47 protein-coding genes (2 of these 47 cut by a window edge) are annotated in these 57,671 nt (G+C 68.6%); 25 read left to right on the top strand and 22 right to left on the bottom strand.

The window, feature by feature from the left end; all coding sequences use genetic code 11:
• Positions 1-92, bottom strand: the 5' end (the start) of a protein-coding gene (locus OV287_RS40920; protein WP_267539456.1) for a DUF2381 family protein. It extends 802 nt beyond the left edge of the window; only the first 92 of its 894 coding nucleotides appear in the window; the start codon lies at positions 90-92; its stop codon lies beyond the left edge, outside the window.
• A 27-nt stretch (positions 93-119) separates the two neighbouring features.
• The gene (locus OV287_RS40915; protein ID WP_267539455.1) at positions 120-1,799 is read right to left on the bottom strand and encodes a serine/threonine protein kinase; all 1,680 of its coding nucleotides are present in this window, start codon (positions 1,797-1,799) and stop codon (positions 120-122) included.
• A 305-nt stretch (positions 1,800-2,104) separates the two neighbouring features.
• Here OV287_RS40915 and OV287_RS40910 point away from each other — a divergent pair, with 305 nt between their 5' ends.
• Positions 2,105-4,357 carry a sensor histidine kinase gene (locus OV287_RS40910; protein ID WP_267539454.1) on the top strand — a complete coding sequence of 751 codons (2,253 nt, stop codon included), beginning with the start codon at positions 2,105-2,107 and terminating at the stop codon, positions 4,355-4,357.
• A gap of 19 nt (positions 4,358-4,376) precedes the next feature.
• On the opposite strand, the gene OV287_RS40905 is transcribed toward OV287_RS40910, so the two are convergent.
• The 3 genes from OV287_RS40905 to OV287_RS40895 all read right to left on the bottom strand — a co-directional run bounded on the left by OV287_RS40905 (position 4,377) and on the right by OV287_RS40895 (position 8,299).
• Positions 4,377-5,168 carry a hypothetical protein gene (locus OV287_RS40905; RefSeq protein ID WP_267539453.1) on the bottom strand — a complete coding sequence of 264 codons (792 nt, stop codon included), beginning with the start codon at positions 5,166-5,168 and terminating at the stop codon, positions 4,377-4,379.
• 55 nt (positions 5,169-5,223) lie between these two features.
• The gene (locus tag OV287_RS40900; RefSeq protein WP_308809779.1) at positions 5,224-7,494 is read right to left on the bottom strand and encodes an ATP-binding protein; all 2,271 of its coding nucleotides are present in this window, start codon (positions 7,492-7,494) and stop codon (positions 5,224-5,226) included.
• A gap of 268 nt (positions 7,495-7,762) precedes the next feature.
• Positions 7,763-8,299 (bottom strand): hypothetical protein, encoded by a 537-nt coding sequence (locus OV287_RS40895; RefSeq protein WP_267539452.1) that lies wholly within the window; start codon positions 8,297-8,299, stop codon positions 7,763-7,765.
• Between the two features lie 298 nt (positions 8,300-8,597).
• Between OV287_RS40895 and OV287_RS40890 the strand changes: the two genes are divergently transcribed.
• Complete coding sequence (locus OV287_RS40890) at positions 8,598-8,801, top strand: hypothetical protein (protein ID WP_267539451.1); 204 nt, start codon at positions 8,598-8,600, stop codon at positions 8,799-8,801.
• Positions 8,802-8,811: 10 nt separating this feature from the next.
• Here OV287_RS40890 and OV287_RS40885 read toward each other — a convergent pair whose 3' ends face one another.
• Positions 8,812-10,419 carry a DUF4403 family protein gene (locus OV287_RS40885; RefSeq protein WP_267539450.1) on the bottom strand — a complete coding sequence of 536 codons (1,608 nt, stop codon included), beginning with the start codon at positions 10,417-10,419 and terminating at the stop codon, positions 8,812-8,814.
• A 250-nt stretch (positions 10,420-10,669) separates the two neighbouring features.
• Between OV287_RS40885 and OV287_RS40880 the strand changes: the two genes are divergently transcribed.
• The 6 genes from OV287_RS40880 (at position 10,670) to OV287_RS40855 (ending at position 19,417) form a co-directional block, all read left to right on the top strand.
• Positions 10,670-11,578, top strand: coding sequence for a Circumsporozoite protein (locus tag OV287_RS40880; RefSeq protein WP_267539449.1), 909 nt, complete (start codon positions 10,670-10,672; stop codon positions 11,576-11,578).
• A 14-nt stretch (positions 11,579-11,592) separates the two neighbouring features.
• A complete protein-coding gene (locus tag OV287_RS40875) occupies positions 11,593-12,762 on the top strand; it encodes a tetratricopeptide repeat protein (RefSeq protein ID WP_267539448.1) in 1,170 nt (389 codons plus the stop codon).
• A 116-nt stretch (positions 12,763-12,878) separates the two neighbouring features.
• Complete coding sequence (locus OV287_RS40870) at positions 12,879-15,095, top strand: M3 family metallopeptidase (RefSeq protein ID WP_267539447.1); 2,217 nt, start codon at positions 12,879-12,881, stop codon at positions 15,093-15,095.
• Positions 15,096-15,226: 131 nt separating this feature from the next.
• A complete protein-coding gene (locus tag OV287_RS40865; RefSeq protein WP_267539446.1) occupies positions 15,227-16,972 on the top strand; it encodes a hypothetical protein in 1,746 nt (581 codons plus the stop codon).
• A gap of 22 nt (positions 16,973-16,994) precedes the next feature.
• Positions 16,995-17,699: a response regulator transcription factor gene (locus OV287_RS40860; protein WP_267539445.1), complete on the top strand. Its 705-nt coding sequence runs from the start codon at positions 16,995-16,997 to the stop codon at positions 17,697-17,699.
• The gene (locus tag OV287_RS40855; protein WP_267539444.1) at positions 17,696-19,417 is read left to right on the top strand and encodes a sensor histidine kinase; all 1,722 of its coding nucleotides are present in this window, start codon (positions 17,696-17,698) and stop codon (positions 19,415-19,417) included. The genes OV287_RS40860 and OV287_RS40855 overlap by 4 nt, the downstream gene beginning before the upstream one ends.
• 140 nt (positions 19,418-19,557) lie before the next feature.
• On the opposite strand, the gene OV287_RS40850 is transcribed toward OV287_RS40855, so the two are convergent.
• From OV287_RS40850 to OV287_RS40830, 5 genes are all read right to left on the bottom strand, one after another.
• Positions 19,558-20,154: a manganese efflux pump MntP gene (locus OV287_RS40850; protein ID WP_267539443.1), complete on the bottom strand. Its 597-nt coding sequence runs from the start codon at positions 20,152-20,154 to the stop codon at positions 19,558-19,560.
• Positions 20,155-20,292: 138 nt separating this feature from the next.
• Positions 20,293-22,308 carry a TonB-dependent receptor plug domain-containing protein gene (locus OV287_RS40845; protein WP_308809778.1) on the bottom strand — a complete coding sequence of 672 codons (2,016 nt, stop codon included), beginning with the start codon at positions 22,306-22,308 and terminating at the stop codon, positions 20,293-20,295.
• Between the two features lie 146 nt (positions 22,309-22,454).
• Positions 22,455-23,564, bottom strand: coding sequence for a PEGA domain-containing protein (locus tag OV287_RS40840; RefSeq protein ID WP_267539442.1), 1,110 nt, complete (start codon positions 23,562-23,564; stop codon positions 22,455-22,457).
• A 75-nt stretch (positions 23,565-23,639) separates the two neighbouring features.
• Positions 23,640-24,866: a serine/threonine-protein kinase gene (locus OV287_RS40835; protein WP_267539441.1), complete on the bottom strand. Its 1,227-nt coding sequence runs from the start codon at positions 24,864-24,866 to the stop codon at positions 23,640-23,642.
• Positions 24,867-25,181: 315 nt separating this feature from the next.
• A complete protein-coding gene (locus OV287_RS40830; protein WP_267539440.1) occupies positions 25,182-26,546 on the bottom strand; it encodes a pyridoxal-phosphate dependent enzyme in 1,365 nt (454 codons plus the stop codon).
• 301 nt (positions 26,547-26,847) lie between these two features.
• Here OV287_RS40830 and OV287_RS40825 point away from each other — a divergent pair, with 301 nt between their 5' ends.
• Both OV287_RS40825 and OV287_RS40820 read left to right on the top strand, forming a co-directional pair.
• Positions 26,848-27,885, top strand: coding sequence for an aminoglycoside phosphotransferase family protein (locus OV287_RS40825; protein WP_267539439.1), 1,038 nt, complete (start codon positions 26,848-26,850; stop codon positions 27,883-27,885).
• Positions 27,886-27,906: 21 nt separating this feature from the next.
• The gene (locus OV287_RS40820; protein WP_267539438.1) at positions 27,907-28,935 is read left to right on the top strand and encodes a sugar phosphate nucleotidyltransferase; all 1,029 of its coding nucleotides are present in this window, start codon (positions 27,907-27,909) and stop codon (positions 28,933-28,935) included.
• Between the two features lie 7 nt (positions 28,936-28,942).
• Here the strand turns inward: OV287_RS40820 and OV287_RS40815 are convergent, their stop codons facing one another.
• The 4 genes from OV287_RS40815 to OV287_RS40800 all read right to left on the bottom strand — a co-directional run bounded on the left by OV287_RS40815 (position 28,943) and on the right by OV287_RS40800 (position 32,080).
• On the bottom strand, positions 28,943-29,860 hold the full coding sequence (locus OV287_RS40815; RefSeq protein WP_267539437.1) for a DUF3396 domain-containing protein: 918 nt from the start codon (positions 29,858-29,860) through the stop codon (positions 28,943-28,945).
• Positions 29,857-30,723, bottom strand: coding sequence for a hypothetical protein (locus OV287_RS40810; protein ID WP_267539436.1), 867 nt, complete (start codon positions 30,721-30,723; stop codon positions 29,857-29,859). The genes OV287_RS40815 and OV287_RS40810 overlap by 4 nt, the downstream gene beginning before the upstream one ends.
• Positions 30,724-30,834: 111 nt before the next feature.
• Entirely contained in the window at positions 30,835-31,599 is a 765-nt protein-coding gene (locus OV287_RS40805; protein WP_267539435.1) for a Stp1/IreP family PP2C-type Ser/Thr phosphatase, read from the bottom strand.
• 124 nt (positions 31,600-31,723) lie between these two features.
• Positions 31,724-32,080 carry a DUF192 domain-containing protein gene (locus tag OV287_RS40800; protein ID WP_267539434.1) on the bottom strand — a complete coding sequence of 119 codons (357 nt, stop codon included), beginning with the start codon at positions 32,078-32,080 and terminating at the stop codon, positions 31,724-31,726.
• An 18-nt stretch (positions 32,081-32,098) separates the two neighbouring features.
• Between OV287_RS40800 and OV287_RS40795 the strand changes: the two genes are divergently transcribed.
• From OV287_RS40795 to OV287_RS40760, 6 genes are all read left to right on the top strand, one after another.
• Positions 32,099-32,602 carry a tRNA (cytidine(34)-2'-O)-methyltransferase gene (locus OV287_RS40795; RefSeq protein WP_267539433.1) on the top strand — a complete coding sequence of 168 codons (504 nt, stop codon included), beginning with the start codon at positions 32,099-32,101 and terminating at the stop codon, positions 32,600-32,602.
• Between the two features lie 33 nt (positions 32,603-32,635).
• Positions 32,636-37,459, top strand: coding sequence for a J domain-containing protein (locus OV287_RS56725; protein WP_444546334.1), 4,824 nt, complete (start codon positions 32,636-32,638; stop codon positions 37,457-37,459).
• 265 nt (positions 37,460-37,724) lie between these two features.
• Positions 37,725-40,439, top strand: a complete 2,715-nt coding sequence (locus OV287_RS40775; RefSeq protein ID WP_267542518.1) for a response regulator — start codon at positions 37,725-37,727, stop codon at positions 40,437-40,439.
• 35 nt (positions 40,440-40,474) lie between these two features.
• Positions 40,475-41,473 (top strand): tRNA (adenosine(37)-N6)-threonylcarbamoyltransferase complex transferase subunit TsaD, encoded by a 999-nt coding sequence (gene tsaD, locus OV287_RS40770; RefSeq protein ID WP_267539429.1) that lies wholly within the window; start codon positions 40,475-40,477, stop codon positions 41,471-41,473.
• Positions 41,474-41,491: 18 nt separating this feature from the next.
• Positions 41,492-42,322 carry a 16S rRNA (adenine(1518)-N(6)/adenine(1519)-N(6))-dimethyltransferase RsmA gene (rsmA, locus tag OV287_RS40765; RefSeq protein WP_267539428.1) on the top strand — a complete coding sequence of 277 codons (831 nt, stop codon included), beginning with the start codon at positions 41,492-41,494 and terminating at the stop codon, positions 42,320-42,322.
• Positions 42,323-42,382: 60 nt separating this feature from the next.
• A complete protein-coding gene (locus tag OV287_RS40760) occupies positions 42,383-42,781 on the top strand; it encodes a hypothetical protein (protein WP_267539427.1) in 399 nt (132 codons plus the stop codon).
• Positions 42,782-42,785: 4 nt separating this feature from the next.
• On the opposite strand, the gene OV287_RS40755 is transcribed toward OV287_RS40760, so the two are convergent.
• Entirely contained in the window at positions 42,786-43,070 is a 285-nt protein-coding gene (locus OV287_RS40755) for a hypothetical protein (RefSeq protein ID WP_267539426.1), read from the bottom strand.
• A gap of 207 nt (positions 43,071-43,277) precedes the next feature.
• Between OV287_RS40755 and OV287_RS40750 the strand changes: the two genes are divergently transcribed.
• The 5 genes from OV287_RS40750 to OV287_RS40730 all read left to right on the top strand — a co-directional run bounded on the left by OV287_RS40750 (position 43,278) and on the right by OV287_RS40730 (position 46,949).
• Positions 43,278-43,922, top strand: a complete 645-nt coding sequence (locus OV287_RS40750; RefSeq protein ID WP_267542517.1) for a deoxynucleoside kinase — start codon at positions 43,278-43,280, stop codon at positions 43,920-43,922.
• Positions 43,923-44,088: 166 nt separating this feature from the next.
• A complete protein-coding gene (panB, locus tag OV287_RS40745) occupies positions 44,089-44,988 on the top strand; it encodes a 3-methyl-2-oxobutanoate hydroxymethyltransferase (RefSeq protein ID WP_267539425.1) in 900 nt (299 codons plus the stop codon).
• Between the two features lie 3 nt (positions 44,989-44,991).
• Complete coding sequence (gene panC, locus OV287_RS40740) at positions 44,992-45,846, top strand: pantoate--beta-alanine ligase (protein WP_267539424.1); 855 nt, start codon at positions 44,992-44,994, stop codon at positions 45,844-45,846.
• Positions 45,847-45,857: 11 nt separating this feature from the next.
• Complete coding sequence (smpB, locus tag OV287_RS40735) at positions 45,858-46,343, top strand: SsrA-binding protein SmpB (RefSeq protein ID WP_267539423.1); 486 nt, start codon at positions 45,858-45,860, stop codon at positions 46,341-46,343.
• 30 nt (positions 46,344-46,373) lie between these two features.
• Positions 46,374-46,949 (top strand): ClpXP protease specificity-enhancing factor SspB, encoded by a 576-nt coding sequence (locus OV287_RS40730; protein ID WP_267539422.1) that lies wholly within the window; start codon positions 46,374-46,376, stop codon positions 46,947-46,949.
• Positions 46,950-46,968: 19 nt separating this feature from the next.
• Here the strand turns inward: OV287_RS40730 and OV287_RS40725 are convergent, their stop codons facing one another.
• From OV287_RS40725 to OV287_RS40700, 6 genes are all read right to left on the bottom strand, one after another.
• Positions 46,969-48,738 carry a serine/threonine-protein kinase gene (locus tag OV287_RS40725; RefSeq protein ID WP_267539421.1) on the bottom strand — a complete coding sequence of 590 codons (1,770 nt, stop codon included), beginning with the start codon at positions 48,736-48,738 and terminating at the stop codon, positions 46,969-46,971.
• A 16-nt stretch (positions 48,739-48,754) separates the two neighbouring features.
• Positions 48,755-49,093 carry a DUF971 domain-containing protein gene (locus tag OV287_RS40720; protein WP_267539420.1) on the bottom strand — a complete coding sequence of 113 codons (339 nt, stop codon included), beginning with the start codon at positions 49,091-49,093 and terminating at the stop codon, positions 48,755-48,757.
• Between the two features lie 87 nt (positions 49,094-49,180).
• On the bottom strand, positions 49,181-50,881 hold the full coding sequence (locus OV287_RS40715) for an HD domain-containing phosphohydrolase (RefSeq protein WP_267539419.1): 1,701 nt from the start codon (positions 50,879-50,881) through the stop codon (positions 49,181-49,183).
• A gap of 18 nt (positions 50,882-50,899) precedes the next feature.
• The gene (locus OV287_RS40710) at positions 50,900-51,787 is read right to left on the bottom strand and encodes a LysM peptidoglycan-binding domain-containing protein (RefSeq protein ID WP_267539418.1); all 888 of its coding nucleotides are present in this window, start codon (positions 51,785-51,787) and stop codon (positions 50,900-50,902) included.
• The gene (locus tag OV287_RS40705; RefSeq protein WP_267542516.1) at positions 51,784-52,230 is read right to left on the bottom strand and encodes a FecR domain-containing protein; all 447 of its coding nucleotides are present in this window, start codon (positions 52,228-52,230) and stop codon (positions 51,784-51,786) included. Before OV287_RS40705 ends, OV287_RS40710 begins: the two co-directional genes overlap by 4 nt.
• A 97-nt stretch (positions 52,231-52,327) precedes the next feature.
• On the bottom strand, positions 52,328-53,131 hold the full coding sequence (locus OV287_RS40700) for a carbon-nitrogen hydrolase family protein (protein WP_267539417.1): 804 nt from the start codon (positions 53,129-53,131) through the stop codon (positions 52,328-52,330).
• A gap of 215 nt (positions 53,132-53,346) precedes the next feature.
• Between OV287_RS40700 and rimP the strand changes: the two genes are divergently transcribed.
• The 4 genes from rimP to infB all read left to right on the top strand — a co-directional run.
• Positions 53,347-53,829: a ribosome maturation factor RimP gene (rimP, locus tag OV287_RS40695; protein WP_267539416.1), complete on the top strand. Its 483-nt coding sequence runs from the start codon at positions 53,347-53,349 to the stop codon at positions 53,827-53,829.
• 61 nt (positions 53,830-53,890) lie between these two features.
• Entirely contained in the window at positions 53,891-55,576 is a 1,686-nt protein-coding gene (gene nusA / locus OV287_RS40690; RefSeq protein ID WP_267542515.1) for a transcription termination factor NusA, read from the top strand.
• Positions 55,577-55,624: 48 nt separating this feature from the next.
• Entirely contained in the window at positions 55,625-55,966 is a 342-nt protein-coding gene (locus OV287_RS40685) for a YlxR family protein (RefSeq protein WP_267539415.1), read from the top strand.
• A gap of 71 nt (positions 55,967-56,037) precedes the next feature.
• On the top strand, positions 56,038-57,671 hold the 5' portion of the coding sequence (infB, locus tag OV287_RS40680) for a translation initiation factor IF-2 (RefSeq protein ID WP_267539414.1). It continues 1,594 nt past the right edge of the window; only the first 1,634 of its 3,228 coding nucleotides appear in the window; it begins with the start codon at positions 56,038-56,040; its stop codon lies beyond the right edge, outside the window.

Below are 57,671 nucleotides of genomic sequence, written 5' to 3'. Positions count from 1 at the left end.
TGCATGTCGGTGCAGTCGGTAGTGGGGGGCAATGGTTCAGCGGGGGCTTGCAGAAGAACCAGTATCAGGACAAAGGAGAATGCTGGGAGCATTGGTGGCTATCTCTGGAGCAGCTCTCTCTACTTGAAGCGCTCTACGACCTGGACGCTCACGGAGGAAATGACGAGCGCCTGGGTGGACGTGCTGCCGGGCGCTACGCCGTTGCCCCTCATCGATTCGCCGATCGTCATCACTTCCAGGCACACGGGCACGGTCTCACCACTGGGGAGGTGGGCGGCGGTGAAGCGACCGTATACGCGCTCATCCCCCAGGTGCAGCCGCCCGTCGAAGGTGGTCTCCTCGGGGAGTCGATCCCATGGCCCGATGATCTCGGCGCGAACCTTTTGCCCCTCGCGCACAGGCACAATCCGGGGGCGCTTATCAAAGGGCAGGAAGAGCACTCCGTGAACGTCTCCGGGAAAGAGGCCGAAGCGCTTGTGGGCCGCAGCAGCTCCAGGTGGGCACTCCGCCGGAGGGGGAAGGGGACGCGGCTGCGGCCCACTCACGCAGCCGGGCGAACCGGCCACGCAGCCGGCGACAATCAGGGTGCGGACCGTCTTGGACTTCTTCATCTTGGGCTCCTCGCTATTCGTCGCGGCGGCGACGGGCGCGGGCGGGAGTGCCGCGCCGGGCGCACTCTCTGCCGGCGTGACTGGGGCTACGACTTCTCGGCCAGATGTGCCCGGTGGCGTCTCGAGAGAGGAAGACGACGCCGTGCGTGGGGTATCCCCGGGAGGCGCGCACAACAGGAGGAGTGCGCCGAGGGCGAGTCCGGCAATCCGCCACCGCCCGGGGCGCTGGCCTCCGGGCACGGCCGGAGCAGGGGCTGGGTGCTTCTCGTGGCCCTCTCTGGGGAACAGCGGTGTGCGCCACGTGCTGTCCGCCTGGGTGCACAGCTCCAGCAGGTCCTCCGCGAGCGCCTTGGCCTCCGGGTACCGGGCCTCGGGCTCCTTTTCCAGCATCCCCATGCACAAGTCGCTCAGGGCCAGCGGCACGCGCGGGTTGAGCACACTCGGGGCGGGCGGCGTCCTCTCGAGGATGGCCCGATTCAGGTCCGGGCCGTTCCGGTCTCCGAAGGGGAGTGTGCGCGTCAGCAGGATGTAGGTGACGACGCCCAATGCCCACAGGTCATCTCCCGGCGCGAAGGGGTAGGGCTCGCCCTCCCACTCCCGGGCGAAGCGCAACGCCTCGGGGCTGCGGTACTCCGCGGTGCCCGGTGGCAGGCGCATGGTGAGGCGTAGGGCCCCCTCCTTGAGGCCCGCCGCACCGAAGTCCACCAGCACCGGTTGCCCGTCCGCCTCGCGCATGACGATGTTGGCTTCCTTGATGTCCCGGTGGACCACGCCCGAGGCATGCACGTCCGCGAGGGTGAGCGCGAAGGGCAACAGCATCCGCATCACCAGCTCGAGCGCGGAGGGATTCTCCTCTGCCGCCCAGACGTCGAGCGTGCGACCCTCGACGAGCTCCAGGGCCAGGACGAGGAAGCGCGGCTCGTCCTCGGGCCAGAAGCCATACCCGTGGTAGGTCACCACGTTGGGGTGCCGCACCAGACGCAATGCAGCCGCCTCCCGGTCTGCTCGCGGGTCGATGCGGACCAGCTTGATGGCGTAGAGGCGGCCACTCCGTCTCGCCCGGTACACAGTGCCGAAGCTGCCGGAGGCAATTGTTCCCTCGATGGTGAAGCCTGCCACCTCCGTACCTGGCTCGAAGCGTGGTCCGGGCTGCGCACTCCAGGCTTGTCCGCCGATTTCGTCGAGCATCCCGCGTCCCTCCGGAATCTACGGACGCTACCAGAGAGAGCAGCGGGAAGACCCGAACCTCGGGGGTTGGCAGGAGCGCGGCCTTCTCATTGGAATTGGGATGACGGAACCTGGCATGTGTCCATGGTCACGGACACGACTGCCCAGCCCGGCGCATGGCTCCTGGGACTCCGTCCGCCCCCCTCTTCTGCCGCTTCGTCGCACGCACGGCGAGGTGATGGCCTGACGACGTCTTTCTGTACAAACCATATACGCATCATGCGGAGGAAAAATCCCGCTCCAGTAGCGGTTGAGCCATTCCCCGCATGGCACTTACAGCCTCCCGACCCGCCGCCTCCCTGGCTCGCTCGACGCTCATCCAGATGGGCGTTCGCATTGGCATCCTCATCGCCCTGACCACGCTCGCCAGCTACCTGCACATGTTCCACACGCTGCGCGAGGAAGCCATCCAGCAACTGGAGCGGCATGTGGCGGAGCGCAGCCAGCGGGAGCAGGCCATCTTCATGCTGGCGGAGGACAACCACGCCATCCTCAAGAAGGCCCTGGTGGAGCGCATCCAGGCCTGGAGCCAACAGGACCCGAATCCACGCTTCGACAGCCTGTTCACCCAGCTGCCGGATGGCACCCTCCGCTCCCGCGCCGAGGGCTTCGATGGGACGAGGATGACGGGCGTCTTCATTCCCCCAGGTGTGAGGCTCGATACGGAGCTCCGCCGCCGCATCCTGGCCGCCCATGACGTCGTCTCTCAGTACGGGCCCGCCTTCGCCGCCCGCTTCACGGATACCTACATCACCCTGCCGGAGGGACCGTGCATCACGTTCTGGCCCACGAAGCCCAACTGGGCCATGGAGCTCCCGGCGGACGATCCGACGCTCGAGTACGAGTACTACACCCTCACCACTCCCGAGAAGAATCCGGGGCGGCGCACGGCCTGGACCAGCAGCTACCTGTACTCCCCCACCCAGAGCTGGCTGGTCACGGCGAACACCCCGGTGGATATGGATGGCCGCCATGTCGGGTCGTTCTCCCATGACATCTCGCTGGATGAGCTGATGGCCCGCTCCATCAACGACCACCTGCCCGGCGCCTACAACCTGCTCGTGCGAGATGACGGCCAGCTCATCGCGCATCCCGCGTTGGACATGCGGGACGCCAACATGGGCTACGACATCCTGGGCACCACTCCGCAGCCCGGTGGGAGCCCTCCGCGACTCGCTTCCGAAGAGGAGCGGGCCCACCTGCGGAGCCTCTTCGAGAGGGTGAGGAACCGCCAGCCCGGCGAGAGCATCCTGGAGCTCCCCGAGTATGGCGAGCACATCGCCGTGGCCCGGCTGAAGGGGCCGGGCTGGAACTTCGTCACGGTGCTGCCCAAGAGCGTGGTGACCGCATCCGCCTTGAGGGCGGCACGCTATGTGTTGCTGTTCGGCCTGGCGTCACTGCTGCTGGAGCTGGTCATCATGTACTGGGTGCTCCAGAAGCAGATTTCCCAACCGCTGCTGGTGCTCACGCAGGCCACCCATCGAGTGGCGGCCGGTGACTTCCAGGTGGTGCTGGACACCTCGCGTGAGGACGAGCTGGGGACTCTTGCGGGCGCCTTCCGAATCATGGCGGACAAGGTCCAGCAGCGAGAGGAGCAGCTGCGACAGGCCAACGAGGGACTGGAGCAACGTGTCGAGGAGCGAACCCGAGAGCTGAAGACGGTCCACGGGCAACTGGTGCAGACGGCGCGGCAGGCGGGCATGGCGGAGATCGCCACCAACGTGCTGCACAACGTGGGCAATGTGCTCAACAGCGTCTATACCGCCTCCCAACTGGCACGGGACAGGGTGAGCGGTTTGCGGTTGGAGCACGTGAGCAAGGTGGCCACCCTGCTCGACGAGCACCAGGCGGACCTCACGACCTTCCTCACGCAGGACGAGCGCGGTCGCAATGCCATGCCCTTCCTGAACAAGCTGGGACAGAACCTGGTGAAGGATCGCCAGGAGATCCTCGTCCTGTTGGAGGATGTGGGCCGGTACACGGAGCACATCGGCGATATCGTCAAGGTGCAGCAGAACCATGCCCGGACGCCCCGGCTGCACGAGCCCGTCCACCTGTCGGCGCTGGTGGACGACGCGCTGCGCATCAACGCGGCCGCGCTCACCCGTCACCGCGTGAAGGAGGTACGGCAACTGTGCTTCCTGTCTCCCGTGATGACAGACAAGCACAAGGTGTTGATGATCCTGGTCAACCTCATCAGCAACGCCAAGTACGCCATGGACGCGACGCCGGAGGACCAGCGCATCCTGACCGTGAAGCTGGAGCTCCCCGTCTCCGACCGCGCTCGCATCGAGGTCCACGACAAGGGCATGGGCATCTCCCAGGAGCTGCTCACACGCATCTTCCAGTACGGCTTCACCACCCGGAGGGATGGGCACGGCTTCGGCCTGCACTCCAGCGCCGTGGCGGCCCAGGAGCTGGGGGGCTCCCTGACGGTCCACAGTGACGGGCCCGGGCGTGGCGCTACGTTCTCGCTGGAGCTGCCCTATCAGCCCATCGAGGAGACGCCTCGCGCATGAGCCGCGAGCTTGGCCAGGCTCACTTCTCCCACAGCGTGAAGGAGGTGGCGTACCACAAGGCGTAGGTGACGGACGTGGCGTACTGGAAGGGAGCGGAGGTGGGCAGGGAGACGAGCGCGGCCAGCTCGAAGATGTGCGTCTGCTCCGGATTCAGGGCGAAGCCCACGCCCGGAGCGAGCAGCACGCTGGCGCTCCAAGAGGAGCCCGCGGTGTCCGTGCCGCGAGCGAACGTGACGGAGGGATCGGCCTCCAGCACGAGCCACAACTGCTTGGAGAGGAAGTATGAGCCGGAGAGGTAGGCGAAGCCCGTGGCCGACGTGAGCCCTCCCCCGTTCAGGTCCAGCATCGGGCGCACACCGGCGTTGAGCGTCAGCATCAGGTTGCCGAAGCTCCGGGTGGCGTGCAGCTCCGGCGAGACCACGAGGGACTGCCCCGGCGTGTAGAGGATGCGAGGGGTGAGGGCCAGCTCCGGGGTCGCGAGATAGCGGGCACTGACGTCCACCAGTCCGAAGCTGGCGGACGCGGGGCTCAGCCCGAAGACACCCGAGGCACCCGCGATGATGTCAAAGCGCTCGGACAGGCCAACAGCGCCATAGAGGTAGGGATTGAGTGTCTTGACGTCGCCCGAGACGAAGACGAACGGGACGACCAGGCCGGTGCCTGGCGAGGTGAGCGAGCTCGGCCACAGCAGCAGGGGGTAGGCCCGCGCCGGCCGGGGAACGGCCAGCAGCAGGCCCACCACAACCAGGGTGAGAAAGAACCCGAGGCGTTTCGGGAGGTGAGGTGTTGGCTTCTCGGGATGTGACGGCACGAGGTTCGAATCCGGGCAGTGGGCCTCACGCTCCAGTGTCTGGGAGGTGGTAGCCCTACTGAGTCCCCAGGGCGGGCTGGTAGGGCAGCTCCAGAATGAACGTGGCCCCACGGCCCGGCCCCTCACTGTGGGCCGTGAGCGAGCCGCCCATCTCCTGGGCCGCCAGGGCACTGGAGTGCAGACCGAAGCCGTGCCCCTCCTCGCGGGTGGTGAAGCCATACTGGAAGATGCGCGTGAGCAGCTCCGGTGAGATGCCCACACCATTGTCGCGAACCTCGAGGCGAATGTGGTCCGCCTCGGAGTGGTCCAGCCGCATCGTCAGGCACCGCTCCCCCTTGGGATTCGCATCCATGGCGTACTTGGCATTGCTGATGAGGTTGACCAGGATGGTCAGCAGCCGGTGCTTGTCGGTCATGACGGGCGGCAGGCCCGTCAGGTGCTGCTCCACGCTCACCGCATGGCGGCCCAGCGCGGCCTCGTTGATGCGCAGGGCATCCTTCACCAGCTCCGCCAGGTCGACCGCCTCCTGCATCGGGGTGGCCTTGGCGTAGCGCTGCTGCAGCTTGATGATGGTGTTGATGTGGTCGGTGTACCGGCTGGCATCCGCGAGCAGCGAGCGGAGCTCCTGACGCTGGTCCTGGAGGTGCAGCCCCAATTCCTTCAGGAAGGGCAGCACGTGCTGCCCGCGCACGTCCTGGGTGAGGAAGGTGGCGAGGTCACCCTGGTGCTCCTCGAGCATGGCGACCAGGCGGCCCATGTGATCGAGCTTCAGCGCGCCCACCCGCTCCTGCGCCAGCAGCGTCGAGGTGTGGACGGTGTTGAGCACGTTGCCCACGTTGTGCAGGACGCTGGTGGCGATCTCCGCCCTGCCCGCCTCTCGTGCGGTTTCGACCAGCTTGCGGTGGGTCTCCTTCAGCTCGCGCGTGCGCTCCTCGACTCGGAGCTCCAGCCCCTCGTTGGCCTGCCGCAGGGCCTCCTCGCGGTGCTGGACCTCTCCGGCCATCAACCGGAAGGCGCTGGCCAGCCGTCCCAGCTCGTCGTTGCGCGAGGTATCCAGTCCGACCTGGAAGTCACCGGTGGCCACCCGATCGGTGGCCTGGGTGAAGGCCAGCAGCGGGCGGGAGATCTGCTGCTTGAGCACCCAGTACATGATGGCGAGCTCCAGCAGCAGCGAAGCCATGCCGAACAACAGCACATAGCGCGCCGCGCCGAGGGCGGTCGAGCTCACCAGGCTCCGGGGCATGACCGTGATGTAGTTCCAGCCCGGCCCTTTCAGCCGCGCCACGGCGATGTACTCGTCATACTCCGGCAGCTCGAGCACGACCTGGCCGGGCTCGAGCTCCTTCATCCGCTCGAAGATGCGCCGCAGGTGCTCTGGCCGGACCCCGGAGCCGAGTGGGAAGGAGGGGTCCCCAGGCTGCTCGCTGGCGCTCAGGATGTTGTAGCTGCTGGAGGCGCCGCCCACCTTCAGCTCGGGGTGGGCGATGAGCTGGCCGTCATCGCGGATGAGCATGTTGTAGGTGCCGGGCAGGTAGTGGGTGTTGTGGGTGCGCTCGATCAACTCCGTGAGCGTGACATCGTGGCCGATCGTCGCGATGTGGCGGCCGTCCATGTCCAGCGGGGAGATCACCGAGGCCATCCAGGTCTTGCTGATCGCCCCCTGGTAGACGCCGGTCCAGCTCGCCTGCCTCCGCGGGTTGTTCGCGGGCAGGGCGATGGTGAAATACTCGGCGGTGGTGAACCGGTAGTCGGGCGCGATCTTCTGGCTCACGGTGGGCATCTCTGGCGCGTACCCCACCATGACGCCCTCCGTGAGCATGATGTAGGTGTCCGTGAAGCGGCTGTGGAAGGCAGGCCCGTATTGGGAGGCCACGTCGTACGCGGCCAGGACCCGGCGGCGGAGGTCGGTATCGGCGGTCACACCCCTGGGGATGAAGACGCCCGGCACCAACGTGCCATCGAAGCCCTCGGGATGATTGCGGATGGTGCCGTCGGGCAGGCGCGCGAACAGGCTGTCGAAGCGGGCGTCCGGGTCCTCCTTGCGCCAGGCCTGGATCCGCGCCTCCAGGGTCTTCTTGAGGAAGGCGTGGTTGTCCTCTCCGAGGAGGAACAGGGCCTGCTCGCGCTCGCTGCGCTCCAGGACATGCTGCTCCAGATGCGAGAGGGTCTCGGCGCGTATGGAGCGGAGGATGTGGAAGTAGCTGAAGATGGTGGTCAGGGCGATGACCACGGCGATGCGTCCCCCCATCTTGAGGAGCGTCGAGCTCGCCAGGGAGGCCCGAGGTCTGGGGGATGACACGGGCTGCATGTCCCGGTCACCGGCCATGGGGTGAACATCCGGTGGAGAGCGAGGCGGCTCCTGGGCGGGGATCACCCGGCAACGATACGGTATGGCCTCGGCGGAGCGCCAATACCCGGGGAGGTGCTGCTCCGGCTCTACTGTCCGAGCCCTCGTGGACCGGGCGCTCCGTCCAGCCGAGGCACGGCGGCAGGGCTCCCTCCACCATCATCCGCCTGCTCGGCCGGCCGCCTCCGTTACCCGCTCAGAGAGCGGTCTCACGCTCCCGTGTCAGGGAGCGGAGGCCCTTCGCGCGTCAGTAGCAGACGGTGCAATAGAAGAAATCGTGGTGCATGAAGTAGGGGCTCTCGGTGCCCCAGCAGCTCGTGGTGCAGTCGTCGTAGGTCTCGCAGCCGCCCACCTGCCCGTCGACCTGGATCGGGAACGAGTCCCAGTAGGTGCTGTAGCGGGGACGCAGGAGGGTCGTGCACGCCATGGGCGACACGCGGGAGTCAGACACTTCGGTGGCGGGCTCGTTGGCGCTCAGGGCGTTCTTGTAGCAGTAGGGCAAGTTCCGGGGGCAGTCCGACGGGCAGGACAGCGTGGTCTCTCCGTGGCAGCAGACGCCGTCGCCGCAGGTGCCGTCGGGACAGTCGGCGGGGCAGTTGAGCCGCTCGATGGGGGCGCAGATGCCATCGCCGCAGACGGGGGCGGCGGCGGTCACGGAGCCCTGCTCGTCCGCGGTGGGCGGGGAAGAAGTGACAGGCTCGTCCACGGACGCGTCGGGGCCAGCACCACAGGCCAGAAGCAGTCCGGTGGCCAGCGACACGATGATGCTCACGGCGCTCTTCATGGGGGATTCCTTCCGCGTCAGCACGCGATGGGGGTGGAACCGGCGAGTATGCGTCGGGCAGAATCCCAGTGAAAGCAGTTCGCACAGGCCGTGAAAATGCGGCGGCGACGTGAGGAACCCCGTGGGACTCCGAGCGCTGGCTTCACCGCCGGGATTCGTCACCGCCGCGGACGAAAAACGTCACCTCGCGCGCTGACGCCCGGTGCAGTCCTCCGGATTCCAGGGGCCTGGCCGCCCGGGTGCGCTGGCACGGCTGCTGCTCTGGACCGTCGGCACGGCGTGACGTGTAGAGGTGCCCATGCGCAACGAGTTGTCGCTCTTGAGGAACATGTGGCCGGCGGTGTTCCTCGGCACCGCGCTGGTGTCCGGCTGCGAGCGTGTCGATGCGGCACCCGCAGGGCCGCCGAGCACGGGCACGCCGGGGACGGTGGAGCGCTCGGTGGAGGAGGGCAGCCCGGCCCGCTCGACGCCAGTGCATGCGCCGAGCGGGACCTCCCCGTGAGCCGAGGCGGCTACTTCTTGCAGGGCAGGTAGAGCCCGAGCTGCGCATCCACCTGCACGTAGATGCGCAGGAAGCTCGGGTGGGGGTAGATGCCCGTCACCTCGGAGCGCAGCACCTGGCCGCGCACGCAGCCCAGGTCCTCGGAGAAGCTCATCTCGGTGGACATCTTGTCCTTCACCGCCGCGAGCCGCTCGGAGATGTCCACCCGGAGCGCCTGCCGGGCCTGGTCCCGCACGGACTTGTAGTCCAGGGCGAACTTGAGCTTCAGCAGCTCGCTGGCCGTGCCCGGGGTGATCTCCAGGTCCGGCACAGTGATCTGGTTGTCGATGACATGGGGATGGCCGGCGAAGAACAGCTCCCCGCTCATCGGCACGGAGTAGTCGCCCACCTTCGCCTTGCCTCCCAGGTTCATCTTGATGACCACCGTGTCATCCGATGGGTAGACCTGGGGGTTCTCCATGTAGAGCTCCGGATGCGACTCGGAGAAGTGGAGGCGGCCGTTCATGGAGGCCTCGAGCGCCTTGGACAGCTCCTCGTAGCGGGCGGCCACGGGGATGACGACCTTGAAGGGGCCGGAGGGCAGGGTGGAGACGTTCTGCAGCAGGGGCATGGTCACCTGCGTGGCCACCTGCGTGGACGGAGGCATGCCCGCGTCCACCCCGGTGCCGCCGTCATTGCTCGTGGGGCCGGTGGTGTACAGGGCCGTCTGCGTGCCCGCATCCGGGCCCGGGCTTCCGCCATCCGCGCCCGTGGGGCCCGCGGTGTAGCTGGCGAACTGCGTGCTGCCTCCGTTGGGGCTCGTGGCGGGGCTGGCCGCCTGGACGCCAGCATCGGAGCTCGGCATGCCGCCGTCGTTGCTGGTGGGGCCAGTGAGGCTGGCCACCGGCGTGCAGGGCAGCGTCACCGAGGGCATCACCACGATGCCCAGGTCCTTCTCGAAGCCGTCGGCCAGCATGGTGGGGGCGGCCTCCAGGCTCGTCACCTTCAGCTCGGCACAGGCCACCTGACCGCCACCCACGGGAATCTCGATGGGACGCGCGAGGCGGGCGAAGGCACTGGACAGCAGCGGGCGCACGTCGAAGCGGAACTCATCGAGCGTCTTGCCGATGAGCTCCTTGAGCTTGGCCTCGAGGGCGCGGTTGACGGCGTCCACCGGACCGGCGGCCACCACCTGCACCTCGGTGGACTGCAGCAGCGCCTTGAAGTCCGCCGTCATGACGGGCTCTCCGGCGATGGTGACGGTGATGGGCATCTCCCGGTCGCCGAGCATGTTGAAGCGGCCGAGGACGGGGACGCCCACCACGACGCGGCCGCGGTCGAACTTGAGCGTCAGCGGCTCGCGCTGCCAAGTGTAGTGCAGCTTCTGGCCGGCGAAGAGCTGGGCATCGCCCTCGCCCGTGCGCGGCAGGCTCTCGGCCATCTTCTTGAGGAGGGCCTCCCGGAAGATGGTGGTGTGGATGACGATGCGCGAGGGCGGCGGATCCGACACCGGGCGCCCACCCGTGGCGGCGGGCGGAGGCGGCTGCAGGGTCTGCGACTCGATGCGCGGACCGGCGCAGGACAGCAGGGTCAGGGACGCGAGGAGCGCGGGGAGCGGACGAAGGCGCGAGGAAGGCATGTGGACGAGAAGGCTCCGCAGGAGAAGGCGCCGCGGGTGCGCGCGGGATGATACCCCGTCCGCTCACCGGGCGTCCGGTGCCGTGAACCGGGGAGCCCGCCTCCGCGTACGGGTCTCTTGACTCCCAGTCCGGGAGGGGGCGCTGGGAGGAAAAGCACCCGGCCGCGCAACCCAGAATCAATTTCCCGGATAATGGGAACATTGATGTCCAGGCGCCCGCCCGCCTGACTCCCAGAATCCGAGGTCTCCCATGTCCACGCCCGCCATCGGTCCCCGCTCGACCCCCACGACGACCCGTACCCAGCAGAGCAGCACGACTCCCTCCAACCCCCGGGTCCAGGTTGACACCAACGTGAGCGGGCAGGCCAACCTGCCGACGGCGTCGCGGAGCGCCAGCGCGAGCTACAACGCCAGCACCTTCGAGGCCAGCACCACGGGCACCGGCCCTGGCGGCATCGAGACGCGCGCCCACGCCAGCGGTCCGAGCCTCAGCGTGAACGCCGAGGCCAGTGCCGAGGTGGGCCTGGACGGCATCGACGTGAACCTCCAGGTGGACATCGACGCCACCCTGGCCGAGGCGGGCGCGGGCGCCACGAAGACGGTCAACTTCGAGATCGCGGGCGAGCAGTACTCCGTCGAGCTGGACCTGGAGGCGCTGGGCCGGATTGGCGCGGATGGCCAGCTCAACCTGGACCTGCACATCGGCACCAACGGCCAGCTCTCCATCAACGCCTCGGCCAGCGGCTTCGCCGGCGCGCAGGCCTCGCTGACGGGCAGCGTCACGCTCAAGCACGAGGGCGACACGGTGGCCTCGGGCAGCATCAGCGCCAGCGCCAGCGCGGGCGTGAGCGCGGATGCGCACGCCAACCTGGGCCTGGAGGGCACCACCCTCAACTGGGACGTGGGCGTGGAGGCCACGGCCGGCGTGGGGCTCGGCTTCGACATCTCCGGGTCGGTGGACGTGGCGGAGCTGCTCGAGGCGGTGGGCGAGACGGCCGCTGCCGCGGGTGGCGAGCTGCTCGAGGGCGTGGCCGAGGGCGCCATCAACGCGGGCGGGCGCGTCGTGGACGCCGTGGGTGACGCGGCGGGTAACATCATCGAGGGCGCCGGCAACCTGGCCGAGAGCGCTTGGGACAACACCCTCGGCCGGATTTTCTAGCTAAGGTAGGGCGGATGAACGTCTCCAAGCAGGCTGCGGAAGCCGCACGCTTGATGAAGCAGGGGCTGCTCAAAGAGGCAGTCCGTGAGTTCGAGCGCGCCCTGGCGCAGGATCCGGCGGATGCCGCGGCGCTGCTCGGCCTGGCGAGGTTGCACCTGTCTCGGGGCAACAATGACGCAGCGCGGCCCCTGCTGAAGAAGCTGGTGGAACTGCACCCCGGACATGCGGAGGCGCACAGTCACCTGGCCCGGCTCGATGCCGAGGCGGGGGATGCGCAGGCGCTCGCGCGGCTGAAGGCCCTGGCTGGCCGGCCCGAGGCGGGTTTCTTCGAGCTGCTCAACTATGGCCGGGCGCTGCTGGCGCGGCAGTCTTTCCCCGAGGCCGCGGCGGCGTTCGAGCACGTGTTGCGGCTGCAGCCCGGCAATCACCAGGTGCTCACCTACCTGGGCATGGCGCAGCAGGGGCAGGGGCAGTTGGACCAGGCGCTGCGCAGCTTCCTGGACTCCGCCGCACACACCCAGCGCGAGCACCTGCCGCTCGTCTTCGCTTCGCGGGTGCTCGTGAAGCAGGGCCGCATTGGCCGCGCGCTCGTCCTGCTGCGGCAGGCGCTCACGCGGGCGCCCGGGGACGTGTCGCTCTATCCCGAGTTCATCAAGCTGAGCCTCTTCGCTGGAGCACCCAAGCCCGCGGTGAAGGCCGCCATCGAGTTCCGGATGCGCAGCCCCAAGGACCCGGATGCCGCCTACCTGCACGGGCTGGCCACGCTTCTGTCGGGCAATCTGGGGGACGCCGAGCGCATCCTGCGCGAGACGCTCGCGCTGGCACCCAACTCCATCGAGGTCCGGGTGGCGATGGCGAAGGCGCGCCGCATGGCCAAGGACGACGCGGGAGCACAGAAGCTGCTCGAGGAGGCGCTGAAGCTTGAGCCCCATGCGCCTGATCCGGTCAATGAGCTGGCGGTGCTTCACATGTCGAAGCCCGGCGGTGCGGCCAAGGCCCGCGAGGTGCTCGCCCCGGCGCTCGCCGCGCACCCGGAGGACGCGGGCCTGAACCTCAACATGGCGCTGGCCTTGGCTGACAGTGAAAAGAGCCGGGCTCGCGAGTACGCGCGCAAGGCCCAGGGCAGCCCGGACAAGCGCATCCGCGAGCAGGCTGAGAAGCTCCTGGCCAGCCTCTCCGCTTGAAGCGGGGAGGGGTTCAACCCTCCGAGCCGGGCCTCTTCGAAGATGGGAAGAAGCGAGCAGGCATGCTCGTTGGTGCGGGGATTTTCCGTACCAACCCCGTCTGGAGACATCCCTTCATGCGTAAGCTTCTCTTCGCCGGTGCGGGCGTGGCCGCGCTCGTGTCCGCCGGCTGCGCGACCACCACCCAGGAGGTCCGCGAGGCGGCTCCCTCGTCACCCCCCGCTCAGACCGCGCCCGCGGAGCCCGCGGCGGCTGCTCCGGTAGAAAACCCGCTGCTGGCCGGGTGGTCCGGTCCGTACGGAGGCGTCCCGCCGTTCGAGAAGGTCCGGGTCGAGCACTTCAAGCCCGCGCTCGAGGCCTCCATCGAGGAGTACCGCCGGGAACTCGCCGCGATCGCCAACAACCCGGCCGCGCCCACCTTCGAGAACACCATCGCCGCCCTGGAGGACGCCGGGCGGACCTATGACGATGTGACCACGCTCTATGGCATCTGGGGCTCGTCCATGAACGGGCCGGAGTTCCAGGCCATCCAGCGAGAGATGGCGCCCCGGCTCGCCGCCTTCTCCGATGAGATCACCCAGAACGAGAAGCTCTTCCAGCGCATCGAGGCGGTCTACAACTCGCCCGACAAGGCGAAGCTGACCCCCGAGCAGCAGCGCCTGACGTGGCTGCGCTACACCAACTTCGTCCGCGCGGGTGCGAAGCTCGACGCTGGGGCGAAGAAGCGCCTGGTCGATATCAACCAGCGCCTTGCCTCGCTCTACACCAGCTTCAGCCAGAACGTGCTGGCGGACGAGGAGAACCATGCCGTCGTCCTCGAGTCGGAGGCGGACCTCGCGGGCCTGCCCGACTCCGTCCGCGCCGGTGCAGCGGCCGGGGCCGAGTCGCGGGGCCTGAAGGGCAAGTGGGCCGTCACCAACACGCGCTCCTCCATGGAGCCGTTCCTGACGTACTCGGCCCGCCGCGAGCTGCGCGAGAAGGTCTGGCGCAACTACGTCAACCGCGGGGACAACGGCGATGCCCGCGACAACAACCAGAGCATCTCCGAGGTGCTCGCGCTGCGCGCCGAGCGGGCGAAGCTGCTGGGCTATCAGACCCATGCCCACTGGCGGCTCGAGAACACCATGGCGAAGACGCCCGAGCGCGCCATGCAGCTCATGGAGGCGGTGTGGACGCCCGCCGTTGCCCGCGCTCGTGAGGAGGTCGCCGACATGCAGGCGATCGCCAACAAGGAAGGCGCGAAGTTGAAGATCGAGCCCTGGGACTACCGCTACTACGCGGAGAAGGTCCGCAAGGCGAAGTACGACCTCGACCAGAACGAGGTGAAGCCGTACCTGCAGCTGGAGAAGCTGCGCGAGGGCATGTTCTGGGTCGCGGGCGAGCTGTTCGGCTTCTCGTTCACGCCGGTGAGCAACGTGCCGGTCTACCACCCTGACGTCCGCGTCTGGGAGGTGAAGGACAAGGCGAGCGGCAAGCACGTGGGCCTGTGGTACTTCGATCCGTATGCGCGGCCGGGGAAGCGCTCCGGCGCGTGGATGAACGCCTACCGGAACCAGGAGCGGTTCAAGAGCGAGGTCAGCACCATCGTCTCCAACAACTCCAACTTCGTGAAGGGCCAGCCGGGCGAGCCGGTCCTCATCAGCTGGAGCGACGCGGAGACCCTGTTCCACGAGTTCGGCCACGCCCTGCACGGCCTGAACTCCAACGTGACGTACCCCACGCTCTCGGGGACGGCTGTTGCTCGGGACTATGTGGAGTTCCCCTCGCAGCTGCTGGAGCACTGGCTCTCCACGCCCGAGGTGCTGAACACGTACGCGCTGCACTACCAGACGGGCAAGCCCATCCCCTCGGAGCTGGTGGCGAAGATCGAGAAGGCCTCCAACTTCAACCAGGGCTTCGGCACCGTCGAGTACCTGTCGAGCGCGCTGGTGGACATGAAGCTGCACCTCGCGGGCAGCCAGAAGATCGATCCGGACGCGTTCGAGCGCGACACGCTGGGGGCGCTCGGCATGCCGAAGGAGATCGTCATGCGGCACCGCACGCCGCAGTTCGGCCACGTGTTCGCGGGTGACGGCTACTCGGCGGGCTACTACAGCTACCTCTGGTCGGACACCCTCACCGCGGATGCCTTCGAGGCCTTCACCGAAGGGAAGGGCGCCTATGACCGGACGGTGGCCGAGCGCCTGCGCAAGAACGTCTTCTCGGTGGGCAACACGGTGGACCCGGCCGAGGCCTACCGCACCTTCCGCGGCAAGGACGCCGGCATCGACGCGCTGATGCGCAAGCGCGGCTTCCCGGTCCCGGGCACGGCGCAGAAGAAGCCGGCGAAGTAGGCCACTCCAGGTTGCAGGCCGGGGCCGGAGACCGCTGAGCACCTGGCGGCTTCCGGCCTCGTTACTTGCGGGTTACCCACGGCTGCCCCGCGTCTCCGTATCGTTCTCCTCATCGAGCGGGAAGGAGACACATGGGTCGCTACCTGGTGTGCGTACTGGTTGCCGTGCTGTTGACTGGGTGTGAGGCGCATGGCGCGGAGCGGAAGGAGGAGGGGCGCCCGGGGGTGCTCCGCCTGGAGACCGAGCGCGTCGTGGTCTTCAAGGATGGCCACGCGCTGCTGGTCAAACACGCGGAGGCCGTCGCGGATGCGCGGGGAACCGTCTTCACGGAAGAAGTGCCCGAGAACGCCGTGCTCGGCACGTTCTGGGCCTGGAGCGAGCGCGGACCCGCCATGCGCGCGATGCGCGCCGGCTGGGTGGAACAAGAGGTGGACAAGGAGGAGCGCGGGGCCTGTGCGGACCCGGCGGCGATCCTCTCCGCGAACGCAGGCAAGCGCGTCACCGTCGAGCTCGAGGCCTCCACGCTGACGGGCACTGTCCTCGCGGTTCCTGCGGCGGCGTCGCCCGCGGTGGATCCCCGTAACGCGCTCGCTGGATACGAGTTTTCCGCCGTGCCCGTCCTTCCGCCACAGACCCCCGTTGTCGCGCTGACGGTGCCAGAGCGGGGAACGGTGGTGCTCTCGGGGCGGGACATCCGCCGTGTGGAGGGCCCGGAGCTCTCGCTCGAATGCAAGCGGAAGGTGCGCGTCACCGAGCGGCGCAAGCGCCTCTCCCTCGACTTCGGCGCGGAGGCCGCTGGCAAGAACCTCGCGGTGCGGCTCGTCTACTTCACGCCGGGGCTCCGGTGGATCCCCACGTACCGGCTCGACGTGAAGGAGGGAGGCAAGGGGCAGCTCGCGCTCCAGGCGGAGCTGGTGAACGAGCTCGAGGACATCCGCGGGGCCACCTTCGATCTCGTCGTCGGGGTGCCGAACTTCCGGTTCCGCGAGGTCTCGTCTCCCTTGAGCCTCGAAGGGGTGATGCGCAACACGCTGGCCCAGGCGGCCCCCTCGCTCATGCGCTCCGCCAACCTCGCGAACAACGCCATGTTCTCCCAGCGCGCGAGCGAGTGGGGGGGTGATGCGGTCCAGGACACGGCGCCGAAGATTCCCGATTTCGGCGGGAGCGATGAGTCCCCCGACTTCTTCATCCATTCCGTCAAGGAACTGGCGCTGCCGAAGGGGACGCGTGCGGTCGTGCCCCTGTGGCGGGAGGAGGTGCCCGTGCGCGACCTCTATACGCTCGATGTTCGGGTCCGGCGCGACCCGCACGAATCGGACACCGTCCGGTATGGGGGCTCGGAGTCGTCGACGGGGAGTTCGTCACCCCTGCGGCTCGCGCGGGGAGAGGTGTGGCACCAGCTGGAGCTGAAGAACGAGACGAAATACCCGCTGACCACGGGGCCGGTGCTCGTGATGCGGGGCCAGGTGCCGCAGGCCCAGGAGCTGCTGACGTACACGCCTCGGGGCGGGAGCACCCTGGTCCCGCTCACGATCGCCACGGAGGTGCGGTCCGTGCACGAGGAGACCGAGCTGGAGCGGAAGCAGGACGCGCTCAAGAGCAACGGCAACAGCCATGCCCTCATCCGCAAGAAGGGGACGCTCACGCTGTCGAACCCGCGGGGCGAGCGCACGCCGCTGCGCATCCGCCTGTCCACGGGCGGCAAGGTGGAGCAGGTGTCGGATGGGGGCCGCGTGAAGGTGGATGACTTCCGCACCGAGGACTGGGGTGGCAACTCGCTGGCCGCCGTGAATACCCACAGTGACGTCGAGTGGACACTGACATTGGAACCGGGCGAGCGCCGCACGCTCACCTACGAGGTCGGCTTCTGGCGCTGAATCGGGGATGATGGAGGCCAACATGCCCGCGCGACGTGTCCTCGTGGTGGAAGACGATCCGGCCATTCGCCGGGGCGTGGTGGACGCGCTCCGGTTCCAGGGGTACGTGCCGCTGGAGGCCGCGACGTTCAAGGACGCGCTCGCGAGCGCCACGCGTGACAGCTTCGAGTTGTTGCTGCTCGATCTGGTCCTTCCCGGGGGCGATGGTCTGGAGGTGCTCGCCGAGGCGCGAAAGGCCCGGCCGGCGCTTCCGGTCATCATCCTCACCGCGCGGGGGCAGGAGGACGACCGGGTGCGGGGGCTGCGGCTGGGCGCGGACGACTACGTGGTGAAGCCGTTCAGCGTGAAGGAGCTGCTCGCACGCGTGGAGGCGGTGCTACGGCGCAGCGCTGAGCGGCCGCTGGACGTGGAGGAGCTCCGGTTCGAGGGCGGGGTGGCGGACCTGCGCAAGTGCGAGCTCCGCTTCGAGGACGGCGCGACGGAGCCGCTGTCCGAGCGGGAGCTCGAGTTGCTGCGCTACCTCGGGCTCAATCGGGAGCGGGTCGTCTCGCGGGACGAGCTGCTCCAGCGGGTCTGGCGGGTGCCGGCGAGTCTGGCGCGCACGAGGACGGTGGACATGCACGTGGCGCGGCTGCGCGACAAGCTGCGCGATGACGCGGAGGCGCCGCGCATCCTCCTGACGGTGCGGGGCAAGGGGTACCGCTTCGCGGGTGGGGGGCCGGGTTGAAGCGGACGCTCCCCATCTGGCTCGCGCTGGCCGCATGTGTCGCGCTCGCATGTGGCGCACTGGCGTGGTTGAGTCTCACCACCGTGCGGCTCGAGCGGGCGGAGGCGAAGGCCCGGGCGGATGCGCTCGTGGAGGAGCGCGTCCGGTTGGCGCTGTGGCGCCTGGATGGCCGTCTGGCGAGGCTCATCGCCCAGGAGAGCACGCGGGCCGTGGACGCGTGGGAGCCGTTCTATGTTCCCGCGCGTGCGTTCGACCAGACGGGCCAGGGGCGTGAGCCCTCGACGACCCGGATCGCCTCGACGTTGCTGTTCGGGACGCCCGAGGGGGTGTGGCTGCACTTCTCGTTCACGGGCTCCGGGCCGTTGGGGTCTCCCCAGGTGCCGGGGGGAGGGCAGGACACGCTCGCCCTGGCGGCGGGGGTCTCCCCCTGGCAGGTGCGGGAGTACGGCGTGCTCCTGTCCGGGCTGGAGGCAAAGCTGGACCGCCAGGTGTTGTTGTCGCTCGAGCCGGGAGCACCCTCCGCCGAGGCCGTCATCGCGCCTCCACGCGGAGTCATCGAGTTCGAGCGCCGCATGTCGCAGGCCGTGGTGAATGCCGCGTACACCGGGCTCGAGGGAGCGCTTCCACGTACGACGCTGGGCGCGCATGACCGTGGGGTGATGGTCTCTCCCATGGTGCCCGTGTGGATGGGAGACGAGCTCCTGCTGGTGCGCCGGGTCGAGCGCGCTCGGGGCGAGGTGGAGATGCAGGGCGCCTGGCTGGACTGGCCTCGAATCCAGACCCTCCTGCTGCGGGAGGTCTCGGATCTGCTGCCTGGAGCCACGCTCGTCCGGGTGGAGGCGGGGGCGGGGGACCTGCTCGAACGCCGGTTGGCGTCGCTCCCGGTCCGGCTCGTTCCCGGGCCTGTGCAGGTCGAGGTGGGGAGTGGCTCTCCGGTGGCGTGGAGTCTCGGCGTGGCCTGGGGCGCGGTCGTGCTCGCGCTCGTGGCGGCGGGCTTCTTGTTGTTCGGTGCCCTCTCGTTGAGCGAGCGCCGCGCCGCCTTCGTGTCCGCCGTCACGCACGAACTCCGCACGCCGCTCACGACGTTCCGGATGTACGCGGAGATGCTGGCCGAGGGAATGGTGACGGACGAGGCGCAGCGCCGGGGTTACTACGAAACCCTGCGACGTGAATCGGACCGGCTCGCGCACCTCGTGGAGAACGTGCTCGCGTACGCGCGGCTGGAGCGCAAGCGGACACCCAGAGGGGTGGAGCCGGTGGAGCTCGGCGCGCTCCTGCGCGACAACCTCCACCGCGGCGAGGAGCGGGCGCGGGAAGCGGGAATGCAGCTCGTCCTGGAGCTCGAGGATGCACTCGAGGCCGCGCGCGTGCTCGTGGAGCCCTCCGCGGCGGAGCAGGTGCTTTTCAATCTCATCGACAACGCATGCAAGTACGCGCGCGGCGCGGAGGATCCTCGCATCCACATCCGCGCGGAGCGGCGGGGCTCGCGGGTGGCGATCCTCGTGAGCGACCACGGCCCGGGAATCTCTCGCACCGATGCGCGGAACCTCTTCGAACCCTTCTCGAAGTCCTCCGAGCGCGCGGCCGAGTCCGCTCCAGGTGTGGGATTGGGGCTCGCGCTGAGCCGCAGGCTCGCCCGGGCCATGGGAGGAGAGCTGCGCTTCGAGGGCGCGCGGGGCCCGGGCGCCGTGTTCTCTTTCCTGCTGCGCGCGGGCTGATGAAGGTTTCGAGCAGTGAGGGACAAACGAACGGCGGCAGCAGCAGCAGCTGGGACTGACCACGCGGCCTGTGAGGCGGACTGCTCGAGTCAGCCTCGTCCAAAGACTTCGTGGACACTCCACCAGGTGGGGGGCCTCTGTCAGGCGGCGGAGAGGTGCTCGATGAGCGTCTTGGTGCCGATGAAGATGAGGACGAGGCCTCCGATGATGTCGAGCTTGCCCTCGAGCGGCTCACCGAACCGGCGCCCGACACTCACGCCGAGCAGGCACAGGACGAAGGTGACTCCGCCGATGACGGCCGCCGCTGTCACCAGGCGCACCTCGAGCACGGGCAGGGTCACTCCCGCGGCGAGCGCGTCGATGCTGGTGGCCAGCGCCATGAGCGCGAGCGTCCCCAGTTGGAATGGGTTGCGCTCCGGGCGCGGCTCGTTCGGCTTCGGCGCGTCGGGGACCCCCGGGTGATGGTGGGTGATGGCCTCGTGGATCATCTTGGCCCCGATGCCTCCGAGCAGCACGAAGGCGAGCCAGTGGTCCCAGGCGGAGATGGTGTCCGCGAACTGGGAGCCCAGCGCCCAGCCGATGACGGGCATGAGCGCCTGGAAGAGGCCGAACAGGAAGGCGAGCAGCAGGGCGTCTCTCGCTCGTACGCGCGGGGCTGCGAGGGCACTCGCGATGGACACCGCCGTGGCGTCCATGGCCAGGCCCAGCGCGAGGAACAACAGGGTCAACACCGACATGGGTGTCCTTTTGCCCGATACCCGGGACGCGCGGAAGCGTCATGTCGGAGCCCGGATGCACGAAGGCCCCAGGTTCTGTTGAACCCGAGGCCTTCATACCCTCACCCCGTCCCTCTCCCAGTGGGAGAGGGGAGGGGGCTACTCGTCGGACAGGCCGGGATCCAGGAGGTAGGTGATGCGCACGAGGAACTCGCGGCTGAACACGGGCATCGGGGCCTGGCCGCCGTTGTACGGCTGGGCGATCCGGAAGTCCGTCCCCAGCAGGTTGTAGACGCCCGCGCCGATGTTCAGCCCCTTCGTGCCCACGTTCTCGGCCTGCACGAAGAGGTTGACGAGCACCTGCGTCGGCAGCGTCTGCACCGTGGAGGTGCCCGCGTCATCCGGCGCGCTGACCGCGTAGCGCTCGCCCACGAGGACGGCGGTGGGGTTGACGGTGAGCCATGGCAGCACCTTCACGCTGCCCGTGAGCGTGGCCTTGTGCGTCGGCAGGCCCGTGAAGCTGTCCGTGCGTCCGGGCACCAGGTAGTCCTCCACGTCATTGGTGCCGGACGGCGTGTAGAACGAGTAGCCGAGCGCCACGCGGCCCCAGCTCCCGCGCAGGTGGTAGTCGAACTCGATGCCGCGGCTGCCCAGGCGCCCCAGGTTCCGGTAGGCCTCGATGTTCGTCTCGGCGTCGTAGGAGTAGATGATGGGATCCTGGATGCCCACGTCGAAGGCGTTCACGCTCACCGCGTGGCCCTCGCCCAGCCGCAGGCTTCCCTCCAGCTCGAAGACGGTGGTGCGCTCCGGCCGGACGTTGTCGCCGAGGCTGATGTTCTCCACGCCGGGGGCGCGGAACGCGCGGCTGAAGAGCGCCTTGCCGCTGAACGGCCCGAACGAGCGCAGCAGCACGAGCCGCGGCACGAAGGAGTCTCCGAAGGCGCTGTGCCGGTCGTAGCGCGCGCCGGCCACGACCGTCACGATGGGGTTGTCCGAGAACGCCTCGATGAAGCCCGCGACGTTCTGGTAGGAGACCTGGTCGAGTCCCTCCCCGAAGGCGGTCTGCAGGCCCTGACCCGCGGGCCCCTGCAGCACGCCATGGTCGAACGCCACGTCCGCGCCGCCGGTGAGCTGGAGCAGGTCCAGGGGGGCCCACCGCGCGACCACGCGGCCGCGCAGCCGCCGCACCTGCTTGTCGTAGAAGAACGGCGAGCTCTGGTCCGAGTCGCGGTACGGCTCCTGGAGGGTGAGGTTGAGGCGGGGGGTGATCTCCAACTGCTCGCTCAGCCGGAAGCGGTTGGTGAGCTCGGCGTGGAACGACTCGAAGTCCGTGGTGGCCGGAGTGGGCAGCACCTCGTCGAAGGCGACGACGGCCGTGGTGGCATAGCGCTGGTACAGCATGCTGAGCTGGAGGTCGCGGTAGCCGATGCCCGCCTGCGCCGTGATGGGGTTGAGGTTCGTCTTGCCTCCCATCCCCACCGAGTTGCCGAAGAAGTCCTGGAAGATGGCGTCACTCCGCTGTCCCTGGCCCACCGACGCCGAGGCGAACATGCTCAGCCCCGGCGCGCTCTCGAAGACCTTGCGCCCGGAGACGGTCAGGCTCCGCCGCCCGTTCACGGTCGCGTACTCGCCATACGTGCCCGCCAGCATCAGGTCCGTGCTGCCCTGGATGCCCCGGGTGACGACGTTGATGACGGCGAGCTCCGCGTTGCCGCCGTAGATGACCGAGCCGGGCCCGCGCACCACCTCGATGCGCTCGATGAGCTCGATGGGGAACTCGTGGCCGAGCTGGAAGGTCGAGTAGAGCAGCTCGTTCATCTCCTTGCCGTCGATGAGCAGGAGCACCTTGCCCTCCTGGCCCCACAGCCCGCGGAAGCCAGGCCCGACGGCGCCCTGCACGTCCGCGCCGAAGAAGAAGCCCGGCACCATCAGCAGCACGTCCATCAGGTCGCGCGCGCCCGAGCCGCGAATCTCATCGGCCGACACGGCGGTGACGACCGCGGGGGAGTCGTGCAGCTTGGTGATGGCGAACGACGCGACCTGGCTATGCACCTCGGAATCGTCGCCGATGGGCTCGGCCGTACCCTCGGCCTCCGCCGGCGTCTCCGGAGCCGTGGCGGACGCAGGGGCCGTCTGGCCGAGCGTGGGTCCGGCGCACAGGAGGAGGACCAACAACGATACACCACTGCCAGGCAACCTGCGGTTGCTACACATACGAACCTCTCGACATGGGGCGCAATGGCCTCCCGTGAGAGGCCATCGCGCGGACTGAAAACGTATCGGCCTTCACCGCGCGAGGATGTCCCGCGCGCTGGAGCGACTCAGCGAACGCGGACGCTGGTGCTGCGGCCTGGCTCGACTTCGATGTTCATTCGCCGTTTCACCGCACCATTGACGCGGATCTCCACCCGGGCCTGGCCGGCCGGGAGGTCCCGCGCCGTGACGGGCGGGAAGCCGTAGGGCCGGTTGTTGACCCACACCTCGCCGTAGATGGAGGGAGAGGTGATGTCCAGGTTCCCCTTCCCCCCGGCCGTGGGGCGCGCCGTGGTGGCGGGTGCAGCCGGCTCGGGGCGGGGCTCGACCTTCGTGGAGGCGGTGACCGTGGAGCCCGGCGCGGCTGCTGGGGTCTGGGCCGTCGTGGCCACCGCGGGCACGATGGTGGGCTCGGGTTGCGTCCGGACGGGAGCGCTGGGCGGCGGGGCGAGCTCCGCCGTCAGGTCCCGGTTGATGGACCGGACCTCGTCCGCTTCGATCTCCACCGAGTCCTCGAACAACCGGCGCTCTCCCTGTGCGAGTGCCACCCGGTGCGTTCCGGCGCGCAGGGGCAGGCGCGCGGGCGTGAGGTCTACCGCCTTTCCATTCACCATCACCACCAGGCCCGGGGGCGTCGACGTCACGAGCAGCAACCCGTTGCGGGCCGTTTCGGGCACCGCGGGTGGCTCCTCCTTGGCGGGCCGTGCGCGCGTGGCCACCCGGACGGGCTTCGCCTTCGGTGCCGGCCTGGCCGCGGGCTCTGGCTCGCGCTCGGGCTTCGCCGGCTCGTTCTGGGTCCGCACCTGATCGCGGCTCTGGAGATCCGAGGCGATGCGCAGCAGCTCCACGAGGTCGCCCTTGTCCTTGCGCAGGCTCAGCGCCTCGGTGAACTCGGCCACGGCCTTGTTGTAGTCGCGGTCTTCCAGCGCGGCGAGGCCCGCGGCCCGCCGGGCGCGCGCGAGACCGGCGTTGGCCTCTTCCTCGGGGGATGGGACCGGTGCCGCGGGAGTGGTGGGCGCAGGGGGAGGCGGGGCCGCGCTGGCGGTGCCGTCAACGGCGGCGCGGGGCGGGGCTTCCACTGAGGCCGGGGCGCGCCGGTTGCGCACCACCATGTACGCCAGGGCATTGATGGCGAGGGCCCCCAGCAGAATGACGACAATCCAGGTTTTTTGTTTCATCAACGTCTCACTCTCGCTCCGAGAGGCAACTCCGCCGCGGCTCCCCGCATCGCGCGGGGCCACGGCCGTTGCCACTCAGGCGACGAAGAACCAGAACAGGGCGCTGCCCAGGGCCGCGATACCCGCCGCCACGGCGACCCCCCACGGAAACGTGTCCTCTCCTGCCCGGTCCGCGGGGCTGGCGCGCTCGAGGCTCGTGGCGGGGGTGGTTCCTTCTTCCTCGTGCACCGGCAGGGCCTTCGGCTTGGAGTCAGGGACTCCACCTGGCGTCCGGCCCGTGCTGCTCGCCCCTGTATTCCCGGGCAACGAGCCGACTACGGGGAGGGCCGTCGAGTGGCGGCCGGCCTTGTCGGGCGGAAACAGTGTCGCCATCAGTGCGGCGATCTCGCCACCGCTCGACGTCCAGTTCTGCGACGCGCGGAACCGCTCCAGGTCCTCGTGCACTTCGCGCGCGCTCTGGTAGCGCGCCTCGGGCTCCTTCTGGAGCAACCGGAGGATGATCCGCTCCAGGGCGGGAGGGAATCCCGGGGAGACCTCGGACGGCAGCGGCACTCCTGCCGCCGAGGCGGCGAGGATGGTCGCCTCGATGGTGTCGCGCTTGTACAGGCGGCGCCCGGTGGCCGCTTCGTACAGGACGATGCCGAGCGAGAAAAGATCCGAGCGGTGATCCAACTCCCGGTTGGAGATCTGCTCCGGGGACATGTACGCGTACTTGCCCTTCACCACGCCGGCGACGGTGCGCTCGAGGTTGACGGAGCTCTTGACGATGCCGAAGTCCGCCAGCTTGATGATGCCGTCGCGCGACACCAGCACGTTGCCCGGGGTGATGTCGCGGTGCACCAGGCGCAGCGGCGTCCCATCCGGCAGCGTCTTGGCGTGCGCGTAGGAGAGCGCGCTCGCGACCGCGATGCCCACGTCCACGGCCACGCGCGTGCCGAGCGGGAACGACGCGCTCCACGCATGGCGCAGCACCCGGTCCAGCGCCGCGCCCTGAATCCACTCCATGGCGAGGTAGTACTGCCCGTCGATCTTCCCGAAGTCGAAGACCTGCACGATGTTCGGGTGGGTCAGCAGCGCCGCGACCTTCGCCTCGTCGGCGAACATCCGGCTGAAGGCTTCCAGGCTGGCGTATTCCGGGAGGATGCGCTTGATGACGCACGTCTTGGAGAAGCCGTCCGGACCATCGATGGAGGCCAGGAAGATGTGCGCCATTCCACCCGATGCGAGTTGCTGGAGAAGGCGGTATTTCCCGAAGTACGACTCCTCTCCGGGTGTGAGTGCTGACGCGTTGAGCCTATCCACTACTGGCCTCAAGAGCTGATGAACTTGAAAGGCCGGTACGCTAACGGTGCTGCCTGACTCTCACAAGATTAGCGCCCCTCATCAATTGCGCCGTGCTTGTACTTGGAACCCAAAACGAGAGGGATTCCCTTTTGATGAGAAAATGATTGCTCATGAGGGAGCGCGCGGAGTGCACGGCGGGTTTCGCGGTGGCCCGGATGCACGAAGGCCCCGGGTTCTGGTGAACCCGAGGCCCTCGATACCCTCACCCCGTCCCTCTCCCGGAGGGAGAGGGGAGCTGTACTCAATGGGGGAGGGGGGGGCCGGTGGGGGCTGTTACGCCGCCGTGCGGTGCATGTACTCGATCAGATCGATCTTCGTGACGATGGCGAGGATCTTCTCGCCCTCCTTCACCACCGCCACCTTGTCCTGGTTGAAGACCTCGCGCAGCCGGTTGAGGCTCGTCTCGGGCGACACCACGCCCTGCAGCGGCGCCACGATGCTGTCGATGGTGTCCGCGAACTTCGCCTTGTTCGCCACCAGCGCGTTGAGCAGGTCGTACTCGTGGATCATCCCCACCGCGCGCCCGTCATCGCTGAGCACCGGCATCTGGCTGATGCCGTGCTGGCGCATCGCCTCCACCACCTGGTCCACCCGCTCGCCCTTGCGCGCGGTGATGACAGCGCGCTTGCCGTTGAGCAGGTCGCGCACCGTGCCCGCGCCCTTCTCCTCCAGGAAGCCGTTGTCGCGCATCCACTCGTCCGAGTGGAACTTGCTGATGTAGCTCATGCCGGTGTCCGGCAGGATGACGACGATCGTCTTGCCCTTGCCCACTTCCTTGGCCAGCTGCACCGCCACGTGCACGGCCGCGCCCGCCGAGCCACCCGCGAAGATGCCCTCCTCGCGCGCCAGCCGCCGCGCCGCCACGAAGCTCTGACGGTCATCCACCTGCCGGATGTCGTCCACCACCTTGAAGTCCATGGCACCGCACAGCATGTCCTCGCCGATGCCCTCGACCTTGTAGACGTGCGGCTCGGTCAGCTTGCCCGTCTTGAAGTAGCCCTCGTACACCGAGCCCTCCGGGTCCACGCCCACGTTCTTCAGGCCCGGAATCTTCTCCTTCAGGAACTTGCCCGCGCCGCTCATCGTGCCGCCCGTGCCCAGGCCCGACACGAAGTAGTCGATCTTCCCGTCCGTCTGCTCGTAGAGCTCCGGACCGGTCACCTTGTAGTGGGCCTCGATGTTGTCCGGGTTGTGGTACTGGTTGAGCATGAACGCGCCCGGGGTCTCCCGGTGGATGCGCTTGGCCGTCTCGTAGTAGCTGCGAGGATCCTCCGCCGGCACGTTCGTCGGAGTCACCACCACCTGCGCGCCGAGCGCCTTCAGGCGGTTGATCTTCTCCAGGGACATCTTGTCCGGCATGGTGAAGATGCACTTGTAGCCCTTCACCGCCGCCGCCAGCGCCACGCCCATGCCCGTGTTGCCGCTCGTGTTCTCCACGATGGTGCCACCGGGCTTGAGCTTCCCCTCCTTCTCGGCCTTCTCGATGATGTAGAGGGCCATGCGGTCCTTGATGGACGCGCCCGGGTTCATGAACTCGCACTTGACCAGAACGGTCGCGTCGTTGGGCCCTACCAGCCGGTGGAGCTTCACCAGGGGCGTGTGGCCGATCGCGGAGAGAATGTTGTCGTGGATTTCCATCTGAAGCTCTCGTTGGGGAAGGAGAAACCGGCGCCCTTATAACTGCCCCGGTGGTGCCGGTCGACCTCGGCCGGCTGCCCGCCCCCCTCTTTGAGGAACACACCCGGCCCCTCCTGTCCTTCCGACACGGTGCGGCGAAGGGCGAAACCGGACAGCGGGCGGCCACTCGGGCCCCGGGTCCCTCATGTCGAGCATACGACCGCTCGTGAAGTGTCCCCGCACACGGGCTTTGACCCGGCTGCTTCGCACTCCCATACTCCCGCGCCGCCTTTCACGAACCCCCCCGGAGAACCGTCCACTTATGGAAATCGAGGCCGCGCTGCGCGACCAGGTAGGGAAGGCCATCGGCCGCCCCGTGCCCCAGGCCCCCATCAAGAAGCTCAAGGGTGATGCGAGCAACCGCTCGTACTACCGCGTGGGGACAGCCCCCGAGAGCTGGGTGGTCATGGTGATGCCCCTGGATGCCTCGAAGAAGAGCGAGGAAGCCTCCAAGGGTGAGCCGCCCAAGGAGCTGCCTTTCGTCAACGTGCACCGCTACCTGGAGAAGCTGGGCGTCCGGGTGCCGCGCATCCTCCGCTACGACGAGCCCGCGGGGATGATGGTGCTGGAGGACCTGAGCGACGTCACCTTCGAGGCGGCGCTCGAGGGCGGTAAGCACAACCAGGCCCTGTACACCCGCGCGGTGGACCTGCTGGCCCGCCTGCGCGCCCAGGCCGAGCGCCTGCCCGACGCGGACTGCCTCGCCTTCACCCGCGCCTTCGACGAGGACCTCTACGACTGGGAGCTGCACCACTTCCGGGAGTGGGGCCTCGAGGCGTGGAGCGGCAAGAAGCCCACCGACGCCGAGCGCGCCGAGCTGGACCACACCTTCCGCGACATCGCGAAGCAGCTGGCCGCCGCTCCCCGGGGCTTCACGCACCGGGACTACCAGAGCCGCAACATCATGATGAAGGACGGCGAGCTGGTGGTCATCGACTTCCAGGACGCCCTCCAGGGTCCGCGCCAGTACGACCTGGTGGCGCTGCTACGCGACAGCTACGTGGAGCTGGACCGGGACTTCGTGGACACGATGCTCGACCGTTACATCGCCACCTTCGCCGAGGCGACGGGCGAGCGCATCGAGCCCAAGTCCTTCAAGGCCTTCTTCGATCTGCTCACCATCCAGCGCAAGCTGAAGGACGCGGGCCGCTTCGAGTTCATCAACCGCGTGAAAGGCAACCCGGGCTTCCTGGTGTCCATCCCCGCCTCGCTGCGCTACGTGCGTGATGCGTTCAAGCGGCGGCCGGAGATGAGCGGGCTGCAGAAGCTGATTACGAAGTACGTGCCCGAGGTGGGCTGACAGGAAGGGGAGGGGCGGCACATGAAGGCGATGGTCCTTTGCGCGGGGCTGGGTACGCGCCTGCGTCCGTTTACCGAGCGCTGGCCCAAGCCGGCGATGCCGTTCCTCGGGCAGCCCCTCTTCCGCTACCACCTGGCGGTGCTGCGGGCTGCCGGAGTCCAGGCGGTGGGCATCAACACCCACCACCTGCCGGACGTCATGGCAGCCACCGCTCGCGCTGAGTGTTCTCGCGCGGGCCTGCCGCTGCACGTGGTGCACGAGCCTGTCATTCAAGGCACCGGCGGCGGCATCCGCGGCCTGCGGGACTTTCTCGCGGGCGATGACTTCATCGTCTTCAACGGCGACATCCTCTTCCCGGTGGATTTGCGCCCCGTGGTGGCGGCGCACCGGGCTTCGGGCGCGGCGGCCACCATGGTGCTGCTGCCCATGCCCGAGAATGAGAAGTACGCCGCCGTGGAGATGGATGCGGAGCGCCGCGTGCGCCGCATCGCCAGGTTCGGGCCCGGGGGAGAAGGGCTTTCGCCCTGGCACTTCACGGGCGTGCACATCATGTCCTCGCGCGTCTTCGACTTCATGACGCCCGAGGGCCCCGAGGACATCAACCGCGACGTCTATGTGCGGATGATGGAGGCGGGCCTCACCGTGCGCGGCGAGGTGGTGCGCTCGTACTGGTCCGACCTGGGCACGCCTTCGCGCTACCTGTCCACCGTGCGCGATGTGCTCTCCGGGCAGGTGCCGCTGGAGGGCCTGGGCGCGGACTCACCCTTCGTTTCGGCGCCTCGTGCTCAGGGGAATTACTGGGCGCATCCCTCGGCTCGCGTGAGTGGGGCCCAGGTGACGGGGCCGGCGCACTTCGATGCGGGGTGTTCCCTGGCGGAGGGGGTGAGAGTGGGGGCCTCGGTGTCCGTGGGGGCGCAGGCCCGCGTAGGCCCGGGAGCCCGGCTCGAGCGCTGCGCCATCTTGGAGGGGACGGAAGTGGCTCCCGGCGAGGAACTGGTCGAGGTGATGGCCTGGGGGGCACACCGGGTGCCAGCGCCGCTCAACGGGTAGGCCCTCGTCAATCGAGGAAACGGCGTTGCCACCGCTGGATGTCCTCCTCGGTGAAGCCACTCCAGGAATTCGTGCTCCTCCACAGCCAGGGCTCCAGTATACGCGCCAGCTCGCGGTACTCAGGCAGTGTGCGGCCCTGCTCCAGGTCTCCGGCTTCCGGCCACTTCCCCAGCGTCACCACCGCTCGGTCGCCCTCCAATTCCTGCACGGTGGTGTGGGGCGAGTGCAGCCGGGCGCGCAGGCCCGCCGTGCCTCCCAATTCCCCCAGGACTGGCTGGCCCAGGAAGGTCAGCCAGTGTGCACCCTTCACCCGCGTGCCGATTTGGCCGGTCGCCATGTCCAGGTCTGGAATGTCCAGACCGGGGTAGCGGAAACACAGGTCTCGGATGGCGCTGTGCATCCCGAGGAGGTTCTCCGGGAAGAGGAAGGCAAGACCGGCATGGCCCGTGTTGAAGGGCAGCACCGCCGCCAGCTCCAGTGCCAATTCTCGCACCCGTCCCGGCCCATGCTCCTCCAGGTATTCCGTCGGCAGCCAGAAGGCCGCCGCGCACACGTCGCCAGGTTTGGCGGGGAAGAGGGGGTGGTCGAACTGCTGGCCACAATAGAAGAATTCGTAGCAAGTGGCGTCGCTCGAATCCCCGAACAGATTGAGATTCGTGCCAACATTCTCTAGCAGCTCGCTCCGGACGAATTCCCAACCTTTGTCATCGAGCTTCTGCGATTCGCCTTCATAGTCGGCGTACAACCCGAGCGCCTGAGGGCCCACCGCACGGTGATAGACCTCCAGGGCGCGCATCACGGCCGGTGCCACCTCGCGGTGAGTACGGCGCATGTAGAAGGTGATGTTCACGCCCTCCCGGATGGAGAGGTAGCGCCCGGTATCGTAGACGCTGTAGAGACGTACTCGCGGATAGTGTTCGCTCATTGGGTGACTCCCATTTGGGGTGAGACGAAAGATGGATCCCGCTCTCCATTCAAGAGTGCGTCCTTGTACTTTTTTCCCTGGTTATGAGGGTGATGCGGGTGGCCCTTGGGGTAGCTTCTCCATCTGAGCTTGTCCTTGGTGTCGGGCAGGCAGGGGAACTTGTAGTCGTAGACGCGCTGGACCTTGTCCGGATTGCCCGACTCATGAATCACCACGTCGGGAACCAGCGTTCCCAACAGCAGGTCGAAGAGCCCGTCCCGTATCCACTCCGCCACCTTCTTGGGGTCGAGCATCCGCCACCGGCTCGTCTGCGGGTCGTACTTGTAGCGCGGCTGTACAGTGAAGTTCTCCGGGAAGATCTTGCCGAGCTCCCGCTGGACGCAGGCGAGGGCCAGGTCGTGCTTCTTGTCTCCGAGCTCCATGGCCCGTGTCACGTCCTTGCCGTTCTCCTGGCGAACCACCTCGTTGCACTGCTCTCGAGTAGGACGGTTGCCCTGGCCAAACTCGTCCTCGTTGACCTTGAAGTTCGCGTCCTTCGCGCAGCCGACCAGAATGCTCTCGATGCGCGCTACTTCCGCGGCATCCAGCACCTTCGCGGCGGCGACGGCGGTGCGGGCGGCATCCACGGTCCGTGACAGCCAGGGGATGACCGCCTCGTCCCCCGGTGTGGCGGTGTAACAACCGGGGTTGCGCAGGCAGCCGTCCACCGCCGAGTTCATGCTCTGCGCGTAGTGCGTGGGCGCGCGTTGGCTCGTCGTGCCGGCGCATCCGGCCAGCAGCATGAGTGCCACCAGGGTCAGCACTTCCGAGCAGCGGCGCTGCCTCGCGCCTGCTGGGCGCGGGCCAATATGACAGGTTGACATTCTCTGCCTCCGTGTGGGCCGGTCAGCGTAGCCCGGCAACTCCAGGGCAGGATGGCCGCGAAGGGCTCATCCCCTGCCTGGGTCCCACGGAATGCTGTCAACGTGCCGCAGTCAGTTGTCGTGGAAACGCGCCAGCACGCAGGTGACGTTGTCGTTGCCACCCGCCGCGTTCGCCATGTCGATGAGCTGCGAGCACGCCTTCTCCAGCTCCGTCGTGCGCGCGAGAATCTCCTGCATCTGCGGATCCGTCACCATGCCGGACAGCCCGTCCGAGCACAGCAGGAAGATGTCGCCCGGCTGCGCCTCCACCTTCGCCACGTCCACCGCCACCGTCTCCTTCATCCCCAGCGCGCGGACGATGACGTTCTTGTGCGGGAAGTTCTCGATCTCCTCCGGCGTGAGCTTCTTCGCCTTGAGGTAGTCGTTGAGCAGGGAGTGATCCTCCGTCACCTGCTTCAGAACGCCCTGGCGGAAGAAGTACACGCGGCTGTCGCCCACGTGCCCCACGTACGCCGCGGAGTCGGTGAAGTGCACCGAGACGATCGTCGTCCCCATGCCCTTGTACTTCGTGTCCGTGCTGGCCTTGTCGAAGATGCTCTTGTTCGCCAGCTTGATGCCGGTGGCCAGCCGGTTCTCGTCGTAGTTGCGGCCCTTGTCCATCTTGAACGGCCAGGTGGCGTCCTGGTCGCGCGACGTCATCCGGAAGAACTCGGCCAGCTCCTCCACGGCGATCTTCGAGGCGATCTCTCCGGAGGAGTGTCCGCCCATTCCGTCGGCGACACAGCACAGGTTCTCGTCGTTCAGAATGAGGTAGTTGTCCTCATTGTGGTTCCGCTTCATCCCGACGTGGGTGGTGCCAGCAACCTCGATGCGCATGCTCGCGGAGTCTCCAACGTGTCCCGGATGTGCCGTGGACGGGGGGGCAGGTTAACAAAGCGCGACGAAGGGGGTCAAAACCCCAGGTGCCCGGAAGGTAGGTCTCTTTACTCCCATCCAGGGTTCATGCCACCTGCTCGAACACGAGCCGGTCGCCCTCCTGGGTACCGCTCGCCTGCAGGGCTCCCGCCGGCAGCTCCAGCACCGACTTCGCCTGGAAGTACACCGAGGTCGCTCGCCAGGGAGGCAGGGCCAGGAACTGCTTGACGATCACCCCGTCCCGGTCGAGGAAGGCCACGTCGATGGGGATGCGCATGAAGAAGGTATGGATGGAGTTGCAGGGCACGATGTGCAGCCCCTCCCCAAAGGCCAGCGACCGCCGGCCCATCAACCCCACGAATCGGGCCGAGAAGGACTCGGCCCGCTCGGCGCGGTCCGCCAACAGGCGCTCCCGTGTCACATTGCTCACCTTCAGGCGCATGAGGCGCCTTCTACCCCAATGCTCCTGCCCCTGGCGCGCCCCTTCCACCTCGTCCTCGTCTCCCCCCAGATTCCCCCCAACACCGGCAACATCGCCCGGCTGTGCGCCGTCACCGGCTGCCGCCTCATCCTCGTGGAGCCCCTGGGCTTCTCCATCGACGACCGCCACCTCAAGCGCGCCGGGTTGGACTACTGGGACAAGGTCTTCCTGAAGCTCTACCCGGACTACGACGCCTACCTGGCCGAGTGGCCCTCGGCCAGGCGCTTCCTGTTCTCCGCCCGCGCCGCTACATCCCTGTATGCCGCCCGCTTCGAGGAGGGAGACCACCTGGTTTTCGGCTCGGAGACCCAGGGACTGCCCGCGGACATCATCGGGGGAGGCTCGGGCACGGCCGTCACCATCCCCATGCTGCCCGAGCGCCGCAGCCTCAACCTGTCCACCTCGGTGGGAATCGCAGCCTATGAGGCCCTGAGACAGGTGCAGTTCGGCGCAGCGGCCGGGCAGGCGGGCACTCCAAGTTGAGGGGAGGGGCGGAAGGACTACACTGGGGGCCGCATGCCCCCCTCGCAGGTCGCCGAAACGCTGTACTTCGCCCATAAGTCCCGCTCCACCGGCCGGCTCACGCTGCACGCTGGTGGGCGTGAAACGCTGCTGTTCCTCCAGGAGGGTGACCTGGTGGGGACGCGGCTCGGCTTTGGGTTCCAGACGCCCGTGCAGGCGCTGATGCAGGCCGGGCGCATCCGCGCCGAGCTGCTGGATGCGCTGTGGGCCCGTGAGAGCGCGGGCACGCCGGACGAGGATTTGCTGGAGGAACTCGGGCTGGCGCCGGACGCGGTGGCGGAGCAGCAGGTGCTCGCCGAGGTGCGGCGGTTGAGCCAGCTCGCCGAGCGCGCCGCTTTCGAAGAGGGTGGGGTGGAGGCGATGTTCCGCCCCATTCCGGGGACTCGCGTCGTCCGCGCGGCCCTCGAGCCCGCGGGAGCTGAGACCCCCGAGGCTCGCATGTACCGCTGCGAGGATCCGGGGGCGTGTGCTCCCTGGGTAGCCAGCGCGGAGGAGATGGCCCTTCTGCTGAAGCTGTCGGACTTCCAGCGCTTGGATGGGCTGAAGCCCGCGCAGGAGGTGCTGCTCCACGTCCTCGAGCGCGAGGGCTTCGTCGAGTCGCTGTCCATCGAGGCCTGGGAGGCCCGCGAGCAGGCACGACGCGAGGAGGAGGAGGCCCGGCGTCGCGAGGAGGAGGAAGCCCGCCGATTGGCCGAGGAGGAAGCGCGGCGCGCGGAAGAGGCACGGTTGGCCGAGGAGGCTCGGCGCGCGGAAGAGGCGCGGCTAGCGGAGGAGGCGAGACTCGCGGAAGAGGCACGGTTGGCCGAGGAGGCTCGGCTGGCCGAAGAGGCCAGACTCGCGGAAGAGGCGCGGCGTCGGGCGGAGGAAGAGGCCCGACTCGCGGAAGAGGCTCGGCTGGCAGAAGAGGCCCGACTCGCGGAGGAGGCTCGGCTGGCAGAAGAGGCCCGACTCGCGGAGGAGGCTCGGCTGGCAGAAGAGGCCCGACTCGCGGAAGAGGCTCGGCTGGCAGAAGAGGCCCGACTCGCGGAGGAGGCTCGGCTGGCAGAAGAGGCCCGACTCGCGGAAGAGGCTCGGCTGGCAGAAGAGGCCAGACTCGCGGAGGAGGCACGGCGTCGGGCGGAGGAAGAGGCCCGACTGGCTGAAGAGGCCCGACTGGCTGAGGAGGCCCGACTCGCAGAGGAGGCTCGGCGCCGGGCCGAAGAAGCTCGGATCGCCGAAGAAGCCAGACTCGCGGAAGAGGCTCGTCTAGCCGAGGAGGCGCGGCTCGCAGAAGAGGCTCGACTGGCTGAAGAGGTGCGGCGTCGAGCGGAAGAAGAGGCTCGACTAGCCGAAGAGGCCAGACTCGCAGAAGAGGCGCGGCGCCGGGCTGAGGAAGAGGCTCGACTAGCCGAAGAGGCCAGACTCGCAGAAGAGGCGCGGCTCGCAGAAGAAGCTCGATTGGCTGAAGAGGCGCGGCGTCGAGCGGAAGAAGAGGCGCGGCTCGCAGAAGAGGCCCGACTCGCGGAAGAGGCGCGGCTTGCAGAAGAGGCTCGACTGGCCGAAGAGGCGCGGCGCCGGGCTGAGGAAGAGGCGCGACTGGCCGAAGAGGCACGCCTTGCTGAAGAGGCGCGCCTTGCTGAAGAGGCGCGCCTTGCTGAAGAGGCACGGCGTCGAGCGGAAGAAGAAGCCCGACTCGCGGAAGAGGCTCGTTTGGCCGAAGAGGCGCGCCTTGCTGAAGAGGCTCGACTGGCTGAAGAGGCTCGGCGTCGGGCGGAGGAAGAGGCTCGACTCGCCGAAGAAGCTCGGCTCGCGGAAGAGGCGCGGCTGGCTGAGGCGGCCCGACTCGCCGAAGAGGCCAGGCTTGCGGAAGAGGCTCGACTAGCTGAGGAGGCGCGGCGTCGAGCGGAAGAAGAGGCTCGGCTCGCCGAAGAAGCTCGGCTCGCGGAAGAGGCTCGACTGGCTGAGGAGGCACGGCGTCGAGCGGAAGAAGAGGCTCGGCTCGCCGAAGAAGCTCGGCTCGCGGAAGAGGCTCGGCTCGCGGAAGAGGCTCGGCTCGCGGAAGAGGCTCGACTCGCGGAAGAGGCTCGACTGGCTGAGGCGGCACGGCGTCGAGCGGAAGAAGAGGCTCGACTCGCCGAAGAAGCTCGGCTCGCCGAAGAAGCCCGGCTGGCGGAAGAGGCTCGACTCGCGGAAGAGGCTCGACTGGCTGAGGAGGCGCGGCGTCGAGCGGAAGAAGAGGCTCGACTCGCCGAAGAAGCTCGGCTGGCGGAAGAGGCTCGCCTTGCCGAGGAGCGACGGCTCGCGGAGGAGGCTCGGTTCGCCGAAGAGGTCAGACTCGCTGAGGAGGCCCGCCGCCGGGCCGAAGAAGAGGCCCGGCTCGCTGAAGAGGCCAGACTTGCTGAGGAGGCTCGTCGCGCCGAGGAAGAGGCTCGTCGGATCGCGGAGGAAGAAGCTCGCCGCGCAGAAGAAGCTCGACTGGCTGAAGAGGCGCGACTGGCCGAAGAGGCCCGCCGCGCTGAAGAAGCGCGTCTCGCTGCCGAGGAGGAGGCTCGTCGCGCGGAGGAGGCTCGGCTGGCCGAGGAGGCTCGGCTCCGTGCGGAGGAGGAATCCCGGCTCGCCGAGGAAGCCCGCCGACTGGCGGAAGAAGAAGCTCGGCGTGTCGAAGAAGCGCGTCTGGCGGAAGAGGCTCGCCGTGCCGAGGCTGCCCGCATCGCAGAGGCGCAGCGCCTTGCCGAACAACGGCGCCCCGCAGAGGTCTCCCAGCTGTCGGACGTGGCTCTCTTCGCCGAGTCGGCCGAACTGCAGGATGGCGAGTTGATCCTCACTGGCTCGTCGAGCGAGCCCCTGGTGTCCGCGCGTCCTCCCGGGGTCAGCTATCTCTCGAGTGCATCCGTTGCCCCCATCTCCGATGTCGCGCCTTCTTCCGAGGTCTGGTTCGACGCACCCCCAGCCGAGGACACCGCTGCGCTGCCTGAGCACGAGGACACCAACGCCCTCCGCCTCGCGCGCGAGCAGGCCGATGCTGCATTGATGCAGGACATGCAGGAGGCCATGCGTCGGGCTGGGGCTCCTCCTCCCGAGTCGTGGCTCATCGAGGAGTCCGTTGCATCCCCCGCGCCCGTGGCCCCCACGCCCACATCCACCGCGACCCAGGTGTCGGCGCTCGACATGGGTGATGAGTTGGACTGGGGCGACCTCGTGGTTTCCGAGCAGTCCGCGCCTGCCGCGCCTGTCCCCGTGGCACCTGCGCCCGCCGCGGCTGTCCCGGTAGCCCCAGCTCCTGTGGCGCCTGCTCCCGCCGCGCCTGCCCCTGTGGCGCCTGCTCCCACCGCGCCTCCTCTGGCTGCGCGCCCATCGCCCGCGGCGCCTCCTCGGGCCGCTGTTCCTCCGGGCCTCCGTTCGCCCGCGGCCGGTGCTCCAGCACCCGTCCCCCCAGGTCTTCGTTCGCCTGCGGTCGGCGCGCCTCCTCCCGCTCCTCGGGCACCAGCCCCTGCTCCCCGTGCGCCCGCTCCTGCGGCTCCCGTTCCTCCAAATCTGTCCGCCCGTACCGGTGCTCCCGCCGCTCCCGCTCCTGCCCCCGCTCCCATGCAGCCGCTCCGGTTGGGGCCGGACGCGACTCGTCCCGCGGGAGATGATGACCTCTGGCGCATCGTCACCTTTGACAACGCGCCCTCGGGCGAGGCCCCTGGCGACATCAACGCCTCCTTCGAGGCCGCGCTGCAGCAGGTCGATGCCCACCTGGAGTCTCTCGTTCGCACGGATGTGCCTCCAGCGGCTGCCGTTCCCGTCCCACCAACGGGGAAGGCCACTGTCGCGCCTACGCCCGTGGTCGCGCCTCCGTCTCCAGATCCTGCGCCGTCTCCGGCTCCCGTGCCGTCTCCGGCCCCGGCCGCCCCGGTCCAGGCCCGCGCTTCCATCGCGCCCGATGCGTGGGACGACCTGTCACTGGGCGAGGATGACCTGGCGGAGGAGCCTTCCGACGAGGCCGCGAAGGCCCGCCGCCAGGCCCTGCTCCAGCGGGCCGCGCAGCTCGGTTCCCGTCCGGCTCCGGAAGCTCCCGCAGCCTCGGCGCCGTCTCCCGGCGCACCCGCCCCCGTCAGCTCCGAGGAGCAGCAGCTCGCCCAGCTCGCCCAAGCCATCGAGAAGCGCTACGAGGACGTGCAGCAGAAGCGTGACCACTTCACCACGCTGGGTCTCCCCATCGACCCGGAGGTGACGCGGGAGCAGGTGAAGACAGCGTTCCTCGGGCTCGCCAAGCGCTTCCACCCGGATCGCCTGCCACCGGCACTTTCCGCGCTTGCTCCCAAGATGACCACCGTCTTCGAGGCCATCCGCGACGCCTACGAGGTCCTCTACAACGACACGCAGCGCGTGGCCTACCTCCAGGATCTGCGCACCAAGAGCGCGTCGCAGGCGACCACCAGGCCCTCGGGAGTTGATCCGAACGATCTCTTCAAGATGGGTGAGGTCTTCTTCCGCAAGCGGGACTTCGCGGTAGCGGCCGAGCACTTCGAGCGCGCCTACAACGCCGAGCCCAGGGCGGTGTACCTCGCTGCCCGGGCGTGGGCCATCTACATGGACCCTCAGCGCAAGGCCGAGCTCCCCAAGACGAAGCAGATGATGGCCGAGGCGCTCAAGCTGGACCCCAATTGTGATAGGGCTCATTACCAGCTTGGGGTGATCGCCCGTGTCGAGGGCGACATGGCCCGGGCTGAGCGTCACTTCCGCGAGGCGGTGCGCGCCAACCCCAAGCACCTGGAGGCCAACCAGGAGCTGCGCCTCATCGAGATGCGCAAGAAGAATCCGCCCCCCACCAAGAAGGGTGGCCTCTTCAGCTGAGGTCTCCCGCTCGGTTGCTCCTCTCGGTTGCTCCTCCATGTATCCGATGAGGGAGGGGGGCCGGGCTTTTCCGGAATACCGCTCGCCTGGCCGGGCTCCGGGCGGGAGTCCGGTGCATTCGGGAAGGGGGCCTGTTCCCCCGGACACCGGACGAGAACCCTGCCCCCTCCGCCATTGACATGCCTGGAGAGCGGGCATGATCATCCGCTCTCTTCTCCGCGCCGGGTTCGCCCCGCGAGGCGCCCGCAGCGAAAGGCATTCGAACGTGGCCAAGCAGCACCTGCTCCTGGTCGATGGTGACCCGAAGAGTCTCCGTGTGATGGAGGTCAGCCTGAAGAAGGCCGGCTTCTCCGTGACGACGGCTATCCACGGCAAGGACGCGCTCGAGAAGGTGCAGATCAGCCCGCCGGACCTCGTGCTCGCTGACACGAAGATGCCGGAGATGGATGGCTTCGAGCTGTGCAAGGCGCTCAAGTCGGACGAGCGCTACAAGCACGTCCCCTACGTCTTCCTCACCAACCAGAAGGCGGTCGAGGCGAAGGTGAAGGGCCTGGAGCTCGGTGGCGACGACTACCTGACCAAGCCCATCTACATCAAAGAGATCGTCACGCGTCTGACGATGATCCTCCAGAAGGTGGACAAGGAGCGCATCGAGCGGCGCGAGACGACCAAGGGCGGGTTCGCGGGCAACCTGGCCGACATGGGCGTGGTGGACCTGGTCCAGACGTTCGAGATCGGCCGCAAGACTGGCACCATCTCCATCAAGGGAGACCGGGTCGCCACCATCTACTTCAAGGAAGGCCGCGTCATCGACGCGGAGATGGGGCGGCTCAAGGGCGAGAACGCGTTCTACCGGCTGCTCAACGCCACCGAGGGTGAGTTCGAGGTCCAGTTCAGCGCGCTGGACAGGCCTGAGCGCATCGAGGTCTCCACTCAGGGCCTGCTGATGGAGGGCATGCGCCGGCTGGACGAGTGGGGCCGCATGCTCGAGCAGCTCCCGCCGCTGGAGACGGTGTTCGAGATCGACTACCACCAGCTCGCGGATCGCCTCTCGGAGATTCCGGACGAGGTCAACGGGCTGCTGCGCCTCTTCGACGGCAAGCGAAGCCTGAGCCGGGTGGTGGAGGACTCGGACTTCGACGACCTGGCGGCGCTGGGCATCATCAGCAAGCTGTACTTCGAGGGCCTCATCCGCGAGCTGGGCAGCGTCTCGCAGGCGCCCGTGCAGAGCGGCAAGCCCGGCATCGAGGAGTGGCTGCACAACGCGCCTGCGCCGAGCGCACCGGCCGAGCCCGCTCCGGAGCCGGTGGCTCCCGCGGTGACGCCCGTGCCCGTGCCCGTGGAGCCGGTGGCCGAGGTGGCGCCGGTGATGGCGCAGCCCGAGCCCGTGGCTCCGCAGGTGGAGCCCGAGGCCGCGCCGGAGCCGCTGGCTCTGGAGGAGCTGGCCCCGGCCGAGTCCGACGAGGATCGGCAGCCGCAGCTCGCCAACGTCGTCGTCTTCGAGTCCAGGAAGCGCCCGCCGATCGTTCCCGAGACGGACATCATCGCGCCTCCGCGCTCGGCCGAGGGTTCATCGTTCCTCGTGGAGCCGGCGCCGGCCCACCGCGCCAAGGAGCAGGAGCGGCGCAGCCTGTTGCTCGACTGGAGCCGGGTGGACGTGGATGGCCTCGGCTCGGCGGGAGGTTGGGGTCCGGGCTGGTCTCCGGCGCCTCGCGCTTCGGCGTCCTCCGGTGCTTCGACGTCTTCCAACGCGCCTGCGCCCGCCAGTGCACCGGCCTCCACGCCCTCGTCCGCGCCTTCACCGGCTCCGGTGGATACGTCGGCGTCCTCTCGTGGCCCCATCTTTGGCGGGGCCGCCGTGGCCCCCAATCCGTTTCCGCCAGTGCCTCCTCCGGAGCCCGCGACTCCGGCCGAGGAGGTGACGCTGGTGTCGGGTCCGAAGCCCGTCACGCCTGCGTCCGCTGCTGTCGAGAAGCCCGCGGAGACGCCAGCCGAGAAGCCCCAGCAGCTCGCGCTCCCGCCGTACCCGGGCCATGGCGCGCCCGCGCCCTCCGAGCCCGTTGCCTCCAAGCCGGAATCCAAGCCCGAGCCCAAGCCGGAGCCCAAGCCCGCTGCGCAGGCCAGCAAGCCCGCGGAGGATCCTAAGCCGCGTCCGGTGTCGATACCCCGGCCTACGCCATCGGAGCGGAAGATCCCGGCGGTCAGCGCGGAGCCGCAGCCGAAGCCCAAGCGTACCGGCCTCATTGTCGGCCTGGGTGTTGCCGCGATCGCCGTGGCCGCCGCGGTGGTGATGTTCAGCCAGTCCAGCGGCTCGGGCACGCCCACGACTCCGCCTGCGCCGAAGCCCGCGCCCACCGACCAGGTGAAGGCCCCGGAGCCCGAGAACAAGGCCCCCGAGGCGAAGGCGCCCGAGACGAAGCCTCCCGAGACGAAGCCTCCCGAGACGCCGGCCCAGCCGGAGCAGCCGGCCACGGCGGCCCAGACGCCCGTGCCCGACGCGGGGACGCCTCCCAAGCCCGACGAGCAGCCGGCCGTGGCCGCGAATGGCACTCCGCCCGCCGAGGATGACGGCAAGGACGACGAGCCGGAGGCCGCGGCGCAGCAACTGAGCCCCGAGGCCCAGTACGCCAACCTGACGCGCCAGGCGAAGAAGCTCATGTCGTCCGGGCGCTACAAGACGGCGGCCTTCTCGTACCGCAAGGCGCTCAACCTCAAGCCGGACTCAGCCGAGGCGAAGGCGGGCCTGGGCATCTCCCTGGTGCGCAGCGACTCGAGCTACCGCGAGGCCGTCAAGCTGCTGGAGGACGCGCTGAAGGATCAGCCGAACAACGCCCACGCCTGGCTGTGCCTGGGCATGGGCCGGCAGATGGTCCAGCAGGACAAGAAGGCAATCGACGCCTACAAGCGCTATCTCTCGTTGGAGCCCAACGGCCAGTACGCCAACGACGTGCGCGCCGCGCTCAAGTCGCTCGGACAGTAGGCGCGACGGCGGGCTCCTGGTAGAGAGGACGCCCTTTGCTCGTACTCGGAATCGAAACTTCCTGTGATGAGACCGCCGCCGCCCTCGTGGAGGACGGCCGGCGTGTGCTCTCCGATGTCGTCTCCACCCAGGTGGACATCCACCGGCGCTGGGGTGGGGTGGTGCCGGAGCTGGCCAGCCGCAACCACGTGGTGCAGGTCATGCCCGTGCTGCACGAGGCCCTCACCCGCGCCAACAAGACGCTCGACGACGTGGACCTCATCGCCGTCACTTCTGGGCCTGGCCTCATCGGCGCGCTCCTGGTGGGTGTGCAGGTGGCCAAGTCGCTGAGTCTCGCCACCGGCAAGCCCTTCGTCGGGGCCAACCACCTCGAGGGGCACCTGCTCGCCATCCGCCTGCTGGAAGACGCGCCGGAGCCTCCGTTCCTCGGGCTCGTGGTCTCCGGTGGCCACACCAGCCTCTACGAGGTGCAGGACTATGGCCGCTACCGGCTGGTGGGCAGCACCCGTGACGACGCCGCGGGCGAGGCCTACGACAAGACAGCGCGCATCCTCGGTCTGCCGTACCCGGGCGGACTGCCCATTGATCAGCTCGCACAGAAGGGGGACCCGGAGGCCATCCGTTTCCCCCGCGCGTTGCCCGGGGCGGACAACTTCGACTGGTCCTTCTCCGGCCTGAAGACGGCGGTGGCGCAGCACGTGCGCAAGCACGGTGTCCCCGAGGGGCAGGCGCTGGCGGACCTATGCGCCTCCTTCCAGGAGGCCGTGGCGGACGCGCTGTCGAAGAAGTTCGTCGCCGCCGCGCGTCGGCTGGGCCTGAAGAACCTGGTGGTGTGCGGGGGCGTGGCGGCCAACTCGCGGTTGCGCTCGCTGAGCAAGGAGCGCGCTGAGGATCGCCACTTGAAGCTGTACCTCCCGCCGGTGCGGCTGTGCACGGACAACGGCGCGATGATCGCCGTGGCCGGCTACGAGGCCTGGCGTCGGGGTCTGCGCGGGGACTTCAACCTGTCCGCGGACCCGGCCTGGCGCATGTGAAGGTGAAGGGAGCCGAGATTGGATACGCCACGTGACATCCTCCAGCGTCATGGCCTGAGGGCCAAGCACAGCTGGGGGCAGAACTTCCTGGGTGACCCGGACATTTTGGAGGCCATCGCCGACGCGCTGGAGCTGCGTGAGGGCGAGCCGGTGGTCGAGCTGGGTCCTGGCCTGGGCCACCTCACGCGCTTCCTCGCCGCCACGGGTGCACGCGTTACCGCGGTGGAGAAGGACCGGGACATGATCGCCGTCCTGGAGAAGGAGGCCATCTCCGGCGTGCGCGTGGTGGATGGCAACGCGGCCACGGTGGACTTTGCCAAGGTGTCAGGCGCCCCCGAGGTGAAGGTCGCGGGCAACCTCCCGTACCACCTGACCAGCTCCATCCTCTTCCAGGTGCTGGAGCAGCGCGACCACGTGACGCGCGCCGTCTTCACCCTGCAGAAGGAGGTGGTGGACCGGCTCGCGGCCGAGCCGGGCGGGCGCGACTACGGCCTGCTCACCGCCATCCTGGGCCTCTACTTCTCCTCGGAGAACCTCTTCGACATCGACGCCCACCGCTTCCATCCGCCGCCGAAGGTGGACTCGGCGGTGCTGCGGCTGATCCGCCGCCCCGCGCCGCTGGCGCCGGTGGTGGATGGTGCGCGTTTCATCCGCCTGGTGAAGGCGGGGTTCGCGCAGCGCCGCAAGACGCTCATCAACTCGCTGAAGTCGGACAAGTCGCTGGGCTCGGTGGAGCAGCTCCACCAGGCGCTGGAGACGGCGGGCATTGAGCCGATGCGGCGCGCGGAGACGCTCTCGTCCGAGGAGTTCGCCGCCATCGAGCGCGCTCTGGGGCCCGTGACGAGGTAGCTCCAATTTGGCGTCCGGCCCGCTCTGGTGCTAACGAGAAGAGCGGGTCGGAGAGGATTGATGAAACCCCTGCCACTGGAGGAGCTGGAGCCGGTGCTCAACCGCTTCGGCGTGGTGTACGCAGTGTTCGCCCGCCCCGACGGGGTGGTGTTGCTGCGTTGGGGCGACCCGAGTCCCATTCCCCTCCTCGAGGAGAACACCTTCGTGGGGGCCACCCGGGACATGGCTCGCGTCTACCGCTCGTTGGAGCGCATGCTGCTGCCGCAGATGGACGTGCAGGGCGAGTACCTCGGCATCCGCTCGAAGGTGGGCGACAAGGTGGTGTACGCGCTCTTCTTCGAGACGCGGCGCTTCGAGGCGGCCACTCCCGTGGAGCGGCTGCGTACCGAGTACGCCTTCTGCAAGTCGCTCGGCGGCGCGGTGGACGCGGCGCTACAGCCCTGGGTGTCCTCGCGTTAGGGGCTCAGGACTCGCCGCCGCCGCCAAGCACCTTGGCCAGCTCGCCCTGTTGAGACAGCCACGCGCGGAACTCGTCCTCGGGCAGCCGCATGCGAGCCAGCACGTCGCGGAGAATCTCCTCCGGGGTGCCATCCTTGCGGCGCTTGAGCTCCAGGGCCGTCTTGAGGAGGGCCACACCGTAGAGCGGGTCGGGCTCCAGATCCAAGGTGGGAGCCTGGGCCGTCCCGGTGGACGTGGCCCGGCGTGGCTCCAGCTCGATGACCGTCTTCGCCCGCTGCCGTCGATTCATCTCCCTCGGTCCCCGCGCGTCCGCGTCTCCCGCACCGCGCGTGTGTCCCTGGTAGTGGACGCCCATCGAGCCGTCAAGCGTGGTGAGGCCGGCGGGAGCGCGATCATTGCCCGGCCGTCACTCCCGTGCTCTATTCCGCGCCCCGTTCCGGCCGGGGTACAACCCTGCTAGAGCGCGGCTCTCGTGCAGTCGGAGGTCTCGAAGCGGATGGACAACCGCTACATCGTGGTCGAAGGGCCCATCGGCGTCGGTAAGACGAGTCTCTCCAACTTCATCGCCGAGCGCTTCGGGGCTCGACGCGTCTTCGAGAAGTACGAGGAGAATCCCTTCCTCGCCCACTTCTATGAGGACCGGCAGAAGTACGCCTTCCAGACGCAGATCTTCTTCCTGCTCTCGCGCTTCCAGCAGCAGCAGGAGCTGTTCCAGCCAGATCTGTTCAACTCGGTGACGGTCAGCGACTACCTGTTCGCGAAGGACCGCATCTTCGCGTGCCTGACGCTGGACTCGCACGAGCTGTCCCTCTACGAGCGCGTCTTCGAGGCCCTCACGCCCCGGGTGACGCGGCCGGACCTCGTCATCTACCTGCAGGCTCGGTTGGACGTGCTGCTCCACCGCATCAAGAAGCGGGGCCGCGAGTTCGAGCGCCAGTTCGACGCCGGCTACCTGGAGGAGCTGGTCCACGCCTACAACGACTTCTTCTCCCGCTACACGGAGACGCCGCTGCTGGTGGTGGACACCTCGGACATCGACTTCGTCCACAACGAAGAGGACCTGAAGGGGCTGATGGGCGCCATCGACCAGGCGCGTCAGGGTACGCACCACTACCACCCCCACGGTAGCAAGCGGCTGTAAGAGGGGCTCGGCAGCCTGCCGACCCTCAAGAGAAGCCCCCGCGGCGCTCCCGAGGGCGTTAGAGTGTCACTCGGTGGCCGCTTCCGGCGATCCCCTCGGGGACGGTGAGAGGCGTCCATGCATGTACGGCAGGACGTTGAACCCCTACCCCCAGAGGAGGTGAACCGTGAAGGACAAGGTCACCATCCATACGCTGAAGCGCCAGAAGCAGAGCGGCCAGAAGATCTGCATGGTCACGGCCTACGACGCCACCTTTGCCCGCGTCTTTGATGATGCCGGAGCGGACGTGCTGCTCGTGGGCGACTCGTTGGGCATGGTCGTGCAGGGCCATGACTCCACCCTCCCGGTCACAATGGACCAGATGGTGTACCACTCCGCCGCGGTCGTCCGTGGGACGAAGCGGGCGCTCGTGGTGGGCGACATGCCCTTCATGAGCTACCAGGTGTCGGTGGAGGATGCGGTACGCAATGCCGGCCGGCTGGTGTCGGAGGGCAAGGTGGGCGGGGTGAAGCTGGAGGGCGGTGCCGAGTTCGCCGACGTCATCTCCGCCATCACCCGTGCGAGCATCCCCGTCATGGGCCACCTGGGCCTCACGCCGCAGTCGGTCCACAAGATGGGCGGCTACGTGGTGCAGGGCCGCGACGAGGACGCCGCGCGCAAGATTCTCGAGGACGCCATCGCGCTGGAGCGTGCGGGCTGCTTCTCGCTGGTGCTCGAGGGCGTTCCGCTGGAGCTGGCGCGTCAGGTGACGCAGCGGCTCTCCATTCCCACCATCGGCATTGGCGCGGGGAAATACTGCGACGGCCAGGTGCTTGTCTGTTACGACCTGCTGGGGATGAACCCGGACTTCAAGCCCAAGTTCGTGAAGCGCTACGCCAACCTCCACGGCTCCATGTCCGAGGCCGCGGGCGCCTACTTCTCCGAGGTCCGCGCGGGCACCTTCCCGGACGAGGAGCACTCCTTCAAGTCCAAGCCCATCCGCCTCGTGGCCTCCACGCCGGAGCCCACGGACGCGTCCGCCGAGGGCTCTGAGAAGGTGGGCCCTGTCTACGGAGCTCCGGTCTAACCCATGGCCCCGCTCGTCCTTCGTACCGTTGCCGAGACCGTCGCATGGGCGGAGTCCATCCGCCGCTCGGGCCGCCGGTTGGCGCTGGTGCCCACCATGGGCTACCTGCATGAGGGCCATGTCTCGTTGATGCGCGAGGGACGTCGGCGTGCCGATGTCGTCGCGGCCTCCATCTTCGTCAACCCCACCCAGTTCGGTCCCAAGGAGGACCTGTCGCGCTATCCGCGGGACCTGGAGGGGGACCTGGCCAAATGCGCCAGTGCCGGGGTGGAGGCCGTTTTTGCTCCCGTTCCAGCGGAGGTCTACCCCCCGGGGTATCAGACGTACGTGGACGTGGAGCAGGTGAGCCAGGGCCTGTGCGGCGCGCGCCGGCCCGGCCACTTCCGGGGCGTGGCCACGGTGGTGACGAAGCTGCTGTGCATCTTCAAGCCCCAGCTCGCCCTCTTTGGAGAGAAGGACTACCAGCAGCTCCAGGTCATCCGCGCCCTCGAGCGCGACCTGAACCTTGGAGTTGAAATCATCGGTATGCCCACCGTGCGTGAGCCGGACGGGCTGGCGATGAGCTCGCGCAATGCCTACCTGTCCCCCGAGGACAGGCAGCGGGCGCTCGCTCTGTCGCGAGGCTTGGCGGCGGCCCAGGCGCTCTACCGGAGTGGGACGCGCGAGACGTCAGCTTTGGTCGGCGCAGCGCGTCGCGAATTGGAGGCAGCGGGTCTGCGGGAGGATTATGTCGAGTTGGTGGACGCCACCTCGCTGACCCCGCTACCGGCCATCGGTCCGGGCCAGACGGCGCGGATGCTGGTGGCGGCCTTCGCAGGTACCACACGGCTGATCGACAATCAGCCCATCGGAGGCTAGGACGCAAGCGTATGGCGGCTGGAAAGGGCAAGGGCGGGACGGGCGAGTCCGGCATCAAGATCATCGCCGAGAACCGCAAGGCGCGCGCCGCCTACACCGTGGACGAGAAGGTCGAGGCCGGCCTCTCGCTCTCGGGCAGTGAGGTGAAGGCGCTGCGGGCTGGGACGGCGAACCTCGCGGACGCCTACGCCCTGCCCAAGGGCAGTGAGCTCTATCTGCTCAACGCCCACATCGGCACCTACAACCCCTCTAGCTTCTTCGCCCACGAGCCCCTGCGCGGCCGCAAGCTGCTCATGCACCGGGAGGAAATCGACCGGTGGATTACGAAGGTTCGGGAGCGAGGCTATTCCATCATCCCGCTCCTGCTGTATTTCAAGAACGGCCGGGCGAAGGTGGAGCTGGGGCTGTGCAAGGGCAAGACGCACGAAGATCGACGGCAGGACATCAAGGAACGGGAGACGAAGCGGGAGATGGACCGGGCGATGCGCCGTCGCTGAAACGCCCCCCTCGCTCGCTAGCGCACGTCGATGGACAAGATGGGTCCTGAGAAGAAGGCACGGCTGCTGGCCGCGCTCGACAAGGGCATGGTGATGATTCACCTGGACGCACGCCGTCCGGGAGTCCTCGTGCCTCCCTCGCTGCGCAACGAGTCCCACCTGCGCCTCAACTTGTCCTACCGGTTTGATCCACCGGACCTGACGGTGGGCGAGTGGGGCGTGCGCTGCACCCTGAGCTTCTCGGGGAGCCGCTTCAAGGTGGCGGTGCCCTGGTCGGCGCTCTTCGCCATCACCAGCCACGCGACGAAGGAGACCTGGGCCTGTCCGGAGGACATGCCGGCGGAGATCCTCCAGCAGATGATGGTGACGACCAAGGTGCCGATGCCGGAGCCCGTGGCGGAGCCGTCGGCGCCAGCAGCAGAGCGTCCCCGGGCCGTGCTGCGGGAGGTGGTCCTGCCAGAGGACGAGGCGCCAGAGCCCGTGACGGCGGCCCCGGCCCCCGTTCCGACTCCGGCTCCTGTTCCGGCTCCGAGCCTGGTCGAGGCCGAGGGCCCCAAGGACGATCCACCCGCGCCGCGGCGTGGCCACCTGCGCCTGGTGAAGTGAGGTCGGGCCTTCCCGCGTCTCAGCGCCTGAGCCGGACCTCGAGCGACTCGGGCTTGCCGCCGGTGAAGGTGCCCTTCCAGGACTTGTAGCCCTTGAGCGTCAGTTGCACGGGGATGTCCTGGCCGCTGGCATAGGTGTTGTCGAGCACCATGGGCGTGGTGCCGATCTCCGTGCCGTCCACGACGACGGTGGCGCCCTCGGGTTGGCTCTGGATGGAGAGCAGGGGCAGAGGCTGCTTGGGGCTCACCGAGTAGAACAGCCGGGTCAGCGTGGGCCGGAGGTAGGGGTAGCCCACCACGGCGGCGCCGCCCAGCAGCAGCAGCGTGGCCAGGGTGGTTGCCACTCGCCCCCATGGAATGCGGGCCCTGGGCGGCTCGTAGACCGTCCCCTTGCGCGGGCCGCGATCGGCCAGCTCCAGCTCGCTTTCCTTCATGTCCAGCACCGAGCGCAACGGGGCGGACGAGGTGGCCTGGGGTGAGGAGACCTCTTCGGCGAGGGAGGAGAGCTCCGGGGACAGGTCCTGGGCGCAGCGGTCGCACGGGGCATGGGCCGAGGCCAGAGGCGCGTTGCAGCGGGAGCAGCGGAACTCGCGGACCCGGGGGGCCGCAGCGGCGGGCGTGACGGGAGCGCGAGCCGGAGCGCGAGCAGGGGCAGGAGCCGGAGAGGGGGCAGGGGCGGGAGCCGGAGCGGTGGGCAGGACGAGCCGGCCGCTCATGCTGAGCGCGGGTCCTCCGGGCAGCTGCTCGGGCTCATCCTCCACCGGCTGCAGCTCGAAGGAGGGGGGATTCACAGCCCGGGTGGATAGAGAGGGGCGGCGGATGGTCCGCTCCATGGGCCCCAGCTCCGTGTCGGCGGACTCCGCGGCCTGCGCCCGCTCGACGAGGGTGAGAGGCGGGGTGAGGCTGGCGATGAACGTGGCCAGGGACTGGGAAGTGGCGGGCTCACCGGCCTGGGCCAGGTAGCGGGCCAGCGCCTCGGCCATGTCCTCGGGCCGGGGGAAGCGGGTCTCGGGCGCCTTGGCCATGGCGCGCATCACCACCGCGGCCAGCGGTGCGGGCACATCCGTGAGCGGCGGGGGCTCGCGCTGGGTGATGGCGAGGGCGAAGGACATCGGCTCCCCTGCGTCATCCCCGAAGGGGTGGTGTCCAGCGAGCAGCTCGTAGAGGACGATGCCGAGCCCGAACATGTCGCTCAGGGCGGTGGCCGGCTGTCCGTGCAACGTTTCCGGCGAGGCGTAGGGGAGCTTGCCCTTGAAGGTGCCGGGCTGGGTGCCCATGGATACGCCCTCGAGGCGGGCGATGCCGAAGTCCGTCACCTTCACCTCTCCCTCGCGGGAGATGAGGATGTTGGAGGGCGAGACGTCCCGGTGGGCGGTGAGCACGGGACGGCCGTTGTGCGTGCGGCGGTAGGCGTGGATGAGGCCCGCGAGCACCTGGGCGCCGATGAGGGCCACCAGATGGGGCGGGAAGCGCTGGCCGCGGCGGTGGGCATGGCGCAGCAGCACGCCCAGGTCCCAGCCATCCACCAGCTCCATGACGAGGAAGAGCCCTTCCGGGCTGCTGCCCACGTCGTAGACGCTGGCGATGTTCTGGTGCTGCAGGTGGGTGGCCAGGCGGGCCTCGGCGAGGAACATCTGCGCGAGGGTGGGCTCGCTCGCCAGGTGCGGCAGCATGCGCTTGATGGCGACGGACTTCTCGAAGCCTTCCGCGCCGCGCACCACGCCGAGGAACAGCTCCGCCATGCCTCCCATGGCCAGCGGGCGCACCAGACGGTAGCGAGACTCGTTCACGCGTTCCTCCACGAGGTCAGCCCTGGGGCTGAGTGATGTCGCGCAGTAGCTTCCAGGGGTAGATGCCGGTGCCGTGGCCGTCGCTGAAGACGAAGGTGAGGGCGTAGTTGCCCACCGGCTGGAGCTGGGTGATGCGCACGTCCGCGGGCACCCGGGACGGATCCAGCGTGCGCTTGTTGGTCCACTCGTCCACGCACCCGGCGCACGGGCACTGCTGGCGCAGCACCTGCGCGGTGGCGTGCGTCTTCACGCCATCCTCCCAGACGAGGCTCAGCAGGGTGTTGTCCGGCGACAGCGTCACCTCCGTGGCGGACACGGGGCGCTCGGTGGGCTTGATTCGATCCCAAAAACTCAAAGGGTTCCCCTTTCAGGGCCAGAACATCGCTGGCCTTTGCTTACCATCCGGCGCACCGAGTGGGGGAGGGAACCCGGGTAGAGGGGTTCACGAGGCGAGCTTCACGGGGAGTCGGTGGCCCTCGACGCGCACGCCCTTCTTTTCCAGCACTCGGCGCAGGGCCGACACCACGGCGGGATCCAACTGCTTGCCGCTGAGGTTCTCGAGGATCTCCATCGCCTTCTCCAGGGGCATGGCCTTCTGGTAGGGGCGGGTGGAGGTGCAGGCGTCGAAGGTGTCGGCGCACGCCACGATGCGGGCCAGCAGGGGGATGTCCTCGCCCGCCAGCTTGTCCGGGTAGCCGGTGCCGTCCCAGCGCTCGTGGTGGCTGCGCACGCAGGCGCGCATGGCCTGGAGGAAGGTGATGGGCTTGATGATGCTGTCGCCGATGGCCGGGTGCTCGCGCATGATGGTCATCTCCTCATCCGTGAGCCGCGACTGCTTGCAGAGGATGGACTCGACGATGCCAATCTTGCCGATGTCGTGAAGGATGCCGCCGAACTGGAGCTGCTTGAGCTCGGTCTCGGAGAGGGCCAGCTCGCGGCCGATCTCCACCGCCACGTCGCCCACGCGCTGGCTGTGGCCTCGGGTGTAGGAGTCCTTGGAGTCGATCGAGTTGGCCAGCGCGACGATGGTCTCCAGGTAGCCCTGCTCGAGGCTCTCGTAGAGGCCGCGGTTCTCGTGGTCGTACGCGAGCAGCTGCTTGCTCATGTAGTTGAACGTCCGGGCCAGATCGCCCAGCTCGTTCTTCTGGGGGACGTTGACCTCGAGGCCGAACTTGCCTTGGGCCAGCTCCAGGGCGCCCTGGATGAAGCCCTTGAGGGGGCGGGTGACGCTGCGCGAGAAGAAGGCGGCGAGCGCGAGGGCCACCACGGTGGCGGCCAGCACGGTGAGCAGCAGCCGCCGCTCCATGGTCTCCACCTGCTTGTAGGCGAGCGCCACCGGCTGCTCGGAGACGATGGCCCAGTGGGGGTCCGCCAGGGTGGCGTAGGCGGCGACGACGGCCTCGTCGCCCTCGGCGAAGTTGCCCACGTGGAGGATGTCGGTGTCCGGGGTGCGCGCCACGCCCTTGAGCAGGTGCTCCACCACGGGCCGCTGGGAGACGTTCTGGCCGGCCACCAGTCCGCCGCCACCGGCGAGCACATGGCCCTGGGCATCGGCGAGGTAGACGAAGCCGGTGCTGCCCACGCGCTCCTGGGCGAGCATGGTCTGCAGCTCCACCAGGGACACGTCCACGGCGATGTAGCCCTTCACGGGCTCGCCCACGGGGAAGGCGAAGGTCACCACCGCCTCACCGGAGGGGCGCCACACCACATCCGCGTAGTGCAGGCCGGTGAGCCCTTCCAGCAGGGCCACGGCGCGCGACTCGTGCTCGGCCAGGGCCGTGGGAGGCACGTCGCTGACGGCGAAGGCCTGCAGCCCCGGCAGCCGCTTGCCGTCGGGCCCGAAGAGGGTGATGGCCTGCACCTCGCGGCTCTGGTTGAGCACCGCGCGCAGGTACGTCTGCTGCTGCTCCAGCGGCAGGGCGAAGAAGCCAGGCACGCGCGCCATGCCCATCACCGCGCGCGTGGGCTCGGCCAGGAAGCCCTCCACCTTCAGCCTGAGCTGCTTGACGCGCTCCTGCGTCAGCTCTTGCGCGTCGCGCACCAGCAACTCGCGCGTGTCGGACACGGACAGCAGTCCCACCATCACCGTGGGCACCAGGCTGGCCACCAGCATCAACAAGAGGATGGTCTTGAAGAGCCGCATGGGGACGCGCCTCCCGCGCTACTTCCAATTCGTGGGCTTCACATGGAGGTTGATGGGCTTGGCCTGGGCCTCCGCCACCTCGAAGGACTGCTCGGCCGAGGCCTCGGAGCGGGCCTCACGGGTCACCGCGCGCACGCTCCAGCGCCAGGCGCCCGCGGACAGCGGCACCTTGAGCTGGTGGGTGTTGGCCGGGAGCTGGCGCTTCTCTCCGCGCACGGACACCAGCTCCACCTCATAGCCCTCGGCGCCCTCCACTGGCTTCCAGGAGAGGGTGACGGGGCTGGGGCCGCCCTTGGCGGGCTGCACGGTCAGCTTCTGCTTGTGGGGGGGCTGGGTGAGCTGGGGCACGCCGAGCGGAGCCCGAGGGGGAGGGGGCGGCTGACCCTTCTCCACGCGCACGCTCTCGCCCGCGTACACCGGACGGGTGACACCCTCGGCCTCCACGCGCACCGGCGGGCCGGACTTGGACTCCACCGTGGTGTTGCCCTTGTCGTCCACGGCCACCGAGAAGCCACCGGGCTGCGGCGGCGGACTCGTTGACACCAGCTTCCAGGCGCCATCGGCCGCCTGGGCGGCGTCTTCATAGCGAGCGCCCTGGAAGTAGGACTCGGCCTCCTTCAGCTTGGCCGCGGCCTCCTCGCGCCGGGCCGCCTTGTCGGCCTGGGCCAGTGCGTTGCGTGCCGTCGTCAGCGAGCGCTGGGCGTGCTCGCGATCCGGCCCTGGCAGCTTGAGCTTCGTGCCCGGCGCGACCGCGTCGTCTTTCAAGCCATTGAGCGCCTTGAGCTCGCTGGCGCCGCCACGGTCTCCCAGCGTGCGCTGGGCCACCTGGGCGAGTGACTCTCCATCGCGCACCACCACCTCGGTGGGCGCCAGCATCAGCAGGGCGAGCAGGAGGGAACTCTTCATTGGAACACGATCTCCCTTCCGGCCCGGACGGTGGCCGCGGGCGTGGTGACCGACAGTGACTGGCGTGCCGGATCTTCCATCTCGGCGTCCACCCGTCCGCGGAGAACGGTCAGGTCCGTGCGCTCCTGCCCGGGTTTCGGCCGCGTCTCCGCGATGCCGATCAGCGCGTCGTCGCCCAGGTTCACGATACTGCCGTTGGCGAAGACGATCTGCGCTCCCGCGCCAGCCACGGTCCGCACCTTGTCATTCTCGAAGAGGGGCATGCCCTCTTGGGCGGGGAGCCACTCATCCCCCGCCGCGCGTTTGACCTTCACATCCCCTTGCAGCCCCTTGAGTTGGGCGCGGCGCACCGGAGGCGGCGCGGCCGGCGCGTGCACCGGGGCCACGGGCTTCTCATCGGCGGGACAACCCACCGACAAGCTCCCGAGGAGGACGAACACCATATAGGACCAGCGACTTTTCACGAGAGAGGTTCCGGTCCCCAGTGTACCGGGGAATGGACCCGCGACCCAGTGCCCCGGTCACAAGTGCTCGGCTGGTTCAGTCCAGTCGTCGATGTTGCAGGCAGGGCAGATTCTTGCGGATGCGAACGAGTAGCTCGGGGTCCACGGGTGCCACGGCCAGTCCCTCGCCCTCCGAGGCTCGGGCCGTCACCAGTCCCCACGGGTCCACCACCATGGCGTGGCCCCAGGTGGAGCGCTGGGGCGAGTGCCGTCCGCCCTGCGCGGGAGCGAAGAGGTAGCACTGGTTCTCGATGGCGCGTGCGCGCAGCAGCACCTCCCAGTGGTCCTTGCCCGTCATGAGGGTGAAGGCCGCCGGTACTGCCAGCAGCGTGGCGCCTTCCTTGGCCAGGCGCCGGTACAGCTCGGGGAAGCGCAGGTCGTAGCAGATGGAGAGTCCCAGCCGGGCCACCTCCGTGTCCGCCACCACCACCTGGGTACCCGGGGCCACCGCGTCGGACTCGCGGTAGGGCGTGCCGTCGCCCACGTCCACGTCGAAGAGGTGAATCTTCCGGTACACGGCCAGCCGCCCGCCGTCCGGCCCAAAGAGGACGGTGGTGTTATAGAGGCGGCCACCCGGGGCACCCGTCTCCAAGATGGAGCCGGCCAGCAGCGTCACCTTTCGCTCGCGCGCCAGCTCGGCCATGCGGGAGAGGGTGGGACCCTCCAGCGTCTCGGCGGCTCCGGCGCGCTCAGCTTCTGGACCCATCCAGCTGAAGTTCTCGGGCAGGCCCACCAGGCGGGCTCCCAGGTCGGCCGCACGTCGGACGAGCCGGGTGGCCGAGTCGAGGTTGTGGGCTTTGTCCGCGGTGGACACCATCTGGGCTGCGGCGATCAGGTGCATGGGGCCGTTATAACCGGTCCCTGTTCATGGAAACCCCGGGAATCCCTACCCCTGGGAGGACTGTTGGATGGCAGGACAAGGGGTGCGTCATCCTTTACACCCCGAGGTGGCGTGTGCTACGGACGCCGCCGACATTTTTCGACGCAGTTCCTCGAAAAGTGGGCCGGTGTGCCCGCTTTTTGTGTTTTTGGAGTCCGGAGTTTTCGAAGCGGCCTATGGCGGAGAACATCAAGCAGACGGTGGAGGCAAGGGCGCAGGAGCTGCTCGAGCCCATCGTTGCGGGCGAGGGGCTGGAGCTCCTCGAGGTGGAGTTCGTCCGCGAGCGCGAGGGCTGGGTCCTGCGCCTGTTCATCGACAAGCCGGGCGGACGGGTGGGCCTGGACGAGTGCTCGCAGGCCTCGCGGGCGGTGGACACGGCGCTGGACGTGGAGGACATCGTCCCCCACGAGTACAACCTGGAGGTCTCCAGCCCCGGCGTGAACCGGCCCCTGAAGAAGCCCGTGCACTACGAGCGGGTGAAGGGTCAGAAGGTCAAGGTGAAGACCTTTGGCCCCATTGGGGATCCGCCGCGCAAGAACTTCACCGGGACGCTCACCGAGGTGGCGGCCGACGCCATCGCCGTGGACGTGGAAGGGGCGGGAAGCTTCCGCATCTCCTTCAAGGACATCGCCAAGGCCAATCTGGAGTTCGAGTTCTAGCAGTCCACATACAGGGTGCGCCCTCGCGCGGGCGCGCCCGTGGATCCTTTTGGAGAAGATGATGCCCACGCCAGCCAACCCCAACATCAACCTCAACCTCGTCCTGGACCAGGTGGCCAAGGACAAGGGCATCGAGCGGAGCGTGCTCATCGCCACGCTCGAGGACGCGATGACGACCGCGGCCAAGAAGCACTTTGGCCAGGAGCGCAACCTCGAGGCGAAGTACGACGCGGAGAAGGGCGTGGTGGAGCTCTTCCAGGCCATCACCGTGGTGGAGACCATCACCGATCCCGTGCAGGCGGTGAATCAGATCTCCCTCGACGAAGCGCACAAGAAGGGCATGGAGGTGGAGCCGGGCGACGAGCTCGTGTTCCAGATCTTCTACCGTGACGAGGACGCGGCGGAGGCCAAGGCGCAGGACGATCAGTACGGGGACATCCTCCGGCTGAAGACGTTCCGCCGTGGTTTCGGACGCATCGCGGCCCAGACGGCCAAGCAGGTCATTCTCCAGCGCACCCGCGACGCCGAGCGCGAGAACGTCTTCAACGAGTACAAGGACCGGCGCAACGAGATCGTCACCGGCATCGCCCGGCGTTTCGAGCGCGGCAACATCATCGTGGACCTGGGCCGTGCCGAGGCGGTGCTCCCGGTGCGCGAGCAGGTGCCGCGCGAGACGTACCGCGCCGGCGACCGCGTCCAGGCCTACGTGCTGGACGTGCTGCGCGAGTCCAAGGGCCCGCAGATCGTCCTCAGCCGCGCCTCCGTCAACCTGCTCACCAAGCTCTTCGAGATGGAGGTGCCGGAGATCGCCGAGGGCATCGTCGTCATCGAGGCCGCGGCGCGTGAGCCGGGCGGACGCGCGAAGATCGCCGTGTCCAGCCGGGACTCGGACGTGGACCCGGTGGGTGCATGTGTGGGCATGAAGGGCAGCCGCGTGCAGGCGGTGGTGCAGGAGCTGCGCGGCGAGAAGATCGACATCGTCCCCTACGACGAGGATCCGGCCCGCTTCGTGTGCGCGGCGCTGGCCCCGGCCGAGGTGAGCCGCGTCATCATCGACGAGGCCAACCACGCCATGGAGCTCATCGTCCCGGATGACCAGCTGTCGCTGGCGATTGGTCGGCGCGGGCAGAACGTCCGGCTGGCGGCCCAGCTGACGGGTTGGAAGCTGGACATCAACAGCGAGAGCCGGGTTCGCGAGATGCGCGAGTTCGCCAACCGTTCGCTGGGCGCCCTTCCGGGTGTCAACGAGATGCTGGTGGAGACGCTCTACGCCCACGGCTTCCGTCAGGCCAAGGACATCGCCGAGGCCAATGCGGAGGTGCTGGGTCAGATTCCGGGGATGGACCCGGCGCGGATTCCCGCCATGCAGGAGGAGGCCCGCAAGCAGATGTCGCTGGACGCGGCGGAGCTGTCGCGCATGGAGCGCGAGCGCGAGCAGGCCCGTCAGGCCGAGGCGCGCCGTCATCCGGACGAGCTCAGTCAGACGGAGCGGCTGGCGCGCGTCAGGGGCATGGGCGAGAAGACCATCGAGCAGCTGGGCCTGGCCGGTTACAAGACGGTGGAGGACCTGGCCAACGAGAAGGATCTGGCCAAGCTGGGTGACGTGCCCGGTGTCGGCATCAAGAAGGCCCGCCAGCTCAAGAGTGCGGCGGAGAACTACCTCGTAGAGGAGGCGAAGCTCCGGGCGGAACTCAACGCCGAGCGAGGCTCCTCGTCCTCGCCTGCCGCAGAACCGGTGGGCGCTTAGTTTTAATGATCGGGCTGAGGTCGTAAGCTCGCTTGGTTGCCAGGGGGGATGCGCCTGAAGGCTCGTTCCGGTACTAGAAGAAAAGAAGAACTCCCGGCGGATGCCGGACCGGTGCGAAGCTGCATCGGCTGCGGCTCTAGACGGGTCCAGGAGGAGCTCACCCGCCTGGCGGTGGGCCCCGAGGGAGCGGTGGTGGTGGACAGGGCGAGACGGCTCCCCGGGAGGGGGGCCTGGCTCTGCGGTGTCGGGTGTCTGGCAGCGGCGGTGAAGCGGAAGGCCTTTGGCAGGGCCTTCCGGGGGAAGGCGGGAGCAGTCGACCCGTCGGCCCTGGGACAGGCGTTGGAGTCGGGCCCGGCTCGGGGTGGAGCGGCCGGGGGGAGTGGGTGTTAGCACCACTCGCACACATTTTTGGATTAGGGTGCTGCGCCCGGTAGCCGGCGGAGCAAAAGGCCAAGCAACGTATGTCGAAGAAGCGCGTTCACGAAATTGCAAAAGAGCTCAAGGACCATGGGGTCGAGCTCGACAACAAAGAGGTCGTGACCGAGCTCGTCGCGCTCGGCTACGACGTCAAGAGCCACTCGTCTTCGCTCGAGGACGATCAGGCCACCGCCGCGGTACAGAAGATTCTGGACAAGCGGAAGCCCAAGCAGGCCGCAGCGCCTGTTGCGGCGAAGGGATTCGTGGTGCGCCGCAAGGCCCCGACGGCCCCTTCGTCCACCGATGCAGGTTATGAAGAGGCTCCGGCAGCCGAAGCGCCGCGAGCCGCCGAGCCGCCGGCCGTCGAGGCCCATGCGCGGGCCGCCGAGCCGCCGGTTGTCGAGGCTCCGGTTGCCGAGGCGCCCCGGGCTGCTGCTCAGCCGCCCACCGCCACCACTCCGGAAGCTCCGGCCGCCGAGGTGCCGCGGGCCGCTGCGACGCCTTCCGTTCCCGAGACCCCGGCAGCTGGCGTTCCGCCGGCCGCCCCCGCCGAGGCCCCCCGGGCCGAGGCCCAGCCTGCTGCCGCCGCGGAGCCGTCGCGCCCCGCTACGCAGCCGACCCCCGCTGCCGCCACTGAGGCGCCGCGGGCCGCGGAGCCGCCCCGTGCGGCCATCCCGCCCCCGGCTGCCGCCGTGCAGCCGCCATCCCCTGTCAAGGAGTCACCCAGCTTGTCTACCCGCCCGCCTTCGGCGGTTCCTCCCACTGTCCGGACCCCCTCGGCCCATCCCTCTTCCGGTCCCCATCGGACCTCTTCTCCGGGCGGTCCCGGTGGTCAGGGAGGTCGTCCCGGTGGCCCCGGTGGTCAGGGAGGCCGTCCCGGTGGCCCCGGTGGTCAGGGAGGCCGTCCCGGTGGCCCCGGTGGTCAGGGCCGCGGTGGCCCCGGTGGTCAGGGCCGCGGTGGCCCCGGCCAGTACCAGCAGCGTGGCGGCCCCAGCCAGTACCAGCGCAGCGGTGGCATCCAGTCCACCGGTCCGGTGCGTCCCTCGGCTCCGGGTGGCGCGGCGGGTGGTCAGCCTGGTACTCCCGGTCAGCAGGTGATGGTGGGCGGCGTGCCCCATCAGCAGGTGGTGCAGGATCCGCGCTCGCAGCGTCCCACGGCCACCCAGGCCGTCGTCATCTCGCGCCCGCTCATCCAGGTTCGCCGGGTGACGCCCACGGGCGGCGCGGGCAAGCAGTACCCCATGGCGCCGGGCAAGAGCGCCATCGGCGAGAAGCGTGAGTTCAGGGTCATCCCGGACCACGCCGGCCGCGGCCGTGAGCTCGTTGACGTCTCCAAGGGCAAGGACAAGGAGAAGGCCGGACGCACCAAGCGTGGCCCGGCGGGCGAGGGCGGCCCCTCCAAGCAGGAGATCTCCGATCTGGTGTGGGGCCGCGTCACCATCCCCATCCGCGGCAAGAAGAAGAAGCCCACCAAGAAGGGCGCCAAGACGCAGATCACCCAGATGGCCGAGGAGAAGAAGGTCATCAAGATCCAGGAGGGCATCTCCGTGTCCGACCTGGGCCAGCGCATGGGTGTGCGCACCGTCGAGCTCATCAAGAAGCTGATGGGCCTGGGCAAGCCGACCACGGCCAACCAGGTCATCGACGCGGAGACCACGGAGCTGCTCGCCACCGACTA

The sequence above is a fragment of the Archangium lansingense genome, from assembly GCF_026626635.1.
Taxonomy (GTDB): Bacteria; Myxococcota; Myxococcia; order Myxococcales; family Myxococcaceae; genus Archangium; species Archangium lansingense.
This window is presented reverse-complemented; position numbering and strand designations above follow the sequence as displayed.

Bases quoted from the DNA above. Each gene is read 5' to 3' on its own strand.
- OV287_RS40795 (WP_267539433.1), top strand. From the start codon at position 32,099: ATGCTCCTGCCCCTGGCGCGCCCCTTCCACCTCGTCCTCGTCTCCCCC.
- OV287_RS40850 (WP_267539443.1), bottom strand. From the start codon at position 20,154: ATGTCGGTGTTGACCCTGTTGTTCCTCGCGCTGGGCCTGGCCATGGAC.
- rimP (WP_267539416.1), top strand. From the start codon at position 53,347: ATGGCGGAGAACATCAAGCAGACGGTGGAGGCAAGGGCGCAGGAGCTG.
- OV287_RS40715 (WP_267539419.1), bottom strand. From the start codon at position 50,881: ATGCGGCTCTTCAAGACCATCCTCTTGTTGATGCTGGTGGCCAGCCTG.
- OV287_RS40830 (WP_267539440.1), bottom strand. From the start codon at position 26,546: ATGGAAATCCACGACAACATTCTCTCCGCGATCGGCCACACGCCCCTG.
- OV287_RS40705 (WP_267542516.1), bottom strand. From the start codon at position 52,230: ATGGTGTTCGTCCTCCTCGGGAGCTTGTCGGTGGGTTGTCCCGCCGAT.
- OV287_RS40730 (WP_267539422.1), top strand. From the start codon at position 46,374: ATGGACAAGATGGGTCCTGAGAAGAAGGCACGGCTGCTGGCCGCGCTC.
- OV287_RS40860 (WP_267539445.1), top strand. From the start codon at position 16,995: ATGCCCGCGCGACGTGTCCTCGTGGTGGAAGACGATCCGGCCATTCGC.
- OV287_RS40900 (WP_308809779.1), bottom strand. From the start codon at position 7,494: ATGGCCGGTGACCGGGACATGCAGCCCGTGTCATCCCCCAGACCTCGG.
- OV287_RS40760 (WP_267539427.1), top strand. From the start codon at position 42,383: ATGAAACCCCTGCCACTGGAGGAGCTGGAGCCGGTGCTCAACCGCTTC.
- OV287_RS40750 (WP_267542517.1), top strand. From the start codon at position 43,278: ATGGACAACCGCTACATCGTGGTCGAAGGGCCCATCGGCGTCGGTAAG.
- OV287_RS40815 (WP_267539437.1), bottom strand. From the start codon at position 29,860: ATGAGCGAACACTATCCGCGAGTACGTCTCTACAGCGTCTACGATACC.
- OV287_RS40685 (WP_267539415.1), top strand. From the start codon at position 55,625: ATGCGCCTGAAGGCTCGTTCCGGTACTAGAAGAAAAGAAGAACTCCCG.
- OV287_RS40885 (WP_267539450.1), bottom strand. From the start codon at position 10,419: ATGCCTTCCTCGCGCCTTCGTCCGCTCCCCGCGCTCCTCGCGTCCCTG.
- OV287_RS40840 (WP_267539442.1), bottom strand. From the start codon at position 23,564: ATGAAACAAAAAACCTGGATTGTCGTCATTCTGCTGGGGGCCCTCGCC.
- OV287_RS40915 (WP_267539455.1), bottom strand. From the start codon at position 1,799: ATGCTCGACGAAATCGGCGGACAAGCCTGGAGTGCGCAGCCCGGACCA.
- OV287_RS40805 (WP_267539435.1), bottom strand. From the start codon at position 31,599: ATGCGCATCGAGGTTGCTGGCACCACCCACGTCGGGATGAAGCGGAAC.
- OV287_RS40865 (WP_267539446.1), top strand. From the start codon at position 15,227: ATGGGTCGCTACCTGGTGTGCGTACTGGTTGCCGTGCTGTTGACTGGG.
- OV287_RS40700 (WP_267539417.1), bottom strand. From the start codon at position 53,131: ATGCACCTGATCGCCGCAGCCCAGATGGTGTCCACCGCGGACAAAGCC.
- nusA (WP_267542515.1), top strand. From the start codon at position 53,891: ATGCCCACGCCAGCCAACCCCAACATCAACCTCAACCTCGTCCTGGAC.
- panC (WP_267539424.1), top strand. From the start codon at position 44,992: ATGGCCCCGCTCGTCCTTCGTACCGTTGCCGAGACCGTCGCATGGGCG.
- OV287_RS40890 (WP_267539451.1), top strand. From the start codon at position 8,598: ATGCGCAACGAGTTGTCGCTCTTGAGGAACATGTGGCCGGCGGTGTTC.
- OV287_RS40825 (WP_267539439.1), top strand. From the start codon at position 26,848: ATGGAAATCGAGGCCGCGCTGCGCGACCAGGTAGGGAAGGCCATCGGC.
- OV287_RS40875 (WP_267539448.1), top strand. From the start codon at position 11,593: ATGAACGTCTCCAAGCAGGCTGCGGAAGCCGCACGCTTGATGAAGCAG.
- OV287_RS40870 (WP_267539447.1), top strand. From the start codon at position 12,879: ATGCGTAAGCTTCTCTTCGCCGGTGCGGGCGTGGCCGCGCTCGTGTCC.
- OV287_RS40895 (WP_267539452.1), bottom strand. From the start codon at position 8,299: ATGAAGAGCGCCGTGAGCATCATCGTGTCGCTGGCCACCGGACTGCTT.
- OV287_RS40800 (WP_267539434.1), bottom strand. From the start codon at position 32,080: ATGCGCCTGAAGGTGAGCAATGTGACACGGGAGCGCCTGTTGGCGGAC.
- OV287_RS56725 (WP_444546334.1), top strand. From the start codon at position 32,636: ATGCCCCCCTCGCAGGTCGCCGAAACGCTGTACTTCGCCCATAAGTCC.
- OV287_RS40810 (WP_267539436.1), bottom strand. From the start codon at position 30,723: ATGTCAACCTGTCATATTGGCCCGCGCCCAGCAGGCGCGAGGCAGCGC.
- OV287_RS40710 (WP_267539418.1), bottom strand. From the start codon at position 51,787: ATGAAGAGTTCCCTCCTGCTCGCCCTGCTGATGCTGGCGCCCACCGAG.
- OV287_RS40910 (WP_267539454.1), top strand. From the start codon at position 2,105: ATGGCACTTACAGCCTCCCGACCCGCCGCCTCCCTGGCTCGCTCGACG.
- OV287_RS40755 (WP_267539426.1), bottom strand. From the start codon at position 43,070: ATGAATCGACGGCAGCGGGCGAAGACGGTCATCGAGCTGGAGCCACGC.
- OV287_RS40820 (WP_267539438.1), top strand. From the start codon at position 27,907: ATGAAGGCGATGGTCCTTTGCGCGGGGCTGGGTACGCGCCTGCGTCCG.
- smpB (WP_267539423.1), top strand. From the start codon at position 45,858: ATGGCGGCTGGAAAGGGCAAGGGCGGGACGGGCGAGTCCGGCATCAAG.
- OV287_RS40880 (WP_267539449.1), top strand. From the start codon at position 10,670: ATGTCCACGCCCGCCATCGGTCCCCGCTCGACCCCCACGACGACCCGT.